Source organism: Arthrobacter sp. AZCC_0090 (genome assembly GCF_014207375.1).
Taxonomy (GTDB): domain Bacteria; phylum Actinomycetota; class Actinomycetes; order Actinomycetales; family Micrococcaceae; genus Arthrobacter.
The window spans coordinates 56,285-112,161 of record NZ_JACHEE010000005.1 but is presented as its reverse complement, the minus strand read 5'-3'; the positions used below and the strand labels follow the sequence as shown (position 1 = coordinate 112,161).

At 63.7% G+C, this 55,877-nt stretch carries 56 protein-coding genes and 3 tRNA genes (2 of these 59 running past the window's edge); 39 read left to right on the top strand and 20 right to left on the bottom strand.

The window, feature by feature from the left end; all coding sequences use genetic code 11:
- Positions 1 to 968: the 3' portion of an FAD-dependent oxidoreductase gene (locus tag HNP00_RS09750; protein WP_184738434.1), read on the top strand. 466 nt of this gene lie to the left of the window's left edge; only the last 968 of its 1,434 coding nucleotides appear in the window; its start codon lies beyond the left edge, outside the window; its stop codon occupies positions 966 to 968.
- 31 nt (positions 969 to 999) lie between these two features.
- Entirely contained in the window at positions 1,000 to 2,451 is a 1,452-nt protein-coding gene (locus tag HNP00_RS09745) for an amidase (RefSeq protein ID WP_184738432.1), read from the top strand.
- Positions 2,452 to 2,545: 94 nt separating this feature from the next.
- Here HNP00_RS09745 and HNP00_RS09740 read toward each other — a convergent pair whose 3' ends face one another.
- A complete protein-coding gene (locus HNP00_RS09740; protein WP_184738429.1) occupies positions 2,546 to 3,277 on the bottom strand; it encodes a GntR family transcriptional regulator in 732 nt (243 codons plus the stop codon).
- Positions 3,278 to 3,445: 168 nt separating this feature from the next.
- Here HNP00_RS09740 and HNP00_RS09735 point away from each other — a divergent pair, with 168 nt between their 5' ends.
- From HNP00_RS09735 to HNP00_RS09680, 12 genes are all read left to right on the top strand, one after another.
- Positions 3,446 to 4,858: an MFS transporter gene (locus tag HNP00_RS09735; RefSeq protein ID WP_184738427.1), complete on the top strand. Its 1,413-nt coding sequence runs from the start codon at positions 3,446 to 3,448 to the stop codon at positions 4,856 to 4,858.
- Entirely contained in the window at positions 4,855 to 5,889 is a 1,035-nt protein-coding gene (locus HNP00_RS09730; protein WP_184738425.1) for an L-idonate 5-dehydrogenase, read from the top strand. The genes HNP00_RS09735 and HNP00_RS09730 overlap by 4 nt, the downstream gene beginning before the upstream one ends.
- Positions 5,890 to 5,957: 68 nt before the next feature.
- Positions 5,958 to 7,169: a D-mannonate dehydratase ManD gene (manD, locus tag HNP00_RS09725; RefSeq protein ID WP_184738423.1), complete on the top strand. Its 1,212-nt coding sequence runs from the start codon at positions 5,958 to 5,960 to the stop codon at positions 7,167 to 7,169.
- Between the two features lie 47 nt (positions 7,170 to 7,216).
- Positions 7,217 to 8,143: a PfkB family carbohydrate kinase gene (locus HNP00_RS09720; protein WP_184738853.1), complete on the top strand. Its 927-nt coding sequence runs from the start codon at positions 7,217 to 7,219 to the stop codon at positions 8,141 to 8,143.
- Between the two features lie 56 nt (positions 8,144 to 8,199).
- A complete protein-coding gene (locus HNP00_RS09715; protein WP_311770544.1) occupies positions 8,200 to 9,600 on the top strand; it encodes a mannitol dehydrogenase family protein in 1,401 nt (466 codons plus the stop codon).
- Entirely contained in the window at positions 9,593 to 10,225 is a 633-nt protein-coding gene (locus HNP00_RS09710; protein ID WP_184738421.1) for a bifunctional 4-hydroxy-2-oxoglutarate aldolase/2-dehydro-3-deoxy-phosphogluconate aldolase, read from the top strand. Before HNP00_RS09715 ends, HNP00_RS09710 begins: the two co-directional genes overlap by 8 nt.
- A gap of 62 nt (positions 10,226 to 10,287) precedes the next feature.
- Positions 10,288 to 11,652 (top strand): GAF domain-containing protein, encoded by a 1,365-nt coding sequence (locus tag HNP00_RS09705; protein ID WP_184738419.1) that lies wholly within the window; start codon positions 10,288 to 10,290, stop codon positions 11,650 to 11,652.
- An 83-nt stretch (positions 11,653 to 11,735) separates the two neighbouring features.
- Complete coding sequence (locus HNP00_RS09700; RefSeq protein WP_311770543.1) at positions 11,736 to 12,344, top strand: hypothetical protein; 609 nt, start codon at positions 11,736 to 11,738, stop codon at positions 12,342 to 12,344.
- Between the two features lie 105 nt (positions 12,345 to 12,449).
- Positions 12,450 to 13,973: an aldehyde dehydrogenase family protein gene (locus HNP00_RS09695; protein ID WP_184738417.1), complete on the top strand. Its 1,524-nt coding sequence runs from the start codon at positions 12,450 to 12,452 to the stop codon at positions 13,971 to 13,973.
- Positions 13,974 to 14,106: 133 nt separating this feature from the next.
- Positions 14,107 to 15,129 carry an alcohol dehydrogenase AdhP gene (gene adhP / locus HNP00_RS09690; RefSeq protein ID WP_184738415.1) on the top strand — a complete coding sequence of 341 codons (1,023 nt, stop codon included), beginning with the start codon at positions 14,107 to 14,109 and terminating at the stop codon, positions 15,127 to 15,129.
- Positions 15,129 to 15,545, top strand: coding sequence for a DUF779 domain-containing protein (locus tag HNP00_RS09685; protein ID WP_184738412.1), 417 nt, complete (start codon positions 15,129 to 15,131; stop codon positions 15,543 to 15,545). The genes adhP and HNP00_RS09685 overlap by 1 nt, the downstream gene beginning before the upstream one ends.
- A 112-nt stretch (positions 15,546 to 15,657) precedes the next feature.
- Positions 15,658 to 17,238, top strand: coding sequence for an amino acid permease (locus HNP00_RS09680; RefSeq protein ID WP_184738410.1), 1,581 nt, complete (start codon positions 15,658 to 15,660; stop codon positions 17,236 to 17,238).
- 159 nt (positions 17,239 to 17,397) lie between these two features.
- Here HNP00_RS09680 and HNP00_RS09675 read toward each other — a convergent pair whose 3' ends face one another.
- From HNP00_RS09675 to HNP00_RS09655, 5 genes are all read right to left on the bottom strand, one after another.
- Positions 17,398 to 18,033 (bottom strand): DUF2461 domain-containing protein, encoded by a 636-nt coding sequence (locus tag HNP00_RS09675; RefSeq protein WP_184738408.1) that lies wholly within the window; start codon positions 18,031 to 18,033, stop codon positions 17,398 to 17,400.
- Positions 18,034 to 18,245: 212 nt separating this feature from the next.
- Positions 18,246 to 19,439 (bottom strand): polysaccharide pyruvyl transferase family protein, encoded by a 1,194-nt coding sequence (locus tag HNP00_RS09670; protein WP_184738405.1) that lies wholly within the window; start codon positions 19,437 to 19,439, stop codon positions 18,246 to 18,248.
- A 106-nt stretch (positions 19,440 to 19,545) separates the two neighbouring features.
- Entirely contained in the window at positions 19,546 to 21,030 is a 1,485-nt protein-coding gene (locus HNP00_RS09665) for a catalase (protein ID WP_184738403.1), read from the bottom strand.
- The gene (locus tag HNP00_RS09660; RefSeq protein WP_184738401.1) at positions 21,027 to 21,518 is read right to left on the bottom strand and encodes a Fur family transcriptional regulator; all 492 of its coding nucleotides are present in this window, start codon (positions 21,516 to 21,518) and stop codon (positions 21,027 to 21,029) included. The genes HNP00_RS09665 and HNP00_RS09660 overlap by 4 nt, the downstream gene beginning before the upstream one ends.
- A 30-nt stretch (positions 21,519 to 21,548) precedes the next feature.
- Entirely contained in the window at positions 21,549 to 22,316 is a 768-nt protein-coding gene (locus HNP00_RS09655) for a hypothetical protein (protein ID WP_260404882.1), read from the bottom strand.
- A 128-nt stretch (positions 22,317 to 22,444) separates the two neighbouring features.
- On the opposite strand from HNP00_RS09655, the gene HNP00_RS09650 reads away from it, so the two are divergent.
- Entirely contained in the window at positions 22,445 to 23,716 is a 1,272-nt protein-coding gene (locus tag HNP00_RS09650; RefSeq protein WP_184738399.1) for an MFS transporter, read from the top strand.
- 133 nt (positions 23,717 to 23,849) lie between these two features.
- A complete protein-coding gene (htpX, locus tag HNP00_RS09645) occupies positions 23,850 to 24,719 on the top strand; it encodes a zinc metalloprotease HtpX (RefSeq protein ID WP_184738397.1) in 870 nt (289 codons plus the stop codon).
- A gap of 52 nt (positions 24,720 to 24,771) precedes the next feature.
- Here the strand turns inward: htpX and efeB are convergent, their stop codons facing one another.
- The 4 genes from efeB to HNP00_RS09625 all read right to left on the bottom strand — a co-directional run bounded on the left by efeB (position 24,772) and on the right by HNP00_RS09625 (position 29,109).
- Positions 24,772 to 26,181: an iron uptake transporter deferrochelatase/peroxidase subunit gene (efeB, locus tag HNP00_RS09640; RefSeq protein WP_184738395.1), complete on the bottom strand. Its 1,410-nt coding sequence runs from the start codon at positions 26,179 to 26,181 to the stop codon at positions 24,772 to 24,774.
- Positions 26,178 to 27,350, bottom strand: a complete 1,173-nt coding sequence (gene efeO, locus HNP00_RS09635; protein ID WP_395893811.1) for an iron uptake system protein EfeO — start codon at positions 27,348 to 27,350, stop codon at positions 26,178 to 26,180. The genes efeB and efeO overlap by 4 nt, the downstream gene beginning before the upstream one ends.
- A gap of 89 nt (positions 27,351 to 27,439) precedes the next feature.
- Positions 27,440 to 28,315, bottom strand: a complete 876-nt coding sequence (gene efeU / locus HNP00_RS09630) for an iron uptake transporter permease EfeU (protein ID WP_184738392.1) — start codon at positions 28,313 to 28,315, stop codon at positions 27,440 to 27,442.
- A gap of 302 nt (positions 28,316 to 28,617) precedes the next feature.
- Positions 28,618 to 29,109 (bottom strand): YajQ family cyclic di-GMP-binding protein, encoded by a 492-nt coding sequence (locus HNP00_RS09625; protein ID WP_184738390.1) that lies wholly within the window; start codon positions 29,107 to 29,109, stop codon positions 28,618 to 28,620.
- A gap of 185 nt (positions 29,110 to 29,294) precedes the next feature.
- Between HNP00_RS09625 and HNP00_RS09620 the strand changes: the two genes are divergently transcribed.
- Positions 29,295 to 29,561: a hypothetical protein gene (locus HNP00_RS09620; RefSeq protein ID WP_184738388.1), complete on the top strand. Its 267-nt coding sequence runs from the start codon at positions 29,295 to 29,297 to the stop codon at positions 29,559 to 29,561.
- 128 nt (positions 29,562 to 29,689) lie between these two features.
- A tRNA-Tyr gene (locus HNP00_RS09615) sits at positions 29,690 to 29,771 on the top strand.
- A 304-nt stretch (positions 29,772 to 30,075) separates the two neighbouring features.
- On the opposite strand, the gene HNP00_RS09610 is transcribed toward HNP00_RS09615, so the two are convergent.
- A complete protein-coding gene (locus HNP00_RS09610; protein WP_184738386.1) occupies positions 30,076 to 30,300 on the bottom strand; it encodes a hypothetical protein in 225 nt (74 codons plus the stop codon).
- A 139-nt stretch (positions 30,301 to 30,439) separates the two neighbouring features.
- Between HNP00_RS09610 and HNP00_RS09605 the strand changes: the two genes are divergently transcribed.
- Positions 30,440 to 30,985: a thioesterase family protein gene (locus HNP00_RS09605; protein WP_184738384.1), complete on the top strand. Its 546-nt coding sequence runs from the start codon at positions 30,440 to 30,442 to the stop codon at positions 30,983 to 30,985.
- 65 nt (positions 30,986 to 31,050) lie between these two features.
- Here the strand turns inward: HNP00_RS09605 and HNP00_RS09600 are convergent, their stop codons facing one another.
- From HNP00_RS09600 to HNP00_RS09590, 3 genes are read right to left on the bottom strand one after another with little or no spacing between them, the layout of a single operon-like run.
- Positions 31,051 to 31,851, bottom strand: a complete 801-nt coding sequence (locus tag HNP00_RS09600) for an ABC transporter permease subunit (RefSeq protein WP_184738382.1) — start codon at positions 31,849 to 31,851, stop codon at positions 31,051 to 31,053.
- Positions 31,844 to 32,818 (bottom strand): ABC transporter ATP-binding protein, encoded by a 975-nt coding sequence (locus tag HNP00_RS09595; RefSeq protein ID WP_184738380.1) that lies wholly within the window; start codon positions 32,816 to 32,818, stop codon positions 31,844 to 31,846. The genes HNP00_RS09600 and HNP00_RS09595 overlap by 8 nt, the downstream gene beginning before the upstream one ends.
- Positions 32,815 to 33,492 carry a TetR family transcriptional regulator gene (locus tag HNP00_RS09590; RefSeq protein ID WP_184738378.1) on the bottom strand — a complete coding sequence of 226 codons (678 nt, stop codon included), beginning with the start codon at positions 33,490 to 33,492 and terminating at the stop codon, positions 32,815 to 32,817. Before HNP00_RS09590 ends, HNP00_RS09595 begins: the two co-directional genes overlap by 4 nt.
- 164 nt (positions 33,493 to 33,656) lie before the next feature.
- Here HNP00_RS09590 and HNP00_RS09585 point away from each other — a divergent pair, with 164 nt between their 5' ends.
- Complete coding sequence (locus tag HNP00_RS09585; protein ID WP_184738376.1) at positions 33,657 to 34,028, top strand: co-chaperone YbbN; 372 nt, start codon at positions 33,657 to 33,659, stop codon at positions 34,026 to 34,028.
- Between the two features lie 40 nt (positions 34,029 to 34,068).
- Here the strand turns inward: HNP00_RS09585 and HNP00_RS09580 are convergent, their stop codons facing one another.
- Positions 34,069 to 34,347, bottom strand: coding sequence for a putative quinol monooxygenase (locus tag HNP00_RS09580; RefSeq protein WP_184738374.1), 279 nt, complete (start codon positions 34,345 to 34,347; stop codon positions 34,069 to 34,071).
- Positions 34,348 to 34,449: 102 nt separating this feature from the next.
- On the opposite strand from HNP00_RS09580, the gene HNP00_RS09575 reads away from it, so the two are divergent.
- Positions 34,450 to 36,123: an AMP-binding protein gene (locus HNP00_RS09575; protein WP_184738372.1), complete on the top strand. Its 1,674-nt coding sequence runs from the start codon at positions 34,450 to 34,452 to the stop codon at positions 36,121 to 36,123.
- 3 nt (positions 36,124 to 36,126) lie between these two features.
- Here the strand turns inward: HNP00_RS09575 and HNP00_RS09570 are convergent, their stop codons facing one another.
- The 3 genes from HNP00_RS09570 to HNP00_RS09560 form a co-directional block, all read right to left on the bottom strand.
- The gene (locus HNP00_RS09570; protein ID WP_184738369.1) at positions 36,127 to 36,423 is read right to left on the bottom strand and encodes a hypothetical protein; all 297 of its coding nucleotides are present in this window, start codon (positions 36,421 to 36,423) and stop codon (positions 36,127 to 36,129) included.
- Positions 36,424 to 36,518: 95 nt separating this feature from the next.
- The gene (locus HNP00_RS09565) at positions 36,519 to 37,994 is read right to left on the bottom strand and encodes a hypothetical protein (RefSeq protein WP_184738367.1); all 1,476 of its coding nucleotides are present in this window, start codon (positions 37,992 to 37,994) and stop codon (positions 36,519 to 36,521) included.
- A gap of 105 nt (positions 37,995 to 38,099) precedes the next feature.
- Positions 38,100 to 39,092: a DNA-3-methyladenine glycosylase gene (locus tag HNP00_RS09560; protein WP_184738365.1), complete on the bottom strand. Its 993-nt coding sequence runs from the start codon at positions 39,090 to 39,092 to the stop codon at positions 38,100 to 38,102.
- Between the two features lie 138 nt (positions 39,093 to 39,230).
- Between HNP00_RS09560 and HNP00_RS09555 the strand changes: the two genes are divergently transcribed.
- Positions 39,231 to 39,638, top strand: a complete 408-nt coding sequence (locus HNP00_RS09555; RefSeq protein ID WP_184738363.1) for a VOC family protein — start codon at positions 39,231 to 39,233, stop codon at positions 39,636 to 39,638.
- Positions 39,639 to 39,681: 43 nt separating this feature from the next.
- Here HNP00_RS09555 and HNP00_RS09550 read toward each other — a convergent pair whose 3' ends face one another.
- On the bottom strand, positions 39,682 to 40,110 hold the full coding sequence (locus HNP00_RS09550; RefSeq protein WP_184738361.1) for a VOC family protein: 429 nt from the start codon (positions 40,108 to 40,110) through the stop codon (positions 39,682 to 39,684).
- A gap of 124 nt (positions 40,111 to 40,234) precedes the next feature.
- Between HNP00_RS09550 and HNP00_RS09545 the strand changes: the two genes are divergently transcribed.
- The 5 genes from HNP00_RS09545 (at position 40,235) to HNP00_RS09525 (ending at position 45,203) form a co-directional block, all read left to right on the top strand.
- The gene (locus HNP00_RS09545; RefSeq protein WP_184738359.1) at positions 40,235 to 41,620 is read left to right on the top strand and encodes a cystathionine beta-synthase; all 1,386 of its coding nucleotides are present in this window, start codon (positions 40,235 to 40,237) and stop codon (positions 41,618 to 41,620) included.
- Between the two features lie 14 nt (positions 41,621 to 41,634).
- Entirely contained in the window at positions 41,635 to 42,798 is a 1,164-nt protein-coding gene (locus HNP00_RS09540; protein ID WP_184738357.1) for a cystathionine gamma-synthase, read from the top strand.
- Between the two features lie 93 nt (positions 42,799 to 42,891).
- Entirely contained in the window at positions 42,892 to 43,185 is a 294-nt protein-coding gene (locus HNP00_RS09535; RefSeq protein ID WP_184738355.1) for a hypothetical protein, read from the top strand.
- A gap of 138 nt (positions 43,186 to 43,323) precedes the next feature.
- Positions 43,324 to 43,848: a helix-turn-helix domain-containing protein gene (locus HNP00_RS09530; protein ID WP_184738352.1), complete on the top strand. Its 525-nt coding sequence runs from the start codon at positions 43,324 to 43,326 to the stop codon at positions 43,846 to 43,848.
- Complete coding sequence (locus tag HNP00_RS09525; RefSeq protein WP_184738350.1) at positions 43,845 to 45,203, top strand: MFS transporter; 1,359 nt, start codon at positions 43,845 to 43,847, stop codon at positions 45,201 to 45,203. The genes HNP00_RS09530 and HNP00_RS09525 overlap by 4 nt, the downstream gene beginning before the upstream one ends.
- A 10-nt stretch (positions 45,204 to 45,213) precedes the next feature.
- On the opposite strand, the gene HNP00_RS09520 is transcribed toward HNP00_RS09525, so the two are convergent.
- Complete coding sequence (locus tag HNP00_RS09520) at positions 45,214 to 46,401, bottom strand: acyl-CoA dehydrogenase family protein (RefSeq protein ID WP_184738348.1); 1,188 nt, start codon at positions 46,399 to 46,401, stop codon at positions 45,214 to 45,216.
- A gap of 90 nt (positions 46,402 to 46,491) precedes the next feature.
- Here HNP00_RS09520 and HNP00_RS09515 point away from each other — a divergent pair, with 90 nt between their 5' ends.
- From HNP00_RS09515 to HNP00_RS09460, 12 genes are all read left to right on the top strand, one after another.
- Positions 46,492 to 48,006 carry an ATP-binding protein gene (locus HNP00_RS09515; protein ID WP_184738346.1) on the top strand — a complete coding sequence of 505 codons (1,515 nt, stop codon included), beginning with the start codon at positions 46,492 to 46,494 and terminating at the stop codon, positions 48,004 to 48,006.
- On the top strand, positions 48,003 to 48,677 hold the full coding sequence (locus tag HNP00_RS09510) for a response regulator (protein WP_184738344.1): 675 nt from the start codon (positions 48,003 to 48,005) through the stop codon (positions 48,675 to 48,677). The genes HNP00_RS09515 and HNP00_RS09510 overlap by 4 nt, the downstream gene beginning before the upstream one ends.
- 21 nt (positions 48,678 to 48,698) lie before the next feature.
- Positions 48,699 to 49,361: an MOSC domain-containing protein gene (locus HNP00_RS09505; protein ID WP_184738342.1), complete on the top strand. Its 663-nt coding sequence runs from the start codon at positions 48,699 to 48,701 to the stop codon at positions 49,359 to 49,361.
- A 427-nt stretch (positions 49,362 to 49,788) separates the two neighbouring features.
- Positions 49,789 to 51,999, top strand: a complete 2,211-nt coding sequence (locus HNP00_RS09500) for a DEAD/DEAH box helicase (protein ID WP_184738340.1) — start codon at positions 49,789 to 49,791, stop codon at positions 51,997 to 51,999.
- Positions 52,000 to 52,167: 168 nt separating this feature from the next.
- Entirely contained in the window at positions 52,168 to 52,545 is a 378-nt protein-coding gene (locus HNP00_RS09495; RefSeq protein WP_184738337.1) for a LysM domain-containing protein, read from the top strand.
- A 119-nt stretch (positions 52,546 to 52,664) separates the two neighbouring features.
- A tRNA-Thr gene (locus HNP00_RS09490) sits at positions 52,665 to 52,736 on the top strand.
- 62 nt (positions 52,737 to 52,798) lie between these two features.
- A tRNA-Met gene (locus HNP00_RS09485) sits at positions 52,799 to 52,872 on the top strand.
- Between the two features lie 282 nt (positions 52,873 to 53,154).
- The gene (locus HNP00_RS09480) at positions 53,155 to 53,394 is read left to right on the top strand and encodes a Flp family type IVb pilin (RefSeq protein WP_184738335.1); all 240 of its coding nucleotides are present in this window, start codon (positions 53,155 to 53,157) and stop codon (positions 53,392 to 53,394) included.
- Positions 53,395 to 53,581: 187 nt separating this feature from the next.
- Positions 53,582 to 53,818: a Flp family type IVb pilin gene (locus HNP00_RS09475; RefSeq protein WP_184738333.1), complete on the top strand. Its 237-nt coding sequence runs from the start codon at positions 53,582 to 53,584 to the stop codon at positions 53,816 to 53,818.
- A gap of 126 nt (positions 53,819 to 53,944) precedes the next feature.
- The gene (locus HNP00_RS09470) at positions 53,945 to 54,319 is read left to right on the top strand and encodes a TadE family protein (protein ID WP_184738331.1); all 375 of its coding nucleotides are present in this window, start codon (positions 53,945 to 53,947) and stop codon (positions 54,317 to 54,319) included.
- Entirely contained in the window at positions 54,307 to 55,350 is a 1,044-nt protein-coding gene (locus tag HNP00_RS09465; RefSeq protein WP_184738329.1) for a pilus assembly protein TadG-related protein, read from the top strand. Before HNP00_RS09470 ends, HNP00_RS09465 begins: the two co-directional genes overlap by 13 nt.
- Before the next feature lie 35 nt (positions 55,351 to 55,385).
- Positions 55,386 to 55,877, top strand: partial view of an RcpC/CpaB family pilus assembly protein gene (locus HNP00_RS09460; RefSeq protein ID WP_184738327.1) — the 5' portion only. It continues 282 nt past the right edge of the window; the window shows 492 of its 774 coding nt (coding positions 1-492); the start codon lies at positions 55,386 to 55,388; its stop codon lies beyond the right edge, outside the window.

Below are 55,877 nucleotides of genomic sequence, written 5' to 3'. Positions count from 1 at the left end.
CCAAGGAAGTAGCAGTCATCGGCAACGGCAACGTGGCGTTGGACGTAGCCCGCATGCTCTCCAAGCACGCGGACGACCTCCTGGTGACCGAAATCCCGGACAACGTCTACGCCGCGCTCAAGGCCTCTCCGGTGACGGATGTGCACGTCTTCGGACGCCGCGGCCCGGCACAGATCAAGTTCACCCCGCTGGAACTGCGCGAGCTCTCGCATTCCAATGACGTGGACATTGTGCTGTACCCGGAGGATTTCGAGTTTGATGAAGCCTCCGATGAGGCCATCCGCAGCAACAACCAGATCAAGACCATGGTCAACACGCTGACCAATTGGCTCGTTGAGGAACATGCCGAAGCCGAGCAGCCCTCGTCCCGCCGGCTGCACTTGCACTTCCTGCACAGCCCGGTGGAAATCGTATCGGAAGATGGCTCCGGAAAAGTCTCCAGCATCAAATTCGAGCGCATGCAGCTGGACGGCACGGGCAACGTCAAGGGCACCGGCGAGTTCGTGGACTATCCCATCCAGGCCGTCTACCGCGCCATCGGCTACCACGGTTCCCCGCTGGACGAGCTTGAGTACGATGCCCGCCGCGGGGTCATACCGAACGACGGCGGCCGGGTGCTGGACGCCGACGGCAAGCCGGTACCCGGCATCTACGCCACGGGCTGGATCAAGCGTGGACCCGTCGGCCTCATCGGGCACACCAAGGGCGACGCCTTGGAAACGATCGGTTGCTTGTTGGAGGACCGCCTCACGCTGCCCCCGGCCGAAAATCCGGACCCGCAGGCCATCATCGACCTCCTCGAAGAGCGGGGCATCGAGTACACCACTTGGGAAGGCTGGAACAAGCTCGATGCGCACGAAGTAGCCCTCGGTGCCGCATGGACCGCAGAAAACCCGGATGCCGGCGTCGTACGCGAACGCATCAAGGTGGTCCCGCGCGAGGACATGATCGGGATCTCCCGCGCCTAGCGGCCCACGACGCCCGGTCCTAAAATGAGCCATGGACGAGGAGCTCCGCTGGACAGACGCCGTCGGGCAGGCAGAACTGGTGCGAAGCGGTGCGATTTCGCCGAATGAACTTCTCGACGCCGGCCGCGACCGCATCCGGGAGATCGATCCGGTGCTGCATTGCATCGTCGCGCACTTGGAACCTGGAGCAGAAGGCCCCGCGGACGACTCCGAAGCTGACGCGCCGTTTCCCGGGGTTCCGTTCCTGGTGAAAGACCTGTCCCTGGAGATCGCCGGAGCGCCCTTCACCGAAGGCTCGCGTTGGTTGAAGGACAACGTCTCGAGCCATGACCAAGAGCTTGTGCGCCGGTACCGCCAAGCCGGCCTTGCCATCCTGGGGAAGACCAACATACCGGAATTCGGGCTCACCCCGCACTGTGAGCCGGTGCTGCATGGTGCCACCCGCAACCCTTGGAACCTATCGCTTTCCACAAGTGGCTCCAGCGGCGGGTCCGCCGCCGCCGTCGCTTCCGGAATGGTTCCCATGGCACATGGGAACGACCTTGGCGGATCCCTTCGCTACCCGGCCGCGTGGTGTGGGGTTTTCGGGTTCAAACCGACGCGCGGACGGGTCCCCATGGGCCCCGAGTATGGTGACGTGGCCGGGGGCTTCGCCGTGGAACATGCGCTGACCCGGAGCGTGCGCGATTCGGCGGCACTACTCGACGCGACGGCCGGCCAGGCGCTCGGTGATCCATATTGGGCGCCTCCGCAGGCACGGCCTTTCCTGCTTGAAACCGGTACTGTTCCTGGAAAGCTCCGCATCGCAGCAACCGCGACGCCCAACTCGGGGCAGCACGTGCATCCGGACTACCTGAGGGTGTTCGAGGAAACCGTGGAATTGCTCGCTGGACTGGGCCACAGCGTTACCGACGCGCACCCCGGGACGCTCGGGCGGGCTGGGCACCGGGCGGTCAGGGCTGTCTATGGAGGCGCGATCGCGTGGATCGAGGCGTACTGGACGCAGCGGATGGGCAGGCCGCCGGAAGCCGGGGAGATCGAGCCGTTCACCGCAGCCGATTTCGAGCGCTCGCGGGCTGTGACAGGCGGGCAGTACCTCCTCGGCATGGAGGAATTGCAGCGCTTCAGCCGTCGTCTGGCTGGATTCTTCGAGGAATTCGACGCCTGGATGACTCCCACGGTCGGCTGGCCGCCGCTGCCTCTCGGCACGCTTGTCGGAACCGAGGAAGAGCCGTTGCGCGGGGAGCGGGAGGCCAGCCGCTTCCTCATGTTCGACGGTGAGTACGCCAACATCTCAGGCAACCCGGCCATGTCAGTGCCCCTCGGAGTCGATTCGACCGGGCTGCCGGTGGGTATGTCTTTCCTTGGCCGGTTCGGGGATGAGGCCACGCTGTTCCGGCTGGCGGGACAACTGGAGAAAGCCGCACCGTGGGCAGACCGCAAGCCCGAAGCCCTCGCGCGGGCGTTGTCGGCATCCTTGTGAAGATGAAATAGGACTGGGAGGCCTTGGGCGAGGTCGAGGCGTACGCATTCCACCCGGAGTGACTTCGCCACCAGGTCTCGTTGCGATGTGGGCCTTATGCCAGCCGGGCGATGCTCCGCCTGATGGGACGGGGCACGGTGCCGTCGGAGAAGAGCTCGGGCGTGGCGGCTTGGATGCGCTTGACGTCGTCGAAAACGCCCCGCAAGTGGATGCGCAGTGAATCGTCTGCTCCGGCGGGATTGTTGGCCTCCAGGGCATCGACGATCGCCGTGTGTTGCTCAATCAATGTGGAAACTGGCCGGGTGTCGATGAGGCTCAGCCGCCGTGCGCGGTCCAAATGCGCCTTGGCTGAATTCACCGCGGTCCATGCAGTTTCATGGCCGGCCAGGCGGAGCAATTCGCGGTGGAAGTCCTCGTCCAGCCGGAAGAATTCGTCGACGTCGCCGGCGGCCTCGGCATCCCACTGATCTTTGAGTATTTCGCGCAGCCCTGCAATCCCTTCGCTATCTACTGCTGCGTCCCTCAGGGAGGCGCATTCAATGGCTTCCCTGACGAACTGGGCCTCGGCGACTCTGCCGAGGTCCACCAGGGAGACGAAAGAGCCAATCTGCGGAAAGACCTGAACCAAGCCTTCTTCGCGCAACAGAATCAGGCTTTCCCTGACCGGAGTCCTGCTGACCCCTAGCTCCTGGGCCAGTTCGTTTTCGGACAGTGGCTCTCCGGGCGGCAGTTCGAGGGAAATGATCCGACGCCGGAGGGTGTCCAGGGTCTGGTCACGCACCGAAAGCCTGGGCGCCTGTTCACTTGCTGGTTTCTTGGTAGCCACTCGTCCAGTCTAGTGTCCGTTGACAGACTAGAATGGTAGTGCTTGTATGGTAGTAACCAAGCAGCCCAACAAAACTTCCCAAGGCCTCGCCACGAGGGCGTTAACGGGCTGGCCTCTTTCCTGAGAACTCTCCGAATCCACTTTTCATCGCCTGCAAAGGAGCAATTGATGACCGAGAGCATCGCCCCACCCACGGCTAAGCCAGGCACCAGAAGCACCGGCGACCTCGCCAAGGTTGCCGTTTCCGGTTGGCTCGGCACAGCCATGGAATTCATGGACTTCCAGCTCTACTCCCTGGCTGCAGCCATCGTCTTCAACAAGATCTTCTTCCCCGAGGTGAGTCCGGTCATCGGCTTGATCGCCGCGATGGCGACCTACGGCGTCGGGTACGTCGCGCGTCTTGTCGGCGCCATCTACTTCGGCCGCATGGGGGACCGGATCGGCCGCAAGAAGGTCCTGTTCATCACCATCGCGCTCATGGGTGCGTCCACCACGCTGATCGGCGTGCTCCCCACCTACGCGATGATCGGTATTTGGGCACCCATCTTGCTCGTCGCGCTGCGCCTCATCCAAGGGTTTGGCGCCGGCGCCGAAATTGCCGGCGCAACGGTGATGCTCGCCGAATACGCGTCCGCCCGCCGTCGCGGCCTGATCTCTTCGCTCGTATGCCTCGGAACCAACTCCGGCACGCTCGGCGCTTCGGCGCTTTGGGCGATCCTCGTCGCAGCCCTACCCCAAGATCAGTTGCTCAGCTGGGGCTGGCGCATTCCGTTCCTGGCCAGTTTCGTGCTGATGATCTTCGCTGTTTGGATCCGCCGCTCCCTCAAAGAAAGCCCGGTGTTCGAGGAGCGCGCCGACGTCGTCGACGGGGTGGCCCTTTCCAAGCAGGACATCGCCTCCAAGCAAGACGCCGCACGTGAAACCAAGGGCAACGCAAAGACCCCGGCCACCAGCACTATCGAAGCGGCGCTGCACCAGCGCAAGGGCAAGGCTTTCCTGATCACGCTTGGCCTCCGTTTCGGCCAGGCTGGCAACTCCGGCCTCGTCCAGACATTCCTCGTCGGTTATCTCGCCACCGTTCTTCTGGTGGACAAGAGCGTCGGCACCACGGCCATCGTTTACGGTTCGCTGCTGGGCTTCGTGACCATCCCCGTCATGGGTCTCCTGGGCGACCGCTTCGGCCGGAAACCCCTTTACCTGACCCTGAGCGCCTTGACTGCCTTGTTCGCCATCCCCATGATGCTGATGATCACGAGCGGCAACACCGGCCTCATCACCGTTGCCATGGTCGTCGGACTGAACCTGGGCGTCCTCAGCCTCTTCGCCATGGAGAGCGTCACCATGGCCGAGTTCTTCGGAGCCCGCACCCGCTTCACACAGTTGGCCTTGGCCAAGGAGATCGGCGGCATCCTCGCCACAGCCATCGGCCCTCTGTTGGCGGCAACGCTCACTGCAGTCACCGGCCACTGGTGGCCGCTGGCGGCAATGCTCATAGGCTACTCGCTGATCACCCTGCTGTCGGCCGCCGTCGGGCCGGAAGTCCGCGGCCGTGACATGGTCCGTTTGGAAGACGCCGTATGAAAGCGGTGGTGGTCCACGGGGCTAACGACCTTCGCATCGATGAGCGGCCGGAACCCGTCGCGGGCCCTGGAGAAGTGGTGCTCGACGTCGAGTGGGGCGGGATCTGTGGCTCGGACCTCTCCTACTGGAAGCACGGGGCGTCCGGAACCGCGACGCTCACGTCGCCGCTCGTCCTGGGCCATGAGATTGCCGGACGCATCGCCCAGATTGGCCCCGGCGTCGAGAATTTCGACGTCGGCCAGCCGGTCACCGTTCATCCCGCGGAACTGGTAGGCGACGGCGTCTTGCCGGAGCGTTTGGCCGGCCGCACCAACCTGTATCCGCATGTCCGGTACTTCGGCTCGGCTGCCTTTGACCCGCACACGGACGGGGGCTTCAGCGAGCGGAAGCGTGTCCGGGCGTCACAGCTCCGGCCGTTGCCCGACGGCGTCGACACCTTGCGCGGGGCACTCGCGGAACCGCTCGCCGTCGCCATGCATGCGGTGAGCAGGGCAGGTTCGCTCGCGGGGCGGGACGTCCTCGTGAACGGTGCAGGCCCGATCGGTTCCCTGCTGATCGCCGCTGCCAAGTATGCGGGCGCCAGGACAGTAGTCGCGGCGGACATCAGCGACGCTTCGCTCCGGGTCGCGAAAGCCATGGGGGCCGACGACGTGCGGAACGTTGCTCGCGGCGGCTCGCTGCCCGACGACGTCGAGCTTGTTTTCGAAGCCACCGGTATTCCCGCTGTGCTGGGCCAGGTTCTTCGCGCCACCGCGCGTGGTGGAACCATCGTCCAAGTGGGCAATCTTCCGGGCGCCCCGAGCCTTTCGGCTATTGGTGACCTGGTGACGCGCGAAATCACCTGGGTCGGCTCCTACCGCTTCGTGGATGAGATCAGCGACGCCCTCGTGGCCATGGCCAACGGCCTGGACATCTCACCCGTCATCACCCACAAATTCGGCATTGACCAAGCCGCCGAAGCCATGAGGGTGTCGGCCGACCCGGCATCCGGCAGCAGCAAAGTCATGCTGCAGCTGAGCCGACCCAACTAACCCGCAGTAGGTGTCGTTTTGAGGGCTCAAAACGACACCTACTGCCAGCTACTCAAAGGACCAAAGCAGTGAAGATCACCGACGCACGGGTAGTGGTTTCGTCTCCGGGACGAAACTACGTCACGCTCGTTATCGAAACCGAGGACGGCATCACCGGCATCGGCGACGCCACCCTCAACGGCCGCGAGCTGGCCGTGGCGTCCTACCTGTCCGAGCACCTCTGCCCGCTGCTGATCGGCCGCGACGCGCGCCGCATCGAGGACACCTGGCAGTACTTTTACAAGGGTGCGTACTGGCGCCGCGGCCCGGTGACGATGACGGCGATCGCAGCCATCGACGTCGCGCTCTGGGACATCAAGGGCAAGGCGGCCGGTATGCCGGTGTATGAACTCCTGGGCGGCGCGGCGCGCGAAGGCGTGATGGTCTACGGCCACGCCAGCGGCTCGACGCTGGCGGACCTCAGCGCCGACTTCCAGCATCACCTCGATCTCGGCTACAAGGCAATCCGTGCCCAGGCGGCGATTCCCGGCCTGGACAAGACGTACGGGATCGCGCCGGTGGACGGCAAAACCTACGAGCCGGCGAGCGGCAACGTCCCCCAGGAAGACACGTGGGAGACCACGGCGTACCTGGACTTTGCGCCGAAGATGATGGCACATGTCCGTGAGCAGTTCGGTTACGGCGTGCACGTCCTCCACGACGTCCACCACCGGCTGACGCCCATCGAGGCCGGAAGGCTGGGAGCATCGCTGGAGCAATATCGCCCGTTCTGGATCGAGGATCCGACGCCGGCGGAAGACCAGTCCGCATTCCGGCTGATCCGCCAACACACGACGACGCCGATCGCCGTCGGGGAGGTCTTCAACTCCATCTGGGATTGCCAGCAGCTCATCACGGAACGCCTCATCGATTACATCCGCACTTCCGTTTCGCACGCCGGGGGCATCACGCACTTGCGCCGCATTTTCTCCCTTGCGGACCTTTACGGCGTCCGCTCCGGCTCGCATGGTGCCGGTGACCTTTCGCCGGTCTCCTTCGCCGCGGCGCTTCACGTGGACATGAGCATTCCCAACTTTGGCGTCCAGGAATATATGGGCCACAGGGACCCGGCAGGCGAGGTGTTCAAGACGTCCTACACCTTCACAGACGGCTATATGCATCCCGGCGACGCCCCGGGCCTCGGGGTGGAATTTGACGAGGAAGCAGCGTTAACGTTCCCCTTCGATCCGAAATATCTGCCTGTCAACCGCCGCCTCGACGGGTCGGTGCATGACTGGTGAACGCCGTGACTGAACGTTTCCAAACGCAGCCGTTCGACGTCGTCGTGATGGGCGAAATCCTTCTCGAGGTCGCCACGGAGGTTCCCTTTGCCCATGGCGTCCCTGCGCAGCTTGGCATCTCCGGGGACGCCCTGAATGTCGCGGCGTCAGCCGCAGCGGCGGGCGCCCGCGTCGGGCTGCTATCCGTAGTGAGCGACGACGAGCTCGGCCAAGCGATTGCCGCCAGGATCCGGGAACTCGGCATTTCCACGGAACTGCTGAAGTTCAGGCGCGGCCAGCAAGGCGTGTACTTGATGCACTGCGACCCCGACGGCCAGCGGGAATTCTCCTATGCCCGCCGCGGCAGCGTTGGATCCACGCTCAGCCCCGACGACGTCGATCCCGCCGTGTTTTCGGACGCCGGTGCAGTGGTGGCGGGCGGGATCGCCTGTGCTATTTCCAGCACATCGCGTGCGGCCGTTGTCACAGCGGCGAGACTTTCGCCCCGCTTTGTGTTCGACCCCAACTTCCGGTCGCGGTTGACCTCCGTGGAGGACGCGACGGCGGTCCTCGCCGAACTGGCGCCCCAAGCGTTCCTCGTGACTCCCTCGTTCCCTGGGGAAACCTCGGCGCTCTTGGGTTCTGGGTCCGCTGAGGAAGCCGTTGAGAAGCTTCGAGGGCTCGGCGCCGCGAACGTGGCGGTGACGTGCGGGTCCGACGGCATTCAACTGGGGAGCGCCGCCGACTCAGTGTGGGTTGACGCGATACCGGCGCCCGCCGTCGTGGACCAGACCGGTGCCGGGGACGCCTTCGTGGGAACTACAACCGCGCGAATGGTGCTGGGCGATGAGCTGACGACGGCGGTCCGCTACGGTGCCGCGGCGGCCTCGCTCGTGGTGGGCGGCAAGGGCGGCACCGGGTTCGTGCCGACGTTTGAGCAGACGAAGGCACATGCGGCCTCATCTGGCGAAGGAGAGCTGACATCGCACGCCTAAGCTACGACGCGCTCGCCTCCCGCGAAGGTTCCCAGCCGCTGTTCCCCGCGGGGGCTGTGAAGCCTGGCATCGTCCACCTCGGCCTGGGCGCCTTCGCCCGGGCGCACACCGCTGTTTTCACCGAGCGGGCCATGGCGGCAACCGGCGAGCCTGAGTGGGGGATTGTCGGATTCACCCAGCGTTCTGATGCCGTCGCGCGGCAGTTGGCACCTCAGGACGGCCTGTTCACTGTGACCGAGAGGGGCAGTGGTGCGGCGCCCCTTCGGATTGTCTCCAGCGTCACCGAAGCCCTTTCCGGGAGGGACAACCCCGGGACAGTTGCCGAGCGCATAGCTTCGGAAACTACCAAGGTGGTCACGCTGACGATCACCGAGAAGGGATACAGGATCGATCCCCGCACCGGAGGGTTGAACGCGGCGGATGAGCATGTCCAATCGGATCTCGCTGGACGTCCTCCGCTCACGGCCATCGGCCAGATCACGCGGGGACTCCAGCAGCGCTCACGAACTGATGCAGGGCCCATCACGGTGGTCTCTTGCGACAACCTTCCTGGCAATGGGGAGCTGACCAGGAAGCTGGTGCACGCGTTTGCCGCCGCGCTGCCTTCAGTCGAGTCGGGTCCGCTGATGTCATGGTTGGAAATGAACGTGACCTTCCCGAACACCATTGTGGACAGGATGGTCCCGGCAACTACCCGGGGTGACCTTGACGCCGTCGAACGTGAACTGGGCCTGCGGGACGAGGCTGCTGTGGTGGCCGAACCGTTCCAGCAGTGGGTCATCGAGGACAATTTCGCATCCCGCCGGCCTAGGTGGGAAGACGCCGGTGCCCTCTTCAGCACCGACGTCGCCGCTTGGGAAGCCGCAAAGCTGCGTCTCCTGAACGCCAGCCACTCCATGCTCGCGTACCTGGGGTTGGCCTCGGGCAAGACGACCATCAGCGATGCGGTGGGGGAGGACGCCTTCCTCGCCGCGTGCAGCCGAATGATGAGCGAAGACGTGCTCCCCACCATCACGCTGCCCGTCGGGCTTGACGGCGAGACCTACTGCGCGCAGGTGCTGGGCCGTTTCGCCAATCCCGCTCTCGGGCACACCACCGCCAAAGTTGGCAGCGACGGCTCCCAAAAGATCGGCCTGCGGTTGCTGAGCACGGTCCGGGGAAACTTCGACGCCGGCCGCGAACCGCGGTGGGCTGCCCTCGCGGTTGCGGCGTGGATGCGGCACGTTGCCACCACCTCGGCAGGCCGCCTGGACGACCCGCTAGCCGCGGAGCTGCATGCGGCACTTCCGTCCAGACGGACGGCAGCCACCGTAGTTCCGGCCCTTCTTGGCTGCCGCAGCATCTTCGACGCCGATGTGGCTGACCGGCCCGGATTCGCCGATTTGCTCACGCATTGGTACCGCATCATCGACAACCACGGGCCCGACGGCCTGAGAAACGAGATCCACCATGGCTGACGCCACACACATCCTGCGCACTTCACCTGTCATTCCCGTGGTCACCATCGACGATCCGAGGCATGCCGTGCCGGTGGCCCGCGCGCTGGCAGACGGCGGCGTCCGGATCATCGAACTGACGCTCCGCACGGAGAGCGCCCTCGAATCGCTCAAACTCATCGCCGAGGAAGTACCGGACATCCTGCTGGGTGCCGGCACGGTCCTCACTCCAGGCCAGGCCGACGCCGTGGTATCTGCCGGCGCGCAGTTCCTTGTCAGCCCCGGAGTCACCCCCGCGCTTCTTGGGCACATGCTCACCCTTGACGTCCCGGTGCTGCCCGGAGTCGCCACTGTCGGCGAAGTCATGGCCGTGCTGGAGCGGGGACTCCATGCCATGAAGTTCTTCCCGGCGGGTCCGGCCGGTGGTCCCAAGTACCTCGCGGCTATCGGAGCTCCCATCCCGCAAGTGCAGTTTTGCCCCACCGGCGGCATCAGCCTGGCCTCAGCGCCGGACTATCTGAAGCTGCCCAATGTGTCCTGCGTCGGAGGCAGCTGGTTGACACCCAGCGACGCCATCGAAAACGGCGACTGGCAGCGCATCACCGAGCTCGCCCAACAGGCGGCTGCCCTCGCCGTCTCCCCATAGGCAAAACCTCGGCTCGCAACTAGACTGGCCGGTACTGTGCTGCGCCCAGTCATGGGAGTTCGATGAAGAATCCGATCCATCCGGCAGCTTCGGCCGGCGACGCCGCGGAGCTGCTGCAGCGCCATGCCCGCGCGGGGCACGAGCAACTGGATTCGTGGCGCTTTGGGCCTCCCGACGCGACGGAGCTTCCCGGGTTGCGCCGCCTGATCAAGGAATCCTGGGCGAGATCCGCGCGGCTTAAGGCGAACCCGGACCAGCCCGAAGCTCCCGTGGCCATGGACTTCGACGAGCTTGAGGAATACCGCCGCCAACACCCGCTTGCCATCATCATGCCTGTCATCCAGAAGCTCCTCATCCAGCCCAGCTACGAAAGCGGACTGCTGGTGGCCGTGGGGGACGAGCTTGGCCGGCTGCTGTGGGTGGACGGAAATCCTGCGATGAGGCGCCGCGCCGAGGGCATGATGTTCGTAGCAGGCGCGGACTGGTCCGAGGCAGCCGTCGGCACGAGCGCACCGGGCACCGCGCTCGCCTTGGGTCGCGGCATCCAGATCTCCGGCGCTGAGCACTACAAACGCTCGGTCCACCCGTGGAGCTGCACCGCGGTGCCCTTCCACGACCCTGACTCCGGAGCCGTCCTGGGCGTCGTCGACATCACCGGCACGGAAGCCGCCGTCGCACCCCACACACTCTCCCTTGTTGAAGCAACCGTGGCGGCGGCGCAGGCCCAATTGCGCGTGGAAAGGCTGCAACTCGCGGCCATCAAACACGCCGTGCCGGCCCGACGCCGGAACTCGCCTTTCGCCGTCGGCTCGCGGCAGGGCACCGGTCTGTACCGGAACAGCCTCCAGCTGCTGGGCCGTGACCAGGCATTGTTGAGCATCGGAGGGCGCAGTATTCCGCTGTCCGCCAGGCACAGCGAGATCCTGGCATTGCTGGGCACCCGTCCAGACGGGCTCAGCGCCGAGGAACTCGCCCTGGCGCTGTATCCGGGAGATGGTTCCAGCGTCACCCTCCGGGCCGAAATGGTGCGCCTGCGCAAAGTGCTCCATGAGCTTGATCCTGCGGCAGTCCCGGAATCCCGGCCGTACCGGCTCCCCATCGACCTCGGCCAGGACGCCGCCCAAGTTCTCTCCTGCCTGCGGCGGGGCGCCCACCGCATCGCCTTGGAGATCTACAAAGGTGCCGTCCTGCCGCATTCGGAAGCTCCCGGAATTGTGGAGCTCCGCCAGAGAGTCTCCGCGCTCTTGCGCGAAGCGGTCCTCAACGACGGCAGTGCCGAGGCGCTGCTCAAGTATGCGGGGCTGCCTGAGGCGAAGAACGACGTCGATGTCCGGCTTGCCGCCCTCAAGCTCCTGCCGCCGCGCTCGCCCAAGCGGGCAGCCGTCGTCGCCGATCTTGAACGCTTGGAAAGCGAACTGTCGGCCTGACGCCGGCCTATCGCGTGGCACTCGGGAAATACGGAGTTTCGGCCCGTATCGTAAGAGCGAGCCAAACGAAAGAAGCTTCCTCCGTGTTGAAAAAGCGCCTTGCCGTCGCCCTGACCGTATCCGGACTCCTTGTCGGAGCCACCGCCTGCGGGGCACCTGCCCAAACAGTGCCGTCATCGGCAACGGCTTCTGCATTGGCCACTACGGGTGCCGCTGGCTGGGACCTCGATCCCGCAACGGGCGCCCAGAGGATCAAGGCCGCCGGCTTGGACATTCTCACGGCCGAGGGCACGGCCGAGCATTACCACGCCCATCTGGACGTCCTTGTCGACGGCAAACCGGTCACCGTCCCGGCTGAGATCGGCTTCAGTTTCGGAGCCGACGGCCAGCCGAACGGAATTTCGGCCCTGCACACCCACGACACATCCGGCATCCTCCATATCGAGGCGCCCACGGCCGGACTGAAGTACACGCTCGGCCAAGTCTTGACCGAATGGGGAGTCTTGGACGGTAAGGACGCCACCGGAGCGCCGCATGGCGGAACCGGTGGCTGGACCGCCTACGTGAACGGGACAAAGCAAAATGCTCCTGTGACCGATGTGGTCCTGAAGGCTCATGACGAGATAGTGCTGTCCTTCGGTGCGGCGCCCTCCCCGATTCCTAGCTCGTACGCTTTTCCCGCGGGTCTCTAGGCTGCAAGTGATCTAGCCCACAAGGTTGCAACCTGCTTGCAACCTCCCCGCTCCTACGCTGAAGGCACAGCAAAGCCACCATCATGCGGAGCAAAGGAGCTACAGATGACTGTTTATGCACAGCCGGGTGCCGAGGGGTCGAAGGTCACGTTCAAGGACCGTTACGAGAACTGGATCGGCGGAGAGTGGGTTGCCCCGGTCAAGGGGCAGTACTTCGAGAACATCACCCCGGTGACCGGGACGGCCTTCTGCGAGGTTGCACGGGGCACGGCCGAGGACATCGAGCTGGCCCTCGACGCCGCACACAAGGTGGCTCCGTCCTGGGGTAAGACCTCCGCGACGGAACGCGCCGCGATCCTGAACAAGATCGCCGACCGAATCGATGAAAACGTCGAGCTGCTGGCCGTTGCCGAGACCTGGGATAACGGCAAGCCCGTCCGGGAAACCCTGAACGCGGACATTCCCCTGGCAGCGGACCACTTCCGCTACTTCGCCTCCGCCATCCGTGCACAGGAAGGCCACCTGTCCCAGCTCGACGAGGACACCACGGCGTACCACTTCCGCGAGCCGCTGGGCGTCGTGGGCCAGATCATCCCGTGGAACTTCCCGATCCTCATGGCCGTCTGGAAGCTCGCCCCGGCACTTGCCGCGGGCAACGCCGTCGTCCTCAAGCCGGCCGAGCAGACCCCGTCCTCCATCCTGGTCCTGATGGAACTGATCAGCGACCTGCTGCCCGCCGGTGTGGTCAACGTGGTCAACGGTTTCGGCGTCGAAGCCGGCAAACCGCTGGCATCCAGCCCCCGGATCCGCAAGATCGCTTTCACCGGCGAGACGACAACGGGCCGCCTGATCAGCCAGTACGCGTCCCAGAACCTGATCCCGGTGACTCTTGAACTGGGCGGCAAGAGCCCGAACATCTTCTTCGACGACGTCGCCGCGCAGAACGACGCGTTCTACGACAAGGCCCAGGAAGGCTTCACCCTCTTCGCCTTCAACCAGGGCGAAGTCTGCACCTGCCCCTCCCGCGCCCTGGTCCAGGAAGGCATCTACGACTCCTTCATGGCCGATGCTGTGACCCGCACCAACAAGATCATCCAGGGCAACCCGCTGGACACCGATACCCAGATCGGGGCCCAGGCCTCCAACGACCAGCTGGAGAAGATCCTCTCCTACATCGACATTGGAAAGCAGGAGGGCGCCAAGGTCCTCACCGGCGGTGCCCGGGCCCAGCTCGACGGTGACCTGGCCGGCGGCTACTACGTCCAGCCGACCATTTTCGAGGGTCACAACCGGATGCGGATCTTCCAGGAGGAGATCTTCGGCCCGGTGGTGTCCGTGACGAAGTTCAGCGACTACAACGACGCCATCGGCATCGCCAACGACACCCTTTACGGACTCGGCGCCGGTGTCTGGTCCCGCAACGGGAACGTCGCCTACCGGGCAGGGCGGGAAATCCAGGCCGGCCGCGTCTGGGTCAACAACTACCATGCCTACCCGGCCGGTGCCGCGTTTGGCGGATACAAGTCCTCCGGCATCGGACGCGAGAACCACGCCATGATGCTGGACCACTACCAGCAGACCAAGAATCTTCTGGTCAGCTACAACGAGAACAAGCTCGGCTTCTTCTAAGCCGAGCTAAACCCGGTGGGGAGCGATCAGCACAGATCACTCCCCACCGATCAACCCTGGCTACCCCTCAGCAGAGCAGCAGCATCCCATATCTCAGCACTTGGAACCCTCTAACGACGCAAGGATTTCGCCAATGACGACGACAATGCAAGCAGCCGTAGTAACTGATTTCGGAAAAGACCTTCAGATCCAGTCCCTCCCCATTCCTACTCCTGGCCGAGGAGAAGCGCTGGTCAAGGTCATCACCAGCGGCGTTTGCCACACAGACCTGCACGCGGCGGAGGGCGACTGGCCGGTCAAGCCCTCACCGCCGTTCGTGCCTGGCCATGAAGGGGTGGGCGAAGTGGTGGCCCTCGGTGAAGGCGTCACCGACCTGGCGGTCGGGGACCTCGTGGGCAATGCCTGGCTCTGGTCCGCCTGTGGCGACTGCCAGTACTGTCGCACCGGCTGGGAGACGCTGTGCGAGGCCCAGAAGAACGCGGGCTACAGTGTGGATGGCTCGTTCGGGGAGTACATGCTGGTGGACAGCCGGTTCGCCGCAAGGATTCCGGCGGGTTCGGACCCTGTGGAGGTCGCCCCGGTGCTGTGCGCCGGAGTCACCGTCTATAAGGGACTGAAGATGACCGAGGCCAAGCCGGGCCAATGGGTCACCATTTCCGGCATCGGCGGCCTGGGGCACATCGCAGTCCAGTACGCGGTGGCCATGGGCCTGCGCGTTGCGGCAGTGGACATCGCCGACGACAAGCTTGCTCTCGCCAAAAAGCACGGTGCCGAGCTCACGGTCAACGCACTGCACGAGGATCCTGCGGAAGTCATTCAGCGCGAAACCGGGGGCTGCCACGGCGTCCTGGTCACGGCAGTGCACCCGTCGGCCTTCGGGCAGGCGATCGGCATGGCCCGGCGCGGTGGGACCATCGTCTTCAACGGACTACCTCCGGGAGACTTCCCTGCACCGATCTTCGAGATCGTGCTCAAGGGCCTGACCGTCCGCGGCTCGATCGTCGGAACGAGGCAGGACCTGGAGGAGGCGCTAGACTTCTACGCGCAGGGCAAGATCCACCCGACCGTGTCCACACGTGAGCTCTCCGAGGTCAACGCGGTCTTTGATGAGATGAAGCATGCCAAGATCGATGGCCGTGTGGTGCTGAGGTTCTAATGCCTCGCAACAGGCTTGACGCCGCCGTGACGCTGCCCGGGGAAGACTTTTCCCGGGTGGCGCTCACCGCCGATTCCATCGACTTGCTCAAGAAGTTATGGGAGCAGCATGGGCCGCTCATGTTCCACCAGTCCGGTGGTTGCTGTGACGGTTCCTCGCCCATGTGCTATCCGGCGGGGGAATTCATTACAGGAGATTCGGACGTTTTGCTCGGCCTTTTCGACTTAGGGGACGATGACGGGCCCCAGCCTTTGGAGTTCTGGATGTCCCGGGAACAGTTCAATTACTGGTCCCACACCCACCTGACGGTGGACGTAGTGGCTGGCCGGGGGAGTGGCTTCTCAGTGGAGTCGCCGGAGGGCAAACGCTTCCTCATCCGCTCCACGTTGATGGACAGGGACGTCCCCAGACTCTGAGGCTGAGCAGTTCTCGCGTCTCACGATTTGGGACAAATGTGAGAGTCCATTGCTTGGACACTACCCTTGATGAGTCTGTTTCAAACACCCCATCAAGATTGTGGACTCTTCTATGAACCTCTTCCGGACCAAGTCAATCGAGCAGTCCATTGCGGACGCCGATGAACCCGGACGCAAGCTCAAGCGTTCCCTCAGCACCTGGGATCTGATGATCATGGGCGTTGCCGTCGCTGTCGGCGCCGGGATCTTCTCCGTCGGCGCCAAGGCCGCCGCAAACTTTGCCGGCCCTGCCGTGACGATTTCCTTCGCCGTCGCAGCCGTCACGTGCGCCCTGGCCATCATGTGCTACGCGGAATTCGCCACCGCCATCCCGGTCGCCGGGTCCGCCTACGTTTTCACCTACGCCACCATGGGTGAAGTCCTGGCCTGGATCATTGGCTGGAACCTCATTCTTGAGCTCTTCACTGCTGCCGCGGTCATCGCCAAGTACTGGGGCATCTACTTGAGCAAGGTGTTCGGACTCATGGGCGTAGATATGCCACCGGCCCTGAACATTGCAGGCGTTGACCTCTACTGGGGCGCGTTCCTCATTGTCGCGATCTTCACGGTTCTCTTGGTGCTCGGCACCAAGCTGTCCGCCCGCGTGGGCAACATCTTCACGTTGATCAAGATCGCCGTGGTGCTGTTCGTCATCGTCGTGGGCTTCACGTACGTGAAATTCTCGAACTACACGCCCTTTGTCCCGGCATCGCAGCCTACTGGTGGCACCGACGGTGCGGATGTCATGAAGCAGTCCTTCTTCGGCTTCCTCACCGGTGCGGTTCCGGCGCAGTACGGAACACTGGGCATTTTTGCCGGCGCAGCTTTGGTCTTCTTTGCGTTCATCGGCTTCGACGTGGTTGCCACATCCGCGGAAGAGGTCAAGAATCCGCAGAAGACCCTGCCCCGGGGCATCTTCGGCGGACTGGCGCTCGTGACGCTGCTTTACATCCTGGTCTCCTTGGCCCTGACCGGCATGGTGTCCTACACGCAATTGGCAGAAGCCAAGAGCCCCACCCTGACCACGGCTTTCGAGGCTGTTGGAAACACCGATGCGGCCAAGGTCATTGCCTTCGGTTCCCTGATCGGTTTGACCACCGTCATCATGGTGTTGCTCATGGGCTTGGCCCGCGTGGTCCTGGCCATGAGCCGCGACGGTTTGCTCCCGCGCTCGCTATCCAAGACGAGCGACAAGCGTTCGACGCCGGTCCGTCTCCAGATTATTTGTGGTGCAGCCGTGGCGATCGTGGCCGGCCTGACCAATGTGGATCTCCTTGAGGAAATGATCAACATCGGCACGCTCTCCGCCTTCGTCATGGTGAGCCTGGGCATCCTGGTCCTGCGTAAGAAGCGCCCGGATCTGAAGCCGGCTTTCCGGGTTCCGTTCGGCAAGGTGCTCCCGGTGATTTCGGCCGTGCTGTGCCTCTACCTGATGACGAATCTGGCCGTGGAAACCTGGATCTTTTTCGCCATCTGGATGGCAATCGGACTCGCCATCTACTTTGCCTACGGCCAGCGCCACTCCCGCCTGAACGAGAAGTTCGCCTCGGCGAAGGCCGCGGTCTCCGGCAACAGCACCAACCCGAGCGATTCAACTGGTTCCGGCTATTCCAGCGACTCCAGCGACGACGAGGACAGCCTCAGCAAGGTCTGACCCGCGACCGGTGTGATTTCTGCCGCTGGACTCACGGCCCCCTCGAGCTTAGGACGCAGTTCCCAGGGAACCCCGTCACTAGGTCTTGAGGGGGCCGTCTGTCCCTCCACACAGTCACGGCTCCAGCAGTTAGTGCTCCGACGGTTACGGCTCCGACGGTTAGGGGGCTGCGTGCTCGTTGACCCAATCCACAAGCGGCCGCAGTACCTCCCACCGCTGGGCGATCTCTTCCTTGGCTGAGGGCTGAGACATCCATTCCGGTTCCCCCAGGGTCACGCCGGCAGACAGGGATTTGTGCTTCAGGAGCTCGGCACGCGGATGGTCTTTGTCGAAACCGCGCGGCACGGTCTTGAGTTTCTCGCCTTCCACGGCGAAACCGGCCGCGGCGATGTCATCGACGATTTTCTGGAGTTCCTCTCCGCTGGCCGGGGCATCCGTGGCGGCGCGGAACCGGGCAATCTGCTCCGGGGTGCGCGAGTGGCATCCGCCGCCCACCAGCAACCCGTCCGCACTGAGCTGAAGGTAGAAGCCCACACCCTCCTTGTCGGCAGCAAAAGCTCCCTGTGCGGTCTTGTACGGGGATTTGTCTTGGGAGAATCGGACATCTCTATGAGGGCGGAAAATCTTCCCCGGCCCGAACCGCGGCTCAAGCTCCTCCAGTAACAGCGTCAATGGCTCTTTCACAGCGGAGTCGTAGATGTCCTTGTGCGCCAGCCACCATTCGCGGTTGTTGTTCTCTTCAAGCTCGGCGTAGAACTCGATGGCGGCGGCGGGGATCCCGGTAAATGTGCTCATGAAAGGATCCTATGGATGACATGGCCGGGCTAGCCAGAGTCATTGTCGGCTATGTGGAAAACCCCGTGGAAAACTCTCCGTGGAACCCGCCCCGGAGAGGCACACCCCTGGATCCATGTCTACGAACAGATCCAGCTCGCAAAGAAGGGCCACCGCCCTGCCGCGGCCGCAGCGTCAGCGGTAGACGCGGTGGCGGGCAGACCCGGCCAGCCCTAGCCTCTGGACCGGCGTGGGACTCCGCTCCACGCAAGGTTGAAAAGCTTGGCGGTATTGGAGGCAGGCCGGGCCGGCTCGCCGGGGGCCGCCGGATAGAGGCTCTCTGCTTCGGAACGCTTCCGGGCCAGGAGTGCAGGCAGGTTCGCCGCCATCGGACCTGCCTGCGTCGGCATGGCGGGGCTGTCCCCGTCCAGCGCCAGCGGCCATCCGCTGCCCAGCGCCGTCACTGATTCATGTTTGACATCGTAGTAGCCCTTCTTCATTCCCACGGCAATGCCGCGCGCCCCGGCGGCTGCCGCCAAGAGGTGGAGGTGGAAACGGCTGGTGACCCAGGTTTGCTGGTCGGAGAGCGGCAGGCCGTGCGTCCAGACATGGAGGAACGGCACGAATCGTTCCTCCGGGATGAGGTCCGCCAGGCGCTCGTAGGCGGTCCGGTCAAAGCCTGGGATGGCCTCGACGTAATAGGCGTCGATGCCCTCACTGATGGCCCGCTCGACTTCGGCGCGGGCCAGCTCTACGGCTGACTCGAACCGTCCGGGATCCACCATGTCGTTCTGGATACACACGTATAGCCCCGGGGCCGCGTCGGCCCGGGCGACTTCCGCCTCGGCGCCGAGGAAGGCATCGTCGAGGCCGAGGTCCAGTCCGTACGTCGCCGCGCTAGGCTCGTCCCGTGCACGGGCATAGCTGAACCCCCCGAACAGAGGCGTTTCCTCGAAGGCCGGCGACAGAGCCGGCATGAGGCCTTGTCCGGTGGCGAAAAGCCGGGCGCCGGTCAATTCGCCGACGGCCCTCATGCCGACAACCAAGCCGGCGTGGTGAGGCCAGGTTTCATTGACGTAACCGCCCCCGATGAGGTGGAGCGACTCGGCTTCCCGCATCTTGAGAATGCCCAGATCGTAAGCCGGAGTGCCGAGGCCTGTGACTCGATCGCGGATGTTCTTCGCGGCCACTTCGGCGGGCAGTTCTGCGTTCTCGTGCACCAGACGCCAGAGCGTATTGGTGACCCGCAGTCGGGGGTGCAGGCCTTCAAAAAGTAACTGCGCCATGCCGGGCTGGGGGCTGTCCAGCCAGACATCGGCATCGGGCCGGGCCACGGCGAGGTGTCTCAGCCACGCAGCGGCAATGAACTCGTCGCCGAAGTTAGGGTGGCCGGATGTGCCGACGAGGTAAATGATTCCCGAATTCATTTACACGACTATAGTGCGCAACCCCGTCCCGGCGGAAAGTGGAACACCCCGCCACGGAAGTTCCGTGGCGGGGTGTTTCGTTGTGGCCAGGGGCCGATGGCGGTTGTTAGAGCTTGTTGGCTGCCTCTGCAGCCGACTCGCCTTCGCCCGCACCGAGGTTGGCGCGGAGCTTGGCGCCGAGTTCGGAGTCGACGTTGGTCCAGTACTGGATGGCGCGTTCCTTGATGCCGGCGCTCTTGACGCCGCCCACAGCGCCCGTGATGGTGTCCAGCAAACGGGCCTTGGCGCCGTCGTCGTACACCTCGCGGTAAAGAGCGCCCGCCTGGACGAAGTCGCCGTCCTCGGCGTGCAGGGAGTGTGCGGAGAGCGTCAGCTCGCCGTCGTTCTCCCAGCCACCGGCCGGGTTCTGCGGTTCAACGGCAGCCGGGCCGCCCACGGAGTTCGGCGCGTAGACCGGAACCGAGGGAGCGTTGAACAGGTAGCGTCCCGCGCCGTCCTGGCTGTAGTTGTTGACCTGGCTCTTCGGCTGGTTCACCGGGATCTGGGCGTGGTTGGTGCCGACCCGGTAACGGTGTGCGTCAGCGTAGGAGAAGATGCGGGCCTGCAGCATCTTGTCAGGGGAGGCTGCGATACCCGGAACGAAGTTCGACGGCGCAAAGGTGGCCTGCTCGATCTGTGCGAAGTAGTTCTCCGGGTTCTTGTTGAGCTCCATGGTGCCCACGTGGATCAGCGGGTAGTCCGCGTGCGGCCACACCTTGGTGAGGTCGAACGGGTTGAAGCGGTACGTCTTGGCGTCCTCGTAGGGCATGACCTGGACGTGCAGTTCCCAGGACGGGAAGTTGCCTGCAGCGATGTTTTCCTGGAGGTCGCGGATGTAGAAGTCCGCGTCCGAGCCGGCAAGCTCTTCAGCCTGGTCGCCGGTGATGGTCTTGACGCCCTGGTTGGACTTGAAGTGGTACTTGACCCAGAAGCGCTCGCCCTCGGCGTTGATCCACTGGTACGTGTGCGAGCCGTAGCCCTGCATTTCACGCCAGGAGGCCGGCAGGCCACGGTCGCCCATGAGCCAGGTGACCTGGTGTGCGGACTCGGGGGAGAGGGTCCAGAAATCCCACTGCATGTCGGCGTCGCGCAGGTGGGTGCCCGGGAGGCGCTTCTGGGAGTGGATGAAGTCCGGGAACTTGATGCCGTCGCGGATGAAGAACACCGGGGTGTTATTGCCCACGAGGTCGTAGTTGCCCTCGGAAGTGTAGAACTTGACGGCGAAACCGCGGGGATCGCGCCAAGTGTCCGGGGAGCCGTTCTCGCCTGCAACGGAGGAGAAACGGATGAGCATGTCCGTCTCGACGCCGGGCTGGAACAGGGCTGCCTTGGTGTACTGCGAAACGTCCGAGGAAGTCTTAAAAGTACCGAAAGCGCCGCCACCCTTGGCGTGGACAACACGCTCCGGGACGCGCTCGCGGTTGAACTGTGCGAGCTTTTCCACCAGGTAGTGGTCGGTCAGGATGATGGCACCATCGGCGCCAACGGACTTGGAATGCGCATCCGAGGTGACGGGTGCGCCCGACTGTGTTGTCGAAATGTTCGCGGTCATCGTTCTCCTATTTCGTGGGTTACTTGCGTTTGAGTAGGAAGCTGTTGTTTGGCCTGGCAGTCCTGGCAGATGCCTTGGTACAGCACATCTGCGATCTGGATGGTCATGGGTTTGGAGTGCTCATCCCAGTGCGGGGTGAGGCAAGGAGCATGGCCTACGGCGCAATCGACGTCCTCCACCCGGCCGCAGCTGATGCAGACGGCGTGGTGGTGGTTGTCCCCCACCCGCGTCTCGTACAGCGCGGGGGAGTGGGGCGGCTCGAAGCGTCGCAGCATCTGTAGGTCCGTGAGGTCGCTCAGCACCACATAAACAGACTGCGCTGTCAGTTCGGGAAGATCCTTGCGCGCGGCAGCCAGGATGCCTTCGGCAGGGGAATGCGGGTTGTGCTGAACGGCAGCGAGAACCGCCAAACGCTGTTTGGTCACTCGGCGTCCGTGGGAATGCAGGGCGGAAGCCCACGCTTCCTGGTCTGCCGTGTGATCTGCCATACCCCCATTGAAGCACTTATTATGAGTTCTTCACAATAAGGCGAGGCTAACTTCAGATGAACTTAGCAGGCGTTCGAGGGGATTGGCGGCTTCGGCGGCCGAGCGTCCCAGCACGTGCAACTCCAGTCCGGCGGAGCCGCCTTCCGAGGCGACACAGCTGAATCCGCTGATTCCGCTTCCCGAAGGCAGGCGCTCCACCGCTGCACCCAGGGCAAGAACGGCCGACGGCGTCAGGTCAGCAATCGAAGCGACAGCCGGCTCAGGAGCCAGCACAGTATGGCGGACGCCGGCTGGGTGAACGGGGACCCCGCTCCGGACCCTCGGAAACGGAGCGGGCAACAGTTCAAGGGGAGCCCCAGACGTCGAGGACGACTGTGCTGCCCTGCGCAAGGCGCCCCGCATTCGGATGTCGAGTTCTACCAATGGTCCAGGAGCAACACGGCGGTGGGCCGGTAGCCCAAGCTGCCCTCCCGGCGTCGTACGCTCTCCGTCCCAACGCCCGAACAAATGGAAGGTCGGCGTGGAAGATTCGGCAACCGGCTCGCCGATCGCGGCACCGAGGGGGTGCCAACGATGCGCGAACATGAGGGCGCAACGGGTACTTCCGAGGACCTCTGACAAGGCGTGGCGGGCGACGGTGTGGCAAAACAACCAGTCGGACGCGGAAGCGGACTCGAACGGCGTGGCCGGGTCGCTGAGCCGGATAAGGACATGTCCCTCGGTGAGGGGGGTGCGCGGACGCGCGATTTCCCAGATTCCCGAACGGAACAGGAGACGCCGCTCCAAACCCAAACCCAAACCGGTTCCTTTCACAACTCCGGACCCTACCAAGCACGGGGCACCGCCGGCGGGCTGACGCGTCGCTTCCGGAAAGGGGGACGCTTCGCCTCCGGGTCGGCGAACGCGCTGATGGGTAGGGTTGGACGGTGGCAAAACTCCTCGCTGACATGACTCCCCTTCGCGAAAGCCCTGCATTCCGCCGTTTGTGGCTCGGGTCTTCCGTGTCCATGATCGGATCCCAGTTGACGCTCGTTGCCGTCAGCCTCGAGGTCTACAGCATCACCCAGCAGAGCCTCTACGTAGGCCTGCTCAGCGTCTTTGCCCTGGTTCCACTGGTGATCGCCGGCTTGTTCGGTGGTGCCATTTCCGATGCCTACGACCGCCGGAAAGTCGCGATCGCGTCTTCCCTCGTTTTGTGGGCCTGCAGCGTTGCCCTCGCACTCCAAGCGTGGTTCCAACTCAACAATGTCTGGATCTTGTTTGCGCTCGTTGCGATCCAAAGCGGAGCGCAAGGCATCAACGGGCCCGCACGCAGCGCCATTATTCCCTTGCTGGTCCGCAAGGAGCTACTGCCCGCGGCCAACGCGCTGAGCATGCTCAACATGGGCATTTCCATGACGGCGGGCCCCTTGCTGGCTGGTGTGCTGGTTGCGTCGAGCGGTTTTGGCTGGACCTACACCATCGATGCCGTCAGCTTTGCCTTCGCACTGTGGAGCCTATTCAAGCTTCCGCCTCTGCCCGCAGGCGAGAACGCGTCGGCACCCGGCCTGCGCTCCGTCGTCGAGGGCTTCCGCTTCCTGGGCACCCGGCCCAACCTCCGCATGACCTTCATCATCGACCTCATCGCGATGATCTGCGCCCAGCCGCGCGCCCTCATGCCGGCCATCGGCGCCACCATGATCGGGGGTGGTGACACCACTGTGGGCGTGCTGCTTGCCTCCGTAGCTGTGGGCGCCTTCCTTGCGGGACTGTTCTCCGGACCTTTGGGAAGGGTGAGGCGCCAGGGCAGCGCGGTGGTGTGGTCAGTCTCGGGTTGGGGCTTGTCCATCGCCGCCTTCGGCCTGGTGGTGGTCCTCGCGGGCGATGCCGGGCGTGACGGCGTGACGCCTTGGATCATCCCTGCCGCCATCTGTTGTGCTTTCGCCGGCATCTCGGACTCCGTCAGCGCGGTTTTCCGCACCACCATCCTGCAATCGGCCACTCCGGACCACATGCGGGGACGGTTGCAAGGCGTGTTCATCGTGGTGGTTGCCGGAGGTCCGCGCGTGGGGGACATGCTCGCTGGTGGCGTCACCAAAGCACTCAGTGAAGGCTGGGTGCTGCTTCTTGGCGGTGTGCTGTGCGCGATGTTGGCCTGGCTCGTGGCCCGCCGGCAGCGCGGCTTCCTCGAGTACGACTCCGTTCACCCCGTGCCCTAGCCCGGCGCCGCGTTCCGCGACCCGGCGACCAGCCGCGGGCGGCAGGAACGTCCGGGCCGCCGTCGGCGTTAATCGGAACAGAACCAGCATGAAACGCGGGACAACAGCGGGAAAACTGCAAGAAAGTAGTGAAGTGCACAATCATCACAATGGCCTGAAGACCGCAGCGCTATTCGGCGTGCTCTGGGCGGTGTTGCTCGGACTTGGCGCCGTGATCGGTGTGGGCACCCGCAGCGCGTCGCCCATCTGGATCATGGCCCTGATCGGTATCGCGACAACGGCTTATGGATATTGGAACAGTGACAAGATCGCCATCCGCTCCATGGCCGCCTACCCGGTTTCGGAAGCGCAGGCTCCCCAGCTGTACCAGATCGTCCGGGAGCTCTCCGTGCGGGCAAACCAGCCTATGCCGCGGATCTACATTTCGCCGACCATGACGCCTAATGCCTTCGCCACGGGACGCAATCCGAAGAATGCCGCCGTGTGCTGCACCGCGGGCATCCTGAACCTACTCGACGCCCGCGAGCTCCGCGGCGTCCTCGGGCATGAACTCATGCACGTCTACAACCGCGACATCCTCACCTCGTCCATCGCGGCCGCCGTCGCCGGCGTCATTACCTCGGTGGGCCAGATGCTGCTGTTCTTCGGCGGCGGGGACCGGCGGAACGCCAATCCGATTGCCATGATCGCCATGGCGCTCCTCGCGCCGTTCGCCGCGTCGCTGATCCAGCTCGCCATTTCGCGCACCAGGGAGTACGACGCCGACCATGACGGCGCCGAGCTCACCGGCGATCCGCTGGCGCTCGCCTCAGCCCTGCGCAGGATCGAGGCAGGCGTGAAGCAGGTGCCGTTGCCACAGGACCAGCGCCTCGTGAATACTTCGCACCTCATGATTGCCAACCCGTTCCGCGGCGGTGCCATGACCAAGCTGTTCGCAACCCACCCGCCCATGCGCGAGCGTATCGAGCGGCTTGAGCGGATGGCCGGGCGGCCGCTTTCCTAGGTAGCCGTTCCTTAAGTCACCGTACTGGTTCCGCGTTCGACGACGGGCGGCTTCATGCGAACAAGCCCTCACCAATGAAGCCGCCCGCCTTGATGCCCGGGGGCACGGCGAACAGGCCGGAACCGGTGTGCTTGAGGTACTCCAGGGCCAGTTTGTCGCTCTTTGCCATGGCCATCTGCATGGGTACGTAGTGCGTCCGCGGGTCCTTGACGAAGGCGATGAAGAACAGTCCTGCGTCGAGGTGGCCGAGCCCGTCCGAACCATCGGTGTAGTTGTATCCGCGGCGGAGCATCTTCACGCCGTTGTTCTGGTCCGCGTGCGCCAAGCGGACGTGTGAATCGACGGCGATCAACGGTTCGCCGTCGCGGCCCTTGATCGCGAAGTCGGGCGCCGTGAATTCCTCCCCGCCGGACAAGGGCGCTCCAGCACCCTTGGTGCGGCCGATCAGTCCTTCCTGTTCCCGCAACGAAGTTCGGTCCCAGATCTCGATGTGCATCCTGATCCGCCGGGAGACGAGATAGCTGCCGCCAGCCATCCAGGCTTCGCCCGAACGGTTTCCGGCGGTGGCCCACACGTGCTGGTCGAGCAGCGTGGGTTCCTCCGCCTTGAGGTTGGCCGTGCCGTCCTTGAATCCGAAAAGGTTGCGTGGGGTAGTTTGGGCCCGCGACGTGGACGAGGTCCGGCCAAAGCCGAGCTGGGACCAGCGGACGCGGACCTTGCCAAAGCCGATGCGGGCGAGGTTGCGGATCGCATGCACGGCAACTTGGGGATCGTCAGCGCAAGCCTGGACCACAAGGTCACCCCCGGTACGTTCTGGTTGAAGGGCGTCGCCGGGGAAGTGCGGCAAGTCGACCAGGGCGTCGGGACGGCGTCCGTCCAAGCCAAATCGTGCCTTGCCGCCCTTTTCGAAGAGGCCCGGGCCAAATCCGAAGGTCAGGGTCAGCTTGCCGGCTGCGAGGTCGAGGGCCTCGCCGGTGTCTTCCGGCGGAGCACCGTACGGGCCGTCGACGGCGCCAGTACGGCCCGTTGTGCGGCCGGCGGTCATTGCTTCGGCCGCGGCAGTCCAGTCCTTCAGGAGTTTGATCACCGCCGCCCGGTCTTCAACGGTGACGTCGAAGGCGGCCATGTGGAGGCGGTCCTGGGCCGGCGTGACGATCCCTGCCTGGCGTTCACCGTAGAACGGAACAACATCGCTTGCCATGCTGGCCGGGGCCGCAACGGCTGCTACGGCATCATGGCTCAAGAAGCCGGCGGCAAGGCCTGCCACGGCACCGGCACCGCCCACGCCCGCGAGGGAAAGCAGACCTCGACGCGACATGCCCGGCTTGGCGGATCCGACGTCGGACGCGGGTGCCGACGCGGCCGCGGACTCGGGACCGGCGGCAGGTGCGGACCCGAGGGCAGGCTGGGTGCCGCCGTCGGGCGCGTCAGGGGACTTGCCGCCGAAAGGGCAGCCGCTCACAGGACCACAGCTGAGGTGAGCTTGGACAGTGGCTCTCCAAGGGCGTCGACGAGCGCGGCGAGCTGCTGGACCTGAGCCGGGCTGAGTTCGTTGTAGTACGCGAAACCGTCGCCCTTGGCGTGCTTCTTGAGCTCGGCTTGCAACGCTGCGAACTTTTCGTCGAGGCTCGTGGCTAGGGCGGCGTCCTTCTGCGCGAGCGCCGGCTTGAGGTTTTCGAAGGCGATTCGCGCGCCGTCGACGTTGGCCTGGAAATCCCAGAGGTCCGTGTGGGACCAGATTTCTTCCTCGCCCGTGACTTTGCCGCGTGCGACTTCGTCCAGGAGTTCCTTGGCGCCGTTGCCGAGCTTGTCTGCGGAGAGCTCCACGGTCCGGGTGCGCTTGCTGAGCTCCTCGGTGTCAGCCACGAGTTGTGTGGCGATCTTGGCGCGCTCTGCGGCGGTCAGCGTGGTGTAACCCGTCGGCGGGAACAGGTCCTTCTCCGCGCGGTGCCAGCCGGTCCATTCCTGGCCTGGCTCAAGATCGGCTTCGCGGGCGTCGAGCTTGGGGTCCAGGTCGCCGAACGATTCCGCGACGGGTTCGATCCGCTCCCAGTGCATGCGGGTTGCAGCATAGAGGGCGCGCGCTTTTGTAGCATCCCCTGCGGCGTAGGCGTCAGCGAAGGCCTTGGTGCCGGTCACGAGCTGCTCGGTCTGGTCCTTGACGTATGCCGCGTACTGTTGGACGCCGGTGTCCAGGAGCTTCTGGAAATCGGCGTCGACGGCGGACTTGTTTCCGGAATCCGTCACCTCAAAGGCGGAGCGGATGCCGTCGCCCTGCATGCCGGGCTTGCACGCGGTGGTGTACTTGCCTGCCGGGGCAGTGACCACCAAGTTGCGGGTCAGGCCGGGGCCGATGTTCTCCACTTCGCCAACGATCCGCAGGCCGTCCTCGGCGAGGAGATAGAACTCGGTGATTTCCGTGCCATCGTTCTTGACCGCGAAGCTCAGGTTGCCGCTGGGGACGCTGCCGGTGGAAACCTTGCATTCGGTCTTGGTGCTGGTGACCTGGATCGGTCCGGCGGAGGCGCTGGAACCGGCAGGCTTTGCGTTGTCCGTGCACCCGGCGAGTACAAGGGGAACGGCCGCGGCTGCGGCGACAAGGGCGAGAGACTTCCGGTGACGGGAAGCCATTTTGGGCAGGCTCATTTTGGGCAGGCTCATTTTGGGCAGGGGAGTGCCGGGCATGGGGTTTTCCTTCTGTTTTGGGGGTGCGGGAACGGTTAGGCGGTGGTGGCGGCCCGGGAAGCGCGGGCGCTGTCCGTGACGGTGGCGTCGCTTGCCGAGGACTTTGCCGGTGCGGGGCTGTTGGCTCGGATGTAGAAGTAGAGCACCGGGATCACGTACAGCAACCAGGCTGCGGCTTCGAGCCAAGTCGTGGCGGGCGACAGGTTGAGGGTGCCCTTCAGCAGTGTTCCGTACCAGGACGACGGCGGGATGGCGGCGGAGACGTCGAAGGCGAGGCTGTGGAGCCCTGGCAGGATTCCAGCCTCCTGAAGGTCGTGGATGCCATAGGCGAGTACGCCGCCGGCGATCACGATGAGGCCGACTCCGGTCCACGTGAAGAAGCGCGAGAGGTTGACCTTCAGGACTCCGCGGTGCAGCAGGTATCCAAGCCCGGCGGCAACGGCCAGGCCGAGCAACGCGCCGATCAAGGGCTGCGTTGACTCACCGGCCGCTTGGGCCGCGGCCCAGAGGAACAGCGCCGTCTCGAGTCCTTCGCGGCCCACCGCGAGGGCCGCCACGACCACGAGACCCCACGCGGCGCCGTCGGCCATTTTGTCCACCTGGGACTTGAGCTCACCGCCGAGGCTGCGGGCAGTCCGTGCCATCCAGAAGACCATCCAGGTGACGAGTGCGACGGCGACAATGGACAATCCGCCGCCGATCGCCTCTTGCGCAGCGAAGGTCAGCCCCTGCGGACCGAAGGTGAGCAGGGCACCGAAGGCGATGGACACGGCCACGGCGATTCCGACCCCGGCCCAAAGCCGGGGGAGCAGGGAGCGGCGCCCGGTCTTGACCAAGTAGGCCATGAGTAGGACAACAACGAGTGTGGCTTCAAGGCCTTCGCGCAGGCCGATCAGGAAGTTGGCGGTCATGTGGAATCCTTCGTTAGGGGAGCCACACTTAGGCTCGCCTAAGGAAGAACAGTACCTGTTTGACGCGATTACGCAAATAAAACGTGTTCTAATTATCGGAAAAATTACGGCGTGCGATGAGCGAAGTCGTCACGCCACGCAGGTTTTGGCTCTCGTGTCCGGCAGTGCCGTGGAGTTCCCGCGGTTCCTTGCCTGGCGGGCGATCAAAAAGTTGCGTGGCGTGACAGGCCCCTCACGCAATGAAACGACGACGGCGCGTTGCCCGCTCAGGGGGCAATGCGCCGTCGTCGTACTTCCGAAGCTTAGCTGCGGAAGTTTACGAACTGGAGATCGGCCTCTTCGAACTTCTTCAGGATGTTCATGGTTTCCTGGAGGTCGTCGCGGGACTTCGAGGTGACGCGGAGTTCGTCGCCCTGGATCTGGGACTTGACGGACTTCGGGGCCTCATCGCGGATGATCTTGTTGATCTTCTTTGCGATGTCCTGGGCAATGCCCTCCTTGATGGAGCATTCCAGGCGGAATTCCTTGCCGGAGGGGAAGGGCTCGCCCTGGTCGAGGGACTTCAGGGAGATGCCGCGCTTGATGAGCTTGGACTGGAACACGTCCAAAACGGCGAGAACGCGGTCCTCGGAGTTGGCCTTCAGGAGGATCTTTTCGCCGCTGAAGTCGATCTCGGCGCCGACGCCCTTGAAGTCATAACGCTGCGCGATTTCCTTCTGGGACTGGTGGAGCGCGTTGGCAACTTCCTGCTTATCTACCTTGCTGACGACGTCGAATGTGGATTCGCCTGCCATGACTCTCCTCTTGATCGGTGGTGTGGCCCGGAAACGGGCGGTTTTGTCTGCCATCCAGCCTAGTACGGAAGCGCCCTGTGTGTGCCGTACGTTCACAGTTCGCTCACAGCCGACGCAGGGCCGGAACCGAGACTGCCCGGACAGAGTTGTACCAGTTGGAACAGCCCATCCTGAAAGGGAGCACTATGAGCCACCGAGCCGTCCGATACGTCACCAAGTCAGCTGCTGCCGCCGCCGGTTCAATCGGAGTCGCTGCTGCTACCGCCGCAAGTGCGGTTGCGGCAGCGGCACTCGCCGCTTCCGTGGTCCTGAGCCCGGTCCCGGACGCAGCATCCCGGATGGATGGTGTCCACGCTGACCTGCTGCGGGCGGTGCAGCTCAACCAGATCACGATGGAGCAAGCCGTCAGTTTCGAGGCCAAGCTGGCTGGCCGGATACTCGGCGATGCATGAGATTTCGGCTAATTTTGGGCCTCCCAGGCCTCGATTCGATTCTTCGGCGGAAGTTCTGTAAGGTTGTCTTGCTCGCGCTTACCGGATCGGAAACGAAACGATGATCGGGAGTGACTTCTTTGAAGTTCGGCAGATTACCCGAGCGGCCAAAGGGGGCTGACTGTAAATCAGCTGGCAACGCCTACGGGGGTTCGAATCCCTCATCTGCCACAAAATTAAATCCCCGGAACCACATGGTTCCGGGGATTTTTTTGTTTGTCCGGGTAGTTTGGGACGGGCGGTTCGACGCGGAAAATCCTCTGGGACACAGATGGACCCTCGACACCGGAATTCGGGTGTCATCAGCGATTAGGGGTGTCGGCGGTGGATTTCCGTGTCGCCGGTCTCCTGGCCGCGCTTTCCTGACCTTCTTTGCCGCGTACCAGCGTCGAAATAACGCGACTCGCCGCGTCGCAAACGCTTTCCGAATCTAAAGAAGGTCGCGACGGCGCGTGGTCACCCCGGTGGGGGACAGCTAGCTCGCGCTGCCCGGCTCCAGCCAGTATCCATCCATGTGGTGCACCAGTTGGCGGCCCAAGCCGCCGGACAACTGGATCCACAGGGTGCTGCGGTCACTGGTCATGCCGTCCAAAGTGCCAACGATCCTGTTGCCCCGGGTGTCCTGCAGGACCAGCTCTTGGTGAAGCGGAAGTTCCGGCCACACATCAACGTGTACCTTGGCGGTTTTGGTGGTGCTCACTGGATCCCCTTAATGCCTTCTGCAATTTGTTTTCAGACATTCTGCCGGTGGCACGTGAACCGGCGGTAAACGTCAAGCCATGCAGCGACACACAAAACAAAGCTATTGCCGAATGTTACTCGGGAGTAACATGGTGGTCATGCATCTGCTTCTCCGAACCCTCTTGCTCTTGTTCACTTCGTCCAAGCGGAGCCGACTCAGCGTTTGGGATACCTCGTCGCTGCCCATGCGCGTGCTGCCTACGGACATCGATATCGCAATGCATGTCAATAACGGCATGTATTTCTCGTTGATGGACCTGGGACGCTTCGACCTCATGGTGCGTGCAGGGATCTGGCAAAAGATGCGGCGCCGCCGCTGGAGTCCGGTGGCTGCGGGGGAGACCATCGCTTTCCGGAAGTCCCTGCAGCTCTGGCAGCAATACACCATTGAGTCCAAGATCATCGGACTTGATTCCAAGGCCATCTATTTTGAGCAACGCATGGTGGTGGATGGCGAGATCTATGCCCGCGCGCATATTGCCACGCGGCTTGTCGCCAAAGGGCGGCCCGTGAGCCAGGAGGAAATCCTGGCTGAGTTCGGCGAGCCTCCCGCGGACCTCGAGCTTCCGGAATGGATCCACGAGTGGCGGGAGAACAATGGGCTCCCCGGCGCCCGCAAGGCCGCCCCGCACCTGTGGCGCTAGTCCCGCCCCGCACCTGTGGCGCTAGTCCCGCTCCGCACCTTGGGTCCGCGCGCCCTCACGCGCTGCTACGCCCCGACGTCGCGCCTTTGCAGCGCAACCGCGCTCAGCAACACCAGCCCCGCCGAGATTCCCCATAGCCAGCCGGCGGCGGCCCAATCCGCCCCATTGGTCACCGGTGAGTTGCCGTAGGCCCAGTGATACGGGGAGAGATTGAGCAGCCAGTTAAGGTCCGGGCTTTGCCTGCCCACGGCGTTGAACACGTAACCCAACACGCCGATGGCCGCCCCCACCGCGAGCCCGTATGCTTTCCGCCCTGTCAGTGCTCCGGCAAAAAGTGCCCCCGTGCCGCTGAGGAGCGCGAGGCCGGCAAACATGACCGTGGCACCGAACAGGTTTTGCGGGTTGATTTTCAGCTGCGCCGATTCGTTGAGCGTGAGTATCAGCACGTGGACCAACACCGCGAGCAGGACCACGCGCAACGCCATGGCCAAGGCTCGCTCCAGCGCGACCTGGATCCTGGTCACCCCGTGGGCAAGCGTGAGTTCCAATTGTCCGGACTCCTCGTCACCGGCTACTGCGGCAGCGCCCCAGGAAACGGTGGCGATTGTCATGAGGAGGAAGCCGATGAGCCCGAACACCGTGGCTTGGGTGTACCCGGTCCCTGTGGCGATCTGGTCGTAGTTCAAGGCCTTGGTCATTTCCGGTGGCAAGGCATTGATCATGCCCTGCATTTGCGAGCTTCCGCCGATCGAAGGGAAGAGAGGGAGGTAGAGCGCGATCGCAGCCGCTAATCCGCCCGCCCAGCCTAGGGTTGAACGCCAAGGGTCCAGGAAGGCCCGCCTGAAGAGAGGCAGTTTCCTATTCATCGCCGGCTCCTTTCAATGCCTCCAAAGGCTTGCGTCCAGCGCCGTTTCGCTTGCCGTTTCCAGGCATTCCGTACAGCTTCAGCACCGATTCCTCCAAGTCCGGCTCTTCCAGCACCAGGTCCTTCAGCTCAAGCATGGACAGTGCCTGTATCAACGGTTGGATGCCGCCTTCCAGAACCGCGGAGACCTCGACGCCGTCGCCAACTTCGAGCACCTCAAGGGCCCCGACGCCGGGTACCCGGCTTAGCAGCGCACCGGCGTCGTCCGCTGTGATGCCGCTGGCGGTGAGCCGCAAGTGCCGAAGTGCGGTCTCTCGGAGGGCATCCACGGTGGCTACCGTGACGATCTTGCCGTCCCGCAGGATCGCCACCTCGTCCGCGGCCTGCTGGACTTCGCTGAGGACATGCGAACTCAGGAAGACGGTCTGTCCGTTGTTGCGGACTTCCCTCACCATGGCCAGGAACTCCTGCTGGACCAAGGGATCCAGCCCGCTGGTAGGTTCGTCCAAAACGAGGAGCTCGGGGCTGTGCATGAACGCCTGGACCAGCCCAAGCTTCTGCTTGTTGCCTTTGGAAAGCTTGCGTGTGTGGCGGTCGAGGTCCAGGTCCAAACGTTCCGCGAGTTCGTCGATACGTCCGGGTTTCACTGGGCCGCTAATCGCCGCGTAGTGGTCCAGGAGCCTGCGTCCGGTGATGCGCTGTTCCAGGAATAGCTCGCCCGGGAGATAGCCGATCCTGCGTCGCAGTTCGGGTCCGGCGTGGCGCGGATCTTCGCCGAGCACCTGAACATGTCCACCGCTTGGGCGGATGATGTCCAACAGGCAGCGCATGGTGGTGGTCTTCCCCGCACCGTTGGGGCCGATGACGCCGAATACGCTGCCCGGTTCCACGCTGAAGTCGATGCCGTGCAGGACTTCCCGACGGCCGAACTGCTTGCGCAGGCCTTCGACGACGATTGCCTGTTTCATGATGCGGTCTCCGTTCCAGTGGGTGCCGGTGCCGGTGCAGGCGCCGGTGCCTCCAGGGCTGCGCGCGCTGCATCGAGGAACCGGGTGTCGGTGTAGAAACCGTGGGTGTAGAGGTCGACGGTGGGGAGCGTCAACGCGCGGAGCATGTCAGGACCCAGCTCGCTCGTCCCGACTGCCCGGGCCGCGTGCCTGCCGAGCACCAGCGTCGAAAGGCTATTCGTCGCGACCACGACGGCGGTGGTTGCCACGTCGTCGAAGGCCCGGACGGTGCCGCCCGCGATTCCAGCCTCGATGATGGCCCGGGTTTGGGCCACCACGGCGTCAAAGAAGGCGTCGCCGGCGTCGGACTGGTCGCTGAGGGACTGCCGGACGTAGGCGATCTCGTGGGCGTATTGCTCGGGGTGTGACAGGAACTCCTGAATCTGCGTCCCCACCTCTTGAGGGTCGGTTTTCCGGATGCCCTGTCCCGCGGTTTCGGCCAACACATAGCTGTCGCAGACTTCCCGGAGGCCAGCTTTGCTGCCGAAATGGTGGATCACAAGGCCAGGGCTGACTCCGGCCTCAGTAGCGACGGCGCGGATGGTGGCGGCGGAGAAGCCTTGCCTTCCGAACAGGGCAATGGCGGCGTCCCGGATGCGGGCGCGGGTGCTGAGATCGTCAGCTATTGAACGCATGTTTAAGATGCTAAACAGTTGTTCAACGGCTCGCAAGAGTTTGGTGATATTCCCTCAGGGACTCGGCTCGGTCGGGTCCCAGCGGCCGTCGTCGTGCTTTATTCCCGGTTTGCCGGGTAGCGAACAAAGGCGACTTCGCCGGCGCGGTCGCGTACCGTGGAAGCATGGCTACAGTTGACATCACCGGCGAGCAGTTCGCATCGACCATTGAGGGCAATGACATTGTCCTGGTGGATTTCTGGGCAGCGTGGTGCGGCCCGTGCAGGCAGTTTGCCCCTACATATCAAGCCGCTTCCGAGAAGCACGACGATGTTTTCTTCGCCAAGGTGGACACCGAGGCCGAGCAGCAGCTCGCGGCCGAAGCCGGCATATCTTCCATCCCCACGCTCATGGCGTTCCGCGAAAAAGTCCTCGTGTTCTCCCAGCCGGGCGCACTGAACGGACCCCAGCTGGAGCAGGTCATCGAGGCCGTCAAGGAACTCGATATGGATGAGGTCCACGCGCACATCGCAAAGCAGCGCGCAGAAAACTCTTAGAAGTGGATTCGGCTGCTCCCGCGGGAGCAGCCGAAGCTAGTTAAAGGCGCTCGAGCTTGACCGGTTCTGCCAGCAGCGCGCTAAGCGATTCGTTGAGGTCCTGGACGGCGATCCCTTTGGAGTGGATGTCGAGGTGCTCCTCGGAGGCCCACTGCTCGGTCAGGACCACCTTGTCCTCGTTGGCCTCGGTGAGCTCGTAACGGAAGCAGCCCGGCTCGTTCACCACCTCGTCGATCGCGATTTCCAGCGCGAGCTTGACGCGGAAGAATTCGCCGTCGTTGGGAATGAACGTGGCCTGCAGGTCGATGGGTGCACTCATGGGCTTCACCTTACCGGCTGGTCTGGCCAGCCTTCGAAATATTTTGTAGGACTTCCAAGCAAAAGTCTTCTCTCGGACCGGCTCAGTTGGTAGCGTGCGTTCATGCTTTCCTACACAGCCGGGGACACTGACGTCCCGCTGCTTGAAGAGACCATCGGCGCCAACTTCGAGCGCGTCGCGGCGCAGTTCCCGCTAAGGGATGCGCTCATCGAAGCGGCTCCCGTGCCGGGCGGTGAGGCCCGGCGCTGGAGCTACGAAAAACTGAACGACGACGTCGATCGGCTCGCGCGTGCGCTGCTCGCCGTGGGCGTTGCCAAGGGTGACAGGGTGGGCATCTGGAGCCCGAACTGCGCCGAATGGACCATCCTGCAGTACGCCACGGCGAAGGCGGGCGCGATCCTGGTCAACGTCAACCCGGCGTACCGCAGCCACGAACTCGAATTCGTGGTCCGCCAGAACGGCATGCGGATGCTGGTGGCCGCGCCGTCTGACAAGAACAGCGACTATGTGGCTATGGCCCGTGGGGCTTTGGGTAGCTGCCCCGAGCTTCGGGAGCTGGTTTTCCTTCCCGATTTCGGACTGGACATGCTCAACGCAGGCGGGCCACAAACTGACGCCGAGCTGACGTACGCCGAACTGCTCAAGCGGGCGGACGACGTCGCGCCCTCAGCGCTCAAGGCGCGCATGGCCGAACTGGGCCCGCACGATCCCATCAATCTGCAATACACCTCGGGGACCACAGGCTTCCCCAAGGGCGCCACGCTCACGCACCACAACATCCTCAACAACGGCAACCAGATCGGCAGGCTGCTGGGTTACACGGAACGCGATCGGGTGGTCCTTCCGGTGCCGTTCTACCACTGTTTTGGCATGGTGATCGGGAACTTGAATGCCCTCAGCTACGGCGCGGCCACCATCATTCCCGGCCGAGGATTCACCCCGGCGGCAGCCTTGGAAGCCGTGCAGGATTTTGGCGGGACCTCCCTGTACGGGGTGCCCACCATGTTCATCGCCGAGCTGGCTTTGCCCGATTTCGCTTCCTATGACCTTTCCACGCTGTGCACCGGCGTCATGGCCGGCTCACTGTGCCCCATCGAGGTCATGGAAAGAGTCATCGAGGAGATGAACATGCGGGACGTGGCCATTTGCTACGGAATGACCGAGACTTCGCCCGTGTCCACGATGACCCTGGCGGCTGACACACTGGAGCAGAGGACCACGACAGTAGGGCGCACCATGCCCCGCCTCGAGTCCAAGATCGTGGATCCCAGCACCGGCGAAACCATGGAACGGGGGGAGATCGGCGAACTGTGCACGCGAGGTTACGCCGTGATGGCCGGGTATTGGGGCCAGCCGGAGAAAACGGCCGAGGCAATCGACGACGACGGCTGGATGCATACCGGTGACCTCGCCCGGATGGACCCTGACGGTTTCATCGTGATCGAGGGCCGCATGAAGGACATGGTCATCCGCGGAGGCGAGAACGTCTATCCACGCGAAATCGAGGAGTTCCTCTACCGGCATCCCGCCATTCAGGACGTCCAGGTGATCGGAGTGCCTGATGCCAAGTACGGCGAGGAACTCATGGCCTGCATCATCCTCAAGCCAGGAGCGGCTTTGGACTTGGCTGGAGTCCAGGAGTTCTGCCGCGGCAGGCTGGCCCACTACAAGATCCCGCGCTACGTGGACATACGGGAGAGCTTCCCCATGACCGTGTCCGGCAAGGTACGCAAGATCGACATGCGAGAAGAGGCGATCGCTCGCCTGGGACTCTAGTCGTCAGGGCTGTTTGACCAAGTCGAAGCGGGCTTCTTTCTCGCAGATTGACGTGATCTTGATGGTGTAGCCCTCATAGGTGATCTCGTCGCCAACCGATATCGAATAGAACCCTTCCGGACTGCGGCCTGTGGCGTGCGCAGTGACGGCAATACGGCCCGGCTCTCCGGGAGCGTTCTTGGCGGCAATAACAAAGCCCGGCCCGGGGCTCCCATCAGGAAAATCGGGTAACAAGGGATCCGGGTACGGGATGCTCATCCGGAAAATGTACTTGCCGATGTCCGTGCAGGATGAGTCCATGGTGGTCTCCTTTGTGGGTTCACGCGTCTGGGGTGTGCCGGTGGAACAGCTTGTCAATGCGAGAAGGACGAGCACGCACGTAGCTAGGATTGATCTCATTTGTGATTCACCACCGCGCCCTGTGTGCAGTACTTCTTATAATCGTCCCTGGAGATGGAGACATCGTTTTCCGCTCCGCCCCAAGGGTTGCCCAAAACGATATTGCCACTGGCATCAGTTCCCTTGACGAAGAAGACATGGGCGCCCACCAAGCCTGGATTGCGCCCATGGTCGTCCGGACTTGGGACGCTCGTGGACACCACCACAGTTTTTCCTTCCGCTACGGCGCCCCACGTAGCGTCGGCTCCGTCGAGGACCTCCGGCTTGGTCCCGGTGAAGTAGGGGGCCAGTTTGTCCGGGAAGTCGCCCTCTATCGCCCTGTATTCACCCGGGTGGTACCCGTCGGAGTCGTCGTTGTACACCTGGGCAAAGGCCTTTTCGAAGTAGCCGGGCCAGTTGGCGGCATTCGCATCGTCCATGTTGCCGCCTCCGTTGGCGCCCTTGTAGTGGTGGCCGTCCTGGGTGGGAAGATCTTTGGTCACGGTGACCCATTGCTCGTGGCCGTCGCTGTCGTAGAGCTTGACGGACACGGTGCCGTTGCCGTTGTCAGAAATGTGGCTCGACACGAAACCCGGGTCACTCTTGGCCAGGGCGGCAAGGGTTGCCATGGTGCCGCAGTCACCGTAGCCCTGCTGGTGGACCTCTTGGTAGCTTCCGCTGCCAAGCCCACCGGCGGGATTTTTGAACGTTACGGCCTGCCCTTTCCTGGAGTCGGCGGCTGCGCGAGCAGCGTCACCGCCGGCTTCGGCGTTGGGTTGGGCGAACGGGAAAAGGGCTTTGATTCTTTCCACCTGCTCGGGCGACGCCTTCGAAAGGAGTTGGTCAAGCAACGCCTGGCGTTCGAAAGGGGTGGTTCCCTGCCATTCGAGGATTCCTTTTCCGTCCTGAGCTGCGCCGCCTGCCAGGGTCCGCAGTTGCTCATCTGTCAAGGATTCCAGGAATTGGTTGAGTTGAGCGGGTCTGAGTTTGCCCAAGGCATCGCGAAGTGCGGTGACGTCGCGGTCATTTCCCATCCAGAAGTTGTTCGCATCCCCGGCCTTGTCCACGAGTTCTTTGAGTCTCTGGACCTCATCCTGGCTCAAGTTGGCAGTTCCGGGATCGGGATTTCGTCGAGTCCCGATTTGCTCGGCCGGTGGAAGGTCTTGCGGAATCGTTGGTCTTCCAGTTCCGGCTGCGAATTTCGGTCCGCCGAACCCGCCGGAATCTGCGCTCGCCTTTTCCTGTTCGTCGGCGTTGGCTCGGACCGATTTTCCGGCCGCGGCCAGTCCGAGGATCACCTGGTTCAGCAGCGCCCGATGTTCTCGGTTCCACGTTGCGCGGTACCGGTCCGCGTCCGAACCTTTCCATTCCGTGGACCCGTTGAGCTGGTTTGTCAGCGCGGTTCTAGCCGCCTCCAACATGGCCGAAGACTTGCTGAGCTGCTCAGCCAGATTGCCTAGTTGGCCAACGTCCGCACCGTAAAGTCCTGCCACGAATCCCCCAAGAATTTGAACTGATGTCCTGGCAGAACCCTAAACGATGGAGATACTTCTCCGACATGGGGAGAAGAGCCCATCGGTTAGGCAAACGGGCCCGGCTTAGTGCCTGCGGTGGTCCTGGATGGTCATGCGCGGTCCAAACGTTGGCTTGCGGAAGCCGCTGAGCCCGAGCATCCGGACCACTCGCTGCCGATGCCCGCGCCAAGGCTCCAAGAGGGCGATCATTCCTGCGTCGTCCGCTTTCCTGCCGGTGAGGGCATAGCCGACATACGAGGCCAAATGGTAGTCGCCCACCGCGATCGAGTCAGGGCAGCCGTGGGTCCGTTGGACAACCTCGGCAGCAGTCCAGATACCGATTCCCGGGATGGTTTGCATCTTTGTTCCGGCTTCCGCCGCGCTGAGTGAGGCGAGGCGTTCAAGCGCGACGGCGGATCGCAGCGCCCGCATGACCGTTGCCGAACGCTGGGGACCCACGCCGGCCTTGTGCCATTCCCACGAGGGAACGGCCAGCCATTGGTCTGCGGACGGCGCGACGAGCATGCCCGACGGAAAGCCCGACGTCGAAGCGCGGCCAGCGCTCGGGGCCTCAGTTCCGTATCGGTACATCAAGTAGCGGTAGCCCCGCCGCGCTTCGATAGTGGTGACTTTTTGCTCAAGAATCGTGGGCACGAGCGAGTCCACCACCCGCCCGGTGGAGGGCAGCCGGACGGCGAGGTTCCGGCGTCGGGCTTCCCTGACCATGCGCGGAAGCGTGGCGTGGAACGCGGCTTCGTCAAAGCCCGACCAGTCGTCACCGCTTCCCAGCAACGCTGGCACGGAGTTAATCGCAGAACCCGCGCCGGATCCCCAAGCCTGGGCATCCACATGCGTGTCCGGTCCCCGTCCGGCGGCGGTGAGGCGTAGGGTGACTGGACCGTCCGGCGTCGTGAACGCCATCCACACGCCGTCATGCCGCACCGCGAAGGACGGATCCCCGTTGCCGCGCATGAGGATTCCCAGTGTCTGCAGAAGGTCGAACGGGCCGCCGGAGTGCCATCGCACGGACGCGTCGGCCGCAGCCGCTGCGGCGGGTGGGGCATCGACGATGGTCATTCATTCATGGTCGCATGCTCGTCCGACAACACTCCAAAAGAGCGGCGTCCAAGCCCTTACGCCGCGAAACCCGCACGACTAGACTCCACGTGTGGCGCGGGGCGTCTGCGCCTTCCATGACAATCTCAGGAGAACGCAATGGCCGGTGTAGTGCATTTCGAAATCCCCGCGGACGACAAGGAGCGGGCCAACACTTTCTACCAGGGTGCCTTCGGCTGGATGCTCAACCCTATGCAGGAGATGGACTACACGATCGCAATCACTACGCCTTCAGACCCGCAGACGGGCATGCCGAGCGCGCCTGGGGCCATCAATGGTGCATTGTTCCCGCGCTCGGAAGAGTTGAAGACGCCCATCATCACGGTTGACGTCGAAGACATCGAAGCTTCGCTTGGCCAGATCGAGAGTGCGGGCGGTTCGGTGGTCAAGGGCAAGGATGCTGTTCCGGGCATGGGCTACTACGCGTATTTCAAGGACACTGAAGGCAACATCCTCGGCCTCTGGCAGACCGACTCTTCGGCAGGAAGCCCTGCATCGGCTGAATAAGGCGATTGCTCGTGGGCTAGTTCGGGATCGTCCCGGGCTGGCCCTATTCCCCGAAGCGCCCGCGGGCCTCGGCCGGAATCAATGGCTTCTGGGCGCGGACCTTGAGTTCCTGTACCGCCCAGGTGTTGCCGTCGGGGTCGGCGAAGCCGAAGAACGTGCCGCCGTCGCGCTCGTCAAAGACGGTGATTTCGCTGGCCTCGACCCCGCGGCCGAGCAATTCTTCGCGTGCGGCGCGCGCATCCGCGACGACAAGCTGCAGACCCCGCATGGAACCCGGCGCCATCTCGTTCTGCGCCGGCAGGTCGCCGACGACGATCGAACATCCGGAGCCCGGGGGAGTCAGCTGGGCCACGTGCATGTGCTCGTTGGTGGTGTTGTGATCAAGGTTGAAGCCCACCTTGTCGCGGTAGAACTCGATAGCACGGTCGATGTCACTCACAGGGAGCACAACCACTTCGAGGGTCCAATCCATGGTGCATGTCCTTTCCTTGGAGGGTGTCACGGCTAGCTTGCCCCGTGAGGCCATCCCTTGGCTAGACATGGACCCGGCACGGCTAGCATCGGAGCACCCCTTGCCAAGCGGTAACTTGGTACCTATGAAGTACGCCCAGTCCGTTCTGGACCTCATTGGCAATACCCCGCTCATCAAGCTCAACCACGTGACCGGGGACATTAAAGCCACCGTTCTGGTGAAGCTCGAATATGTGAACCCCGGCGGCTCCATCAAGGACCGCATCGCAGTGAAGATGATTGAGCAGGCGGAGCGGGACGGAAAGCTCAAGCCGGGCGGAACCATCGTGGAACCCACCTCTGGCAACACCGGAGTAGGACTTGCCCTGGTGGCCCAGCAAAAGGGATACAAGTGCATTTTCGTCGTCCCGGACAAGGTGGGCGAGGACAAGCGTGCCGTACTCCAGGCATACGGAGCCGAGGTCGTGGTCACTCCCACCTCCGTGGCCCCGGACAGTCCCCAAAGCTATTACAGCGTCTCCGACCGGCTCGTGTCGGAAATCCCCGGAGCCTACAAGCCGGACCAGTTCTCCAACCCCGCCGCCCCCGGTAGCCACTACGAGACCACCGGACCCGAGATCTGGCGTGATACCGACGGCAAGATCACTCACGTAGTGATCGGTGCGGGCACGGGCGGCACCATCACCGGCACAGGCCGGTACCTCAAGGATGTATCTGCCGACCGGGCGGAGTCCGACGGCGGCCGAGTCAAGGTCATCGGGGCGGACCCCGCGGGCTCGGTCTACTCCGGCGGCACCGGGCGGCCGTACTTCGTGGAAGGCGTCGGCGAAGACATGTGGCCGGCCAACTACGACAAGACCGTGCCGGACGACGTCATTGCCGTCAGCGATGCCGATTCCTTCGAGATGACCCGTCGCCTGGCCCGCGAGGAAGGCCTTCTGGTGGGAGGATCCTCCGGCATGGCAGTGGTCGCCGCGTTGCAGGTGGCCAAAGACCTCGGCGAGGAAGCCGTCGTCGTCGTGATCCTGCCGGACTCCGGCCGCGGCTATCTGGCGAAGATCTTCAACGACAAGTGGATGCGGTCCTACGGCTTCCTCTCTGGTGGCGAGGAGGCCTCCGTCGGTGAGGTGCTCAAGTCCAAGACCGGCGAGATGCCGGACCTCGTCCACATCCACCCCAACGAGACCGTCCGCGATGTCATCAACATCATGAATGAGTTCGGGGTCTCGCACATTCCGGTCCTTTCGCAGGAACCGCCGGTGGTCATGGGCGAAGTCCTCGGCGCGGTCGATGAGCGCACCTTGACCACCAAGCTGTTCCGTGGCGAGGCGAAACTGACCGACAAGATCTCCGAGCACATGGGGGAGCGCCTGCCGGTGATCGGCTCACTCGAAACCATCTCCGCCGCGCGCGAGCTGCTGTCCGACGTCGACACCGTCATGGTGACGTTCGTCGGAGCTCCCGTGGGCATCCTGACCCGCCACGACCTTCTCGCCTACCTGAGCAACTGACACTAGGAGTTCACATGTCTGCAAACGAAGCAGGATTCAACACGCGTGCCGTCCATGCCGGCCAGGCCTTCGAACCGCGCACCGGCGCCGTGGTTCCGCCGCTGCACTTCAGCTCGACGTATGCCCAGAACGGCATAGGCGGTCTGCGCGACGGCTATGAATACGGCCGCGGCGGCAACCCCACCCGCGATGCGCTTCAGGAGCAACTGGCCGCGCTGGAAGGTGGCACCCACGCCTTCAGTTTCAGCTCGGGCCTTGCCGCCGAGGACTCCCTGATCCGTGCAATCGCCCGGCCCGGTGACCACATCGTCCTGGGCAACGACGCTTACGGCGGAACCTATCGGCTCATCAACCGCGTGCTTGGTGAGTGGGGCATCGGCAACACACCAGTGGACATGTCCAACCTTGACGCCGTCGCAGCGGCCGTCGCCGCGAGTAAGACGCGCATCGTTTGGGTGGAAACCCCGTCCAACCCGATGATGAAGATCACCGATATCGAAGCGCTCGCCAAAGTAGCTCACGACGCCGGTGCCCTCCTTGTCGTCGACAACACCTTCGCGTCGCCGTACCTGCAGACCCCGCTCGCCCTGGGTGCCGACGTCGTGGTCCACTCGACCACCAAGTACATCGGCGGCCACTCGGACGTGGTAGGCGGCGCCATCGTGGTCAAGGACGCCGAGCTGGCCGAGAAGATCGGCTTCGTGCAGTTCGCCGTCGGCGCCGTGTCCGGCCCCATGGATGCGTTCCTGACCACCCGAGGCCTCAAGACGCTCGGCGTGCGCATGGACCGCCACAGCGAGAACGCCCAGGCCGTGGCCGAGTGGTTGCTCGAGCGACCCGAAGTTGAAGCCGTGCTGTACCCGGGCCTGCCTTCCCACCCTGGCCACGAGCTCGCGGCCAAGCAGATGAAGAAGTTCGGCGGCATGATTTCCGTGCAGTTCAAGGGCGGGGAAGCCGCCGCACGCAAGGTGGCCGAGTCCACCCAGGTGTTCACGCTGGCCGAGTCCCTCGGCGGCATCGAATCCCTCATGAACTACCCCTCGGAAATGACGCACGCTTCGGTCAAGGGCACGGACCTGGCCGTGCCGGTCAACCTGATCCGGCTTTCCTGCGGCATCGAGGACGTCGAAGACCTGATCGCGGACCTCGAGCAGGCGATCGGCAACATCACCGACTGAAGGTCCACGAATCTGTTGACCCCCTATGGGTGCAGGTCTACGGTTGCGATTGGCGGACGGTTCTTCGCCCGCCGCAATCTATGGAGGTCCACTATGGCCATTGCAGTAATCATGGATTTCACCGGCAACAACCTCGACGACTACGACAAAGTCGTGGAGCGCCTTGGACTCACCCCTGGCGGACCGGGGGCCGCGGGCGGGCTGTTCCATTGGGTGTCCGGCACTGACGGTGGGGCCCGGGTTGTCGATGTGTGGCAGACACGCGAACAGGCAGACAGCTTCTACCAGGACACACTCGGTCCAATCTCGGCGGAACTCGGAATTCAGCAGCCGGAGATGACCTTCTACGATGTCCACAATTTCCAGACAGCAGGACCCGCCGCCTGACGGCGTGCTTATCCCGCCAGCGATCAAGTAGCTCCTTGGAAGACGACGGCGGCCTCCCGGCAGGAGCGGAAGGCCGCCATCTCCATTCATCGGCCGCAGGTCCTAGCTTTCTTGAGAAAAGCCAGATACGATCTTGCCATGCCTTTACGATCCGATTGGTCCGAGCGGACGTGCAGCCTTGCCCGAGGCCTCGATATCCTCGGCGACCCGTGGGGAAGCCTGGTACTGCGGGAGATCTTCTTCGGCAACGGGCGATTCGATGCCATCAAGACGCGCCTTGGGGTGGCCGACAACGTGCTGAGCAAGCGGCTGGGTTGGCTGCTTGAGGCCGGCCTTCTTGCCCAGCGGCCCTACAGGGACGGCGCCCGCATTCGCCAAGAGTACGTCCTCACCACCAAAGGCGAGGATGCCTTGCCTGTTTTGAACGCCATCATCATCTGGTCCGAGAAACATCTTGACGCCCCCACGGATAACGCCCATATGCGTGTCATCCACAATGGTTGCGGACTGCCGACGGTATCGGCCGATACCTGCTCCCATTGCGGGTCCCGGCTCACGGCGGCCAACACCAGCTGGCATAGCCTCACACGATCGGAACGGCCGCTCGCCCTGGCCACGGCGCCAACACTTGACCTCCCGAACGAATCGGAGCCAACCGCATGACCGCACCCAATCTCACCGAGCTCTCGGCCGGCAAGTCACCGCGGAAGCGCCGCCTTCACCCCGCGTGGATGGTGGCCGCCGTCGCGTTCTTGGCACTTGTGGGCGCCGCGGGATTCCGCGCCGCACCCGGCGTGCTCATGGTTCCGCTGCAACAGGAGTTCGGCTGGTCCACCACCGTCCTGTCTCTCGCCGTGAGCATCAACCTCGTGTTGTTCGGGCTCACTGCGCCGTTCGCCGCCGCCCTCATGGAACGCTTCGGCATCCGGACCGTCACCGCGATCGCCCTGTGCCTGATCGGCCTCGGCTCTGCCCTGACGGTGTTCGTGAACCAGTCCTGGCAAATCCTGCTGACCTGGGGTGTGCTGATCGGACTCGGCACCGGATCCATGGCCCTTGTTTTCGCCGCCACCATCGCCAACACATGGTTCTCGAAAAGCAGAGGCCTGGTGATCGGCATCTTGACAGCAGGCAGCGCCGCCGGACAGCTTGTCTTCCTTCCCTTTATCGCGGTCCTTGCACAGAGCCCCGGCTGGCGCGGTGCCTCACTGCTGATCGCTGCCGGCGCGCTCGCCGTCGTGCCGCTCGTGCTGCGCTGGCTCAAAAACTCACCCGCCGACGTCGGAGTCCAGCCTTATGGAGCCGAAGAAGGCGAGCCGACGACGGCGGCAGCCGCGCCTGCTGCGGAAGGCGCCGATGCGGAGGGTATTGAAGGCGCCAAGACGCCCAACGCCGCCGTGCGGGCCTTGCAGGTGCTCAAACGCGCCAGCAAAGTGCGCACTTTCTGGGCCCTGGTTGCCGGTTTTGCCATCTGCGGGGCCACCACCAACGGCCTGATCGGCACCCACTTCATTCCCTCGGCGCACGACCACGGAATGCCGGAAACCACCGCGGCAGGTTTGCTGGCCGTCGTCGGGGTCTTCGACATCGTGGGCACTATCGCTTCCGGTTGGTTGACCGACCGCTTCAACCCCAAGGTGCTCCTGGCGGTGTATTACCAATTCCGCGGGGTCGGGCTACTGGTGCTGCCCGTGCTGTTGAGCTCCACTGTGGAACCCAGCATGATCCTGTTCGTGGTGGTCTACGGCCTGGACTGGGTAGCAACAGTGCCCCCGACGGCGGCAATCTGCCGCAAGGTGTTCGGCGCCGACGGCTCGGTGGTGTTCGGCTGGGTCTTCGCCGCGCACCAGCTCGGGGCCGCGGCTGCCGCGCTCCTGGCCGGTTACATCCGCGACGCCACGGGGCACTACACCTACGCATGGATCGGCGCCGCCGCGATGTGCACCGTGGCCGCAGTCATCAGCGCGACCATCCGCAAGGACGCGGGGAAGAAGGAACCCGTCCCGGTCGGAGCTTAGGCTCCGGAGCCTAGCCCCGGAACGCCGGGATCCCCGTAATGTGCTGGCCCAGGATCAGGGTGTGTACCTCGTCCGTCCCTTCGTAGGTGCGCACCGATTCCAGGTTGTTGGCATGGCGCAGCGGCGGATAGTCCAGGGTGATGCCGTTGCCACCCAGGATGGTGCGGGCTTCGCGGGCGATCTTGATGGCCTCCCGCACGTTGTTGAGTTTGCCCACTGAGATCTGTTCCGGCCGCAGCTTGCCGGCATCCTTGAGCCGCCCCAGATGTAGCGCCAGCAGGGTGCCCTTCTGGATTTCCACGAGCATGTTGACGAGTTTTTCCTGGGTCAACTGGTAACTCGCCAAGGGCTTGCCGAATTGCATGCGCGTTCCGGCATATTCGAGGGCGGCCTCGTAGGAGTCCCGGGCAGCGCCCATGGCCCCCCAAGCAATGCCGTACCTCGCCTCGTTGAGGCAAGAGAACGGGCCGCGGAGGCCCAACGCACCCGGGAGGAGGGCCTCCGGACCTAGCCGGACGGCGTCGAACCCTATATCGCACTGGACCGAGGCGCGCATGGACAGTTTCGCTTTGATGGGAGTCACGGTGACTCCCGGAGTTTCCGCCGGAACCAGGAAGCCACGGATGCCGTCCTCAGTGTTCGCCCACACCACCATGACGTCGGCGATCGATGCCATCCCAATCCAGCGCTTCGAACCGTTCAGCACCCAGCCGGCGTCGTTGCCTGTGCCGTCACGACGCGCAAAGCTAGCCATCGACGACGGGTCCGAACCCGCCGTCGGCTCCGTCAACGCGAAGCAACCGATCAGTTCGCCGGCAGCCATCCGGGGGAGCCATTGTTCCTTTTGCTCTTCGCTGCCCCACTGATGGATCGCGGTCATCGCGAGCGAACCTTGGACGGACACGAAGGTGCGAATGCCGGAATCCCCAGCCTCGAGTTCCATTGCGGCAAGGCCGTATTCGACGGCGGTACGGCCCGGACAGCCGTAGCCCTCCAGATGCATGCCAAGGACACCGAGTTCACCAAGCTCCGGCGGCAGCTCCCGCGGGAAGACGGCGTCCTCGTACCACCGGGCGATGTTTGGCCGGATGCGCTGGTCCGCAAAGTCACGCACCTTCTCGCGAAGCTCCAACTCCTCGCTGTTCAAGAGGGAATCGAGGTCGAGGATATCGGAGGTATTCGTCGTTGAATGGCTCATGCCAGCATCCTAAGGCCGGGCATGCTCCCCGGGCGGCCTGCAGTGTCCGCTCTCGCGCGGCTGACCTCTGCGCCGTGCCAGAATTGAGGCATGGCCGCGGCGGAGGTGAATGGAACAGGACTGCCGCTACCGGCAGTCGAGGGGATCGGGCGACGCCGCATAGTGGCCGGCCTCGTCCTGGCCTTGCTGCTTCCAGTCACCATAGAAGTCTTGGTGTCGTTGCTGCATTACCGGAACTTCGCCATGATCATGCTCCTCCAGTTGGCCGTCGCCGCCGCGGTTGCCGCCATCGGGGGATTGTGGCCGGCGGTGGTGGCGGCGGTCCTTGGCAGCGCCCTCTTGAACTACTTTTCGGCCGAGCCCGTGGGTTCCCTGTCCATTGCCGACCCCTCCACCCTCTTTACTTTGGTCATCTTCCTGGCCGTGGCGTGCGGTGTGGCGCTCGCTGTGGGCTTGGCTACCCGGCGGGCCCAGGAAGCCGCGCACTCCGGCGCGGAGGCAAAGGCACTGAGCGAATTGGCCCTGCGCATCCTACGCTCGGACGGCAGCCTGGAGTCCTTCTTGGACAAGGTCCGAGTCAACCTCGGCATGGACGCGGTGACGCTGTTGTCCACTTTTGAGTCGCCGGACGCAGCCGGCCCGGGCTGGACTGGACAGGGCTGGACTGGACAGGGCTGGCGGGTTCTCGCAAGTTCCGGAGTCCAACCGCCGGTGACGCATGCGGCCGCTGACCATGCCGCCGTCGTCGATCCCAATTACACGCTCCTCCTCCGGGGCGGCCCGCTGTCCGAGCAGCACCGCCGCATGCTCGCCGCGTTCGGCGCTTTCGTGGTGGCCTTGCGGGAGCGGCAGCAGCTGGTCAAGAGCAGGCAGGACAACGTGCGCCTGGCGGAGGGCAACAAAATGCGCACGTCCATCCTTCGCGCCGTCTCCCATGATCTCCGCACTCCGCTGGCGGGCATCAAACTTGCCGTCAGCAGCCTGCGCCAGGAGGACGTGACGTTCGCTCCGGAGGACGAACGTGAACTGCTGGCCACCATCGAGGACTACGCCGACCGCCTCGATCACTTGGTGGACAACCTGCTGGACATGTCCCGCATCACCGCCGATGCCGTGAACCCGCTGCTGCGCGGCCTGGGCTGGCACCAGATCCTGCCGGAGGCTTTGCGCGGCGTGCCGGGGGAGCGGATCCGCAACGAGCTTCCGGCCAACCTTCCGTTTATAGAGGCCGACGCCGGGATGCTGGAACGCGTCGTGGCGAACCTTGTGGAGAACGCAGTGAAATACGCTCCGGACTCGGACGTTGTGCTGGTGGCCCACGCCGGCGCGGGCATTGCCGTGGATGGGCGGCCGGCCAGTGAACTGCGGGTGACAGATCATGGCCGGGGGATCGCGCCCGCTGGGGTACTGGAGTTGTTCCAACCTTTCCAACGCCTCGATGATTCCGCCTCCAGCAGGGACGGACGCAGCGGAATCGGACTGGGGCTCGCCGTCGCCAAAGGATTCACTGAAGCCATGGGCGGTACGCTCATGGCGGAGGCGACTCCGGGAGGCGGGCTGACTATGGTGGTCACACTCCCGCTGTGGACAGGAGGGCGGCCATGAACCTGGTACTGATTGTGGAAGATGAGGTCCAGATCGCACGGGCCATGCAGATCAATCTCCATGCCCACGGCTACCGTGCCATCAGCGTCGGCAACGGAACGGACGCGCTCAAAGCCGCCGCACAACAGCCCGTGGACATTGTGGTGCTGGATCTTGGTCTGCCGGATATGGATGGCGTGGATGTCATCCGGGGCATCCGGGGCTGGAGCACCATGCCCATCATCGTCTTGTCCGCCCGGCATGGTTCGGAAGACAAAGTGGAGGCCCTCGACGCCGGCGCCGACGACTACGTCACCAAGCCCTTCGGCCTGGATGAACTCCTGGCTCGGCTCCGTGCCGCCTCGCGTCGGGCAGCACCACGGCATGAGGTGCCGACGCTCCAAACCGCGGATTTCCTGGTTGACCTGGCCGGAAAGAAGATCACCAAGGACGGCGCCGAAGTGCGGCTTACGCCCACGGAATGGAACATCCTGGAGTTGCTGGTGCGCAACGCCGGCCGACTGGTCAGCCAGCAACAGATCCTCACCCAGGTCTGGGGACAGGCCTATGCCAAGGAGACCCAGTACCTGCGGGTTTACATAGCCCAGCTCCGGCGCAAACTCGAACGCGACCCCGCACAGCCCCGGCATCTGCACACCGAGGCCGGCATGGGCTATCGCTTCGATCCGTAGCCGCGTACGTAGACTGTATCCATGGATACCGCATCGTTGCTTGCTGTTTGCCGGGTACACGAGCTCCTGCCTGACCTTGAGGGGTCAGTTGGGGTGACGGCCATTGACAAACGACCCGTTGAGGGCCCGGTGAAGGTCCACAAACTGGGCATCCACGGAGACATCCAAGCCAGCCGGATCCACCACGGCGGCGAGGACCAGGCGCTCTATGCTTACTCCCAAGCCGACGCCGATTACTGGGCGAAGGAACTCCAGCGGGAAATGCCTGCCGGTATCTTCGGGGAAAACCTCCGCGTCGCCGGAATCGAGACCAGCGGTGCCGTGATCGGCGAACGCTGGAAAATCGGCCTGGACGTGGAAGTTGAAGTCACTTCACCCAGGGTGCCCTGCGCGACCTTCCAGCGCCGCATGAATGAACCGCAGTGGGTCAAGCGCTTCACTGAGGCGGGACGGGTCGGCACCTACCTGCGTGTGGTGAGGACCGGGACCATTTCGGCCGGGGACTACATCCACAAATTGTTTGTGCCGAAGCATGGCATCACTGTGGGGCAATGGTTCAGCAACCCCAACCTGGAGGACATGCAACTGCTGCTCGACGCCGAGGCGGACGGCGAAGTCCTGCTGCAGTCCGACTACCACGACACCTTCGAAAAACTCATGCGCCGCAACGGCGTCGAGGCCTGAAAGCTGCTTCCGGACGGCCGTCCAGAGAGCCGGACTTGAGGGGCACTTGGGCGCCGATGTGCGCAAGCTCACCGCCGTCGTCGACAGTTGTGTCACGAGGACGCTAGTCTGTGCCCTACAATTGAAATATCCCCCACTCCGGAAATCCCTTTTTCCTGCCCAATTCTTGAGGCAGGACTGGTCAGTGTTGGGGCCCGCAAAATGTGTGTGGGCAGTTTCATAGGGAGAGCCGGGCGAAGAAAACGCTGTACAGACTGCTGAGATAGCAGCCAAGAGATGCAGCGGGAAGTCCTGCCATGGGATTGCGACAGCGCCGGACTTCTTGCGAGCACCAGAGCCTCCTGGTTCTTTTGCCCGCAACGTGTACTGCGGCCAAGCCCAACCGGGCCGCGCCGACTGGCCCCCTATGGATGAGGAAACTTTCCCTATGCCCGAAACACTGAACGACCCCTTCGCCGCCGCCGAGTCTGCCGAAACAGCAGAGACCGCCGTCGAAACTGTCGAAACCCCCGAAATCGCCGAAGCCCCTGCCGCTGAGTTCATTGAGCCGGCAGCACCTGTTGAAGTTGAAGCACCTGCCAAGGTTGCTGCACCCGCTGAGGCTCCGGCCGAATCTCCCGCCCAGGCCGAAGAAGAGGAAGAGGGTATCCGCTTCGTCGACCTCGGAATCGACCCCCGCGTCCTCGCCGCACTGCAGGACGTCGGCTACGAGAAGCCGTCTCCCATCCAGGCGGCAACCATTCCGCTCCTGCTCGAGGGCCGCGACGTCGTGGGCCTCGCCCAGACCGGTACCGGTAAGACTGCAGCATTCGCAGTACCGGCGCTGTCCCGCCTGGCCGAACTCCACGACCTCAACGGCCCGTCCCGCAAGACCCAGGCCCTGGTCCTCGCTCCGACCCGCGAGCTTGCGCTCCAGGTTGCCGAGGCCTTCACCTCGTACGCCAAGCACATTGATGACTTCACGGTTCTCCCCGTCTACGGCGGCTCGGCCTATGGCCCCCAGCTTGCCGGCCTGCGCCGCGGTGCACAGGTTGTTGTCGGTACCCCCGGCCGTGTGATCGACCACATCTCCAAGGGTTCCCTGGACCTGTCCGAGCTGCAGTACCTGGTTCTGGACGAAGCCGACGAGATGCTCCGCATGGGCTTCGCCGAGGACGTTGAGCAGATCTTCCAGCAGACTCCGGAAGACCGCCAGGTTGCGCTGTTCTCTGCCACCATGCCGGGCCAGATCCGTCGCATGTCCAAGCAGTACCTGAACAACCCGGCCGAGATCTCCGTCAAGTCCAAGACCACTACCGGTGCCAATACCCGCCAGCGGTACCTGCAGGTCATGGGCCCGCACAAGCTCGATGCCCTCACCCGCATTCTTGAGGTTGAAGAGTTCGACGGCGTTATCGCGTTCGTGCGCACCAAGATGGCCACCGAGGACCTGGCTGACAAGCTGAAGTCCCGCGGCTTCCAGGCCGCCGCCATCAACGGTGACATTCCGCAGCAGCAGCGCGAACGGACTGTCGACGCGCTGAAGGAAGGCCGCATCGACATCCTGGTGGCCACCGATGTCGCGGCCCGTGGCCTCGACGTTGAGCGCATCAGCCATGTGGTCAACTACGACATCCCGCACGACACCGAGTCCTACGTTCACCGCATCGGCCGAACCGGCCGTGCAGGCCGTAGTGGCGACGCCATCCTGTTCATGACGCCCCGGGAGAAGTACCTGCTGCGTTCCATCGAGAAGGCCACTCGCCAGCCGGTGGAGCAGATGCACTTGCCCACCGCCGAGACAGTTAACACGTTGCGTTTGGGCAAATTTGCCGACAAGATCACCGAGACCCTCGAGTCCGAGGACGTTGCGGCGTTCCGCGACTTGATTTCGTCTTACGAAGAGGAGCACAACGTTCCGGCTTCGGAGATCGCTGCTGCACTTGCCGTCATGGCACAGGGCGGCCAGCCGCTCCTGGTCAAGGAACTGCCGGCTGCACCGGAATTCCAGAAGCGCGAGCGCTCCAAGGACGGCTTCGGCTCCCGTGGCCCCACCCGCGCCCTGACCGAGGGCAACGCCACTTACCGGATCGCCGTCGGACGCCGTCAGCGCGTCATGCCGGGTTCCATCGTTGGCGCCATTGCCAACGAAGGCGGCATCTCCTCGGCACAGATCGGCGGCATCGACATCCGCTCGGACCACTCCTTGGTGGAGCTTCCGGCCGACCTGAGCCCGGAGCAGTTGCGTGCCCTGTCCCGCACCCGGATCGGCGGCGAGCTGATTCACCTTGAGCTGGACAACGGTCGCAAGCCGGCCTCTGACCGAGGCGGATACTCCGGTGGCGGCCGCGGCGGCGATCGTGGCGGATACTCCGGTGGCGACCGTGGCGGAAACTTCAAGGGCAACGGTGGCTTCAAGAAGGAGTTCCGTAAGTCTGAAGGTGACCGTGGCGGCTACGCCGGCGGCGAGCGTTCATCCGCTGACCGCGGCGGACGTTCCTACAGTGAGCGCAGCAGCGCCGGTGCCGGCAGCTACGGCGACAGCGACCGCGGGCAGAGCAGCGATTCCCGCTTGGGCGGACACGGCAACGGCGCACGCAAGCCGCGCAGTGGCGGCGACGCCGGCCACCGCGACTTCAACCGCAAGGGCAAGTGGTAAACAGGACTAGTTCCTGGATTTCGGTCAGAGGCCGGCTTTCGAGCCGGCCTCTGACTGTTTAACCCAAGCCCTTGGAACTGCCCGCCTCTGTCCGTAGGATCAGTTTTGCTGCGGAAGGGCGTGGCTGCGGCCCCTTTCGGGCTGTCCGCGGGTATTGAAAGGGCCAAAATGGGATTCCTTGATGGGGTGAAGAAGAACCTCGGCATCGACAAGGCTGAAGCGAAGGCCGCCGGGCGGGCTCCGGAGGCCCCGCAGGACGCTGCCGAACCTCCAACGGGGGAGATGGCCCAAAGTCCCGGCCCGGACGCCTCAGTGGACCGTGGAGCAGTTGTGGAGCCGGATGCCGCGGGTGAGCCTGTCGCAAGCGAGCCGGTTGCCGCAGCCAGCGCGGGGAGGGTGACCGAAGTGGTAGTGGAGACAGATGACACCCTTAGCGGCATCGCCGTGCAGTTCGGTGTTGACCTGGATGCCCTGATCGCCGTGAACGCGGACACCGTGCCCAATCCGGACCACATCTACCCGGGCCAAGTGCTCCGCCTGCCCTAGTTTCAACGCCTTTCCGGATCAACATTCCGGAGCGGATGCAAATTGTGTCGGTGCCACTTTTCCCTGTCCCGCAGCCGATTTGTGGCCTGGGATATCGTCCGGTAGAGTATTTACTCGTTGCCCCCCTAGCTCAGTGGTAGAGCGCGTTCTTGGTAAGAACGAGGTCACCGGATCGATTCCGGTGGGGGGCTCTGAATGAGGGCCTGTGTCAAGGCGGTTTTTGACCGGCTTGACACAGGTTTTTCTCATTCGTGGCGGTGTAGCTCAGTTGGTTAGAGCGCACGACTCATAATCGTGAGGTCGGGAGATCGAGCCTCCCCACCGCTACAGAGACAGCAGCCCAGAAGTGTTCAGCTTCTGGGCTGCTTCTGTTTAAGGCGACTGAGTCCGGCTAGGGGCTAGAGGAGCCCCGACGCACTGCGAAGCCCGCAAGCAGCCAACCACGGATCCGAAGGCTTTCCCTAGTTTTAGCACAAGAAATGCGCAGCTTCGCGAGTCTTAGCACAGGATGTCCCAAGGTCTGCGCCATGGGGTTCTGGGCGTTGCTATGTTTCTAGGGAGCTGGTGCTGGACCAGCCCAAATCTCCCCAACTCGCTCAGGAGTTTCACATGCTTTCTCTGGTCTCAAACACCGCGTCCCGTGTCCGTCGTGAAGAAGACGGCGCAACCGCCGTCGAATACGGCATCATGGTTGCCCTCATCGCTGTTGTCATCATCGTGGCCGTCACCCTCCTCGGCGGAACCTTGAAAGACACATTCACCCAGATCACGTGTTCCATGAACGGCGGAGCCTTCACCGCTGGCAGCACCACCGCCGGAGTCCACACCGCCGCCAGCTGCTCCAAATAGGGGTCGCACTGCACGGTGCACGGGTCAATACGCGGCACAACAAGCTCGAGTGGCGGCGGCGCTAGGCTTCCACTGCTTCAAGTGGTACGGGCACCTGTGCCTAGTAAGTCCGTCCGTTCGGTGGGCTAGATCCGACATGGCCCGCATCCTGACAAATTGCTATGACCGTCTTCAGCCAGGAGCCTCAATGCTTTCCATTTTCCGCAAGTCCGCATCCTTCGTCCGCCGTGACGAAACCGGGGCCACCGCTGTCGAATACGGCATCATGGTTGCCCTTATCGCAGTTGTCATCATCGCCGCCGTCACCCTCCTCGGTGGAACCTTGAAAGACACGTTCACTCAGATCCAGTGTTCCGTCAGCGGCGGAAGCTTCACCGCTGGCAGCACCACGGGCGGCGTCCACACCGCTGCCACCTGCACCTAGGAGCCGCACCGTAAAGTGCCCGGGAGGCAATTCGGGGCACACCAAGCAAACCCCGAGTGGCGGCGGCATTCAGGCAGCCGCCACTCTGCTTGATTTGGACTATTCGTTTTCTTGAAAGGCAACATCATGGCCAAGGCATCAGAGCGCGGTGCCGCGGCAGTCGAATTCGCGTTGGTGGCACCGATCCTGGTGCTCCTGGTCTTCGGAATCATCGAATTCAGCCGCGCGTACAACGCGCAGGTTTCGCTCTCGAACGCAGCCCGCGAAGGAGTCCGGGTCATGGCAATTTCGAACGACCAAACGGCTGCCAAGACGGCTGCGAAGAACGCTGCCGTGTCGCTGAATCCAAGGCTCCAAGACACGAATTTCACCTTTAGTCCGGCCAGCTGCACATCGGGGGCGCAGATGTCCGTGACCATCAACTACACGCTTAGCACCCTCACGGGATTTGCCGGGCCGTTCGCGATGCAAGGCGTGGGAGTCATGGTATGCAGCGGCTGAGGCTCCGGGGCCTGGCGTTTCGGGAAAACGGAGAACGCGGAGCGGTAGCGGTCCTCGTTGCCCTCTTGCTGGTGGTGCTGCTCGGATTCGCCGCGCTAGCGGTGGATGTGGGAAGGCTCTACTCCGAGAAGGCGCAAGTCCAAAACGGAGCCGATGCCGCGGCTCTGGGCGTTGCACAGAAATGCGCCCTCGACACGAGCGACCTGAATTGCTCCACCACTTCTCCGCTCGCGATCAGCCTTGCCAACAAGAATGCCGTGGACGGGCTGAACAACATCACGTCGGTCAGCTTGGACCTTGTCAACCGGAAGGTAACGGTGACCGCAGGAGCCCAGCAGGCGGGCGGGGCTCCGAACGCCGTCTCGTTGTTCTTCGCGCGCGTCGTTGGGTTCAACACCGCCGACGTCGTAGCCACCTCGAGTGTCCGATGGGGCAGCCCTATCGCCGGCCGGACTGCCTTCCCGCTCGCCTATTCCATTTGTCAGGTGAGGGGATACATCGGCGGCGCCCTCCAACTTCTCCAGGACCACGGAACGGGCGCCAACCCTAGCTGCAATTACGGCCCCGCCGGCGCCACTGTTGCTGGCGGGTACGGTTGGATCACCCAAGATGCTGGTGTCTGCGGCGGCACGATCAATCTTGTCGTCAGTGAAGGCGGAAGCGCACCTGGCAACAGCCTTCCCAACAACTGTGCGGCCACGCTTCAAAAGTGGAGTGACACCATCACGGCTGGACGCGATGTGATCGTCCTGCTCCCCGTCTTCGACTCAGTCATCGGCACGGGAAGCGGTGCTATCTACCACCTCGTCTCCTTCGCCGCTTTCAAGGTTGCTGGCTGGAAGTTCAGTGGCAACAACTCGACCCCGGAGGCGTTCCGCAACTCGAGCCCGGATGTATCTTCCGCGCTTTCCTGCACTGGAAACTGCCGCGGGATCATCGGCAGCTTCGTCAAGTACGTATCGCTGGCCGACGGCTATTCATTGGGCCCGGCGGACCCCAATGGAGCCACCGTTGTGTACCTCGCAGGTTAGTTTTCCATCCCGTTCTCTAGGCACAGGAGAAGTAAGTGAAGTCACGCTTGTTGGCAGGATCGGCAGCGGCACTGCTGGCCATCATAGGGGTGATTCTCGTCTTTTCCTATGCCCAGGGCGCTGATCAACGGGCGGTCCAAAACCTCTCCCCGGAAGACGTCTTGATCGTCAAGACGTCCATTCCCGCCGGCACCCCCGTGGAATCCATGCAGGCTTCCGTGAGCACCCAGCAACTCCCGCAATCGGCCGTCCCCCAGTCCGCGCTGCACACCCTCGCCGATTCCGCCGGCAAGGTGGCCGCCGTCGACCTTCTCCCCGGCGAGACGCTGGTGTCCGAAAGGCTGGTCGCCCCGGATGCGCTGAAAACTCCCGGGGTCGTGAAGGTTCCAGCGGGCTTCCAGGAGGTCTCGTTTCAGCTTGAGCCCCAGCGGGTGGTAGGAGGACGGTTGGTTCCCGGTGACCATGTTGGAATATTCATTTCCATGTCCGCCGGAGGGATTGACGCGAAACCGGACAAATCGACCACT

Bases quoted from the DNA above. Each gene is read 5' to 3' on its own strand.
- HNP00_RS09585 (WP_184738376.1), top strand. From the start codon at position 33,657: ATGGCTACAGTTGACATCACCGGCGAGCAGTTCGCATCGACCATTGAG.
- HNP00_RS09580 (WP_184738374.1), bottom strand. From the start codon at position 34,347: ATGAGTGCACCCATCGACCTGCAGGCCACGTTCATTCCCAACGACGGC.
- HNP00_RS09470 (WP_184738331.1), top strand. From the start codon at position 53,945: ATGGCCAAGGCATCAGAGCGCGGTGCCGCGGCAGTCGAATTCGCGTTG.
- HNP00_RS09695 (WP_184738417.1), top strand. From the start codon at position 12,450: ATGACTGTTTATGCACAGCCGGGTGCCGAGGGGTCGAAGGTCACGTTC.
- HNP00_RS09600 (WP_184738382.1), bottom strand. From the start codon at position 31,851: ATGAATAGGAAACTGCCTCTCTTCAGGCGGGCCTTCCTGGACCCTTGG.
- HNP00_RS09705 (WP_184738419.1), top strand. From the start codon at position 10,288: ATGAAGAATCCGATCCATCCGGCAGCTTCGGCCGGCGACGCCGCGGAG.
- HNP00_RS09535 (WP_184738355.1), top strand. From the start codon at position 42,892: ATGGCCATTGCAGTAATCATGGATTTCACCGGCAACAACCTCGACGAC.
- HNP00_RS09515 (WP_184738346.1), top strand. From the start codon at position 46,492: ATGGCCGCGGCGGAGGTGAATGGAACAGGACTGCCGCTACCGGCAGTC.
- HNP00_RS09465 (WP_184738329.1), top strand. From the start codon at position 54,307: ATGCAGCGGCTGAGGCTCCGGGGCCTGGCGTTTCGGGAAAACGGAGAA.
- HNP00_RS09710 (WP_184738421.1), top strand. From the start codon at position 9,593: ATGGCTGACGCCACACACATCCTGCGCACTTCACCTGTCATTCCCGTG.
- HNP00_RS09680 (WP_184738410.1), top strand. From the start codon at position 15,658: ATGAACCTCTTCCGGACCAAGTCAATCGAGCAGTCCATTGCGGACGCC.
- HNP00_RS09520 (WP_184738348.1), bottom strand. From the start codon at position 46,401: ATGAGCCATTCAACGACGAATACCTCCGATATCCTCGACCTCGATTCC.
- HNP00_RS09480 (WP_184738335.1), top strand. From the start codon at position 53,155: ATGCTTTCTCTGGTCTCAAACACCGCGTCCCGTGTCCGTCGTGAAGAA.
- HNP00_RS09545 (WP_184738359.1), top strand. From the start codon at position 40,235: ATGAAGTACGCCCAGTCCGTTCTGGACCTCATTGGCAATACCCCGCTC.
- HNP00_RS09530 (WP_184738352.1), top strand. From the start codon at position 43,324: ATGCCTTTACGATCCGATTGGTCCGAGCGGACGTGCAGCCTTGCCCGA.
- HNP00_RS09665 (WP_184738403.1), bottom strand. From the start codon at position 21,030: ATGACCGCGAACATTTCGACAACACAGTCGGGCGCACCCGTCACCTCG.
- HNP00_RS09510 (WP_184738344.1), top strand. From the start codon at position 48,003: ATGAACCTGGTACTGATTGTGGAAGATGAGGTCCAGATCGCACGGGCC.
- HNP00_RS09730 (WP_184738425.1), top strand. From the start codon at position 4,855: ATGAAAGCGGTGGTGGTCCACGGGGCTAACGACCTTCGCATCGATGAG.
- HNP00_RS09475 (WP_184738333.1), top strand. From the start codon at position 53,582: ATGCTTTCCATTTTCCGCAAGTCCGCATCCTTCGTCCGCCGTGACGAA.
- HNP00_RS09500 (WP_184738340.1), top strand. From the start codon at position 49,789: ATGCCCGAAACACTGAACGACCCCTTCGCCGCCGCCGAGTCTGCCGAA.
- adhP (WP_184738415.1), top strand. From the start codon at position 14,107: ATGACGACGACAATGCAAGCAGCCGTAGTAACTGATTTCGGAAAAGAC.
- efeO (WP_395893811.1), bottom strand. From the start codon at position 27,350: ATGGCTTCCCGTCACCGGAAGTCTCTCGCCCTTGTCGCCGCAGCCGCG.
- HNP00_RS09685 (WP_184738412.1), top strand. From the start codon at position 15,129: ATGCCTCGCAACAGGCTTGACGCCGCCGTGACGCTGCCCGGGGAAGAC.
- HNP00_RS09525 (WP_184738350.1), top strand. From the start codon at position 43,845: ATGACCGCACCCAATCTCACCGAGCTCTCGGCCGGCAAGTCACCGCGG.
- HNP00_RS09495 (WP_184738337.1), top strand. From the start codon at position 52,168: ATGGGATTCCTTGATGGGGTGAAGAAGAACCTCGGCATCGACAAGGCT.
- HNP00_RS09505 (WP_184738342.1), top strand. From the start codon at position 48,699: ATGGATACCGCATCGTTGCTTGCTGTTTGCCGGGTACACGAGCTCCTG.
- HNP00_RS09735 (WP_184738427.1), top strand. From the start codon at position 3,446: ATGACCGAGAGCATCGCCCCACCCACGGCTAAGCCAGGCACCAGAAGC.
- HNP00_RS09555 (WP_184738363.1), top strand. From the start codon at position 39,231: ATGGCCGGTGTAGTGCATTTCGAAATCCCCGCGGACGACAAGGAGCGG.
- HNP00_RS09550 (WP_184738361.1), bottom strand. From the start codon at position 40,110: ATGGATTGGACCCTCGAAGTGGTTGTGCTCCCTGTGAGTGACATCGAC.
- HNP00_RS09595 (WP_184738380.1), bottom strand. From the start codon at position 32,818: ATGAAACAGGCAATCGTCGTCGAAGGCCTGCGCAAGCAGTTCGGCCGT.
- HNP00_RS09625 (WP_184738390.1), bottom strand. From the start codon at position 29,109: ATGGCAGGCGAATCCACATTCGACGTCGTCAGCAAGGTAGATAAGCAG.
- efeU (WP_184738392.1), bottom strand. From the start codon at position 28,315: ATGACCGCCAACTTCCTGATCGGCCTGCGCGAAGGCCTTGAAGCCACA.
- HNP00_RS09670 (WP_184738405.1), bottom strand. From the start codon at position 19,439: ATGAATTCGGGAATCATTTACCTCGTCGGCACATCCGGCCACCCTAAC.
- HNP00_RS09560 (WP_184738365.1), bottom strand. From the start codon at position 39,092: ATGACCATCGTCGATGCCCCACCCGCCGCAGCGGCTGCGGCCGACGCG.
- HNP00_RS09570 (WP_184738369.1), bottom strand. From the start codon at position 36,423: ATGGACTCATCCTGCACGGACATCGGCAAGTACATTTTCCGGATGAGC.
- HNP00_RS09590 (WP_184738378.1), bottom strand. From the start codon at position 33,492: ATGCGTTCAATAGCTGACGATCTCAGCACCCGCGCCCGCATCCGGGAC.
- HNP00_RS09660 (WP_184738401.1), bottom strand. From the start codon at position 21,518: ATGGCAGATCACACGGCAGACCAGGAAGCGTGGGCTTCCGCCCTGCAT.
- HNP00_RS09575 (WP_184738372.1), top strand. From the start codon at position 34,450: ATGCTTTCCTACACAGCCGGGGACACTGACGTCCCGCTGCTTGAAGAG.
- HNP00_RS09620 (WP_184738388.1), top strand. From the start codon at position 29,295: ATGAGCCACCGAGCCGTCCGATACGTCACCAAGTCAGCTGCTGCCGCC.
- HNP00_RS09540 (WP_184738357.1), top strand. From the start codon at position 41,635: ATGTCTGCAAACGAAGCAGGATTCAACACGCGTGCCGTCCATGCCGGC.
- HNP00_RS09675 (WP_184738408.1), bottom strand. From the start codon at position 18,033: ATGAGCACATTTACCGGGATCCCCGCCGCCGCCATCGAGTTCTACGCC.
- HNP00_RS09745 (WP_184738432.1), top strand. From the start codon at position 1,000: ATGGACGAGGAGCTCCGCTGGACAGACGCCGTCGGGCAGGCAGAACTG.
- HNP00_RS09720 (WP_184738853.1), top strand. From the start codon at position 7,217: ATGGGCGAAATCCTTCTCGAGGTCGCCACGGAGGTTCCCTTTGCCCAT.
- HNP00_RS09605 (WP_184738384.1), top strand. From the start codon at position 30,440: ATGCATCTGCTTCTCCGAACCCTCTTGCTCTTGTTCACTTCGTCCAAG.